Consider the following 57,671-nt stretch of genomic DNA (forward strand, 5'->3'; position numbering starts at 1 on the left):
ATGCTCGGCCTCACCCGCCTGCGCCTGCAAAACGCAACCCACCGTGACGAACAAGGCGCCCACCACGACACCTGACCTCTGCAAGATCAGCCGTACTCACCTCTGCACTCCAACGAGTACCCCGACAAGCGATGCCCCTCTCGGCAGCAGGAGAGCACACGCTCCTCGCTCGAGCCAGCGTGCGGTCCTGGACCGCGGCGCCTCTCTGGGCAAAGTCATTACCACTCTCAAGTATATGTGCACATATCAGCAGCATTACCCGAAATGCGGCCTTTGCCGCAGTCCTGTGGTCAAGGTGTACCTACGCCGGAAGGGCAAGGACAGGACGCACGGAAGGCCGGAGCGTGACCACCAAACGGCGTGATTGTCGCCTGCAGCCGGAAATCATTCAGTTACTCGGAAACCCTGCACGAAGTCGACGCAGTCCGCTTCCTTGCACGCCGATCCAGGTAGAGGCTGTCCGAATGCCGAAATTCTCTGACTCATTCCCGGCAGGCAGCATATTTGCCTTGACGTCGCCCGCTCGTGTCCAAACTTTGAGGAGATGCCATGCGATCGCTTGAACGTGGTCACTCGACACAGTCACGGCACCCCCATGATCCCCTGTCCAGGGACCCCAAACCTATATGGACAGCAGAGCGAATCCGCGGCCTAGGGCCCAGCACCGACCTGGGCACCGCAGCCTCAGTGCTCGACATGTCCCGGTCTACGGCCTACAAACTGCTCCGCCGCGACGCATTCCCCGTGCCGCATTTCCGCGTCGGCACCCACTACCGAATACCCACCGCGCCGCTGATGGCGGCCCTGCACCTCGACCTTCCCGAGCCCTAAACAGAAGTCGGCCGCGACAGATATCTCCTCCACAGCCGAATCCCGCGCCGAGGCAGGACCGAACCCTGATCCCCACTCCTGATGCCACCACCCCTCGTTCACCCAACAAACCCGTCGACCATCAGATCCAGAGATCCCCGCAATTTCCGATCAAGAGTGCCAATACAGCCTCTGACAAGCAAGGAGCAGGACCCGCCATGCCCGCCGAAAACATTTTTAAGCGCTGCGGCTGCCGCTACCCCGAAACCGGAAAACAGATGGGAAACAATTGTCCAAAGCTCCGCCGGCCGAACCACGCGTGGAGCTCCGACCATGGCTACTGGGCCTATCACCTTGAACTTCCCCCCACCATCGACGGCCGCCGACGGCAGCTACGCCGCTCCGGCCTGCCCACCCGGCGGGCCGCCGTCGACGAACGCAACCACGCCCGCGAACTGCTCGCCCTCGCCCCAGCATGGGACAAGCGGTCGCGCCGCGACATAGCCGACGTCCTCCAGACCGCCGTCCGCGCAAAGGAGCCGCTGCCCGAGATCGACCGCATCCGCCTACGACTGCGCGGCGACACCCACCTCGGAGATACGCCCACTGTCGCCGAGTACCTCACCAACTGGCTGACCCATCACAACGTCGACGCAAACACCAAAGGCGGCTACGAGACCATCATCCGAGTGCACCTGATCCCACACCTCGGCGACATCCCCCTCGACAAGCTGCGCGTCAGTCACGTCCGAGCAATGTTCACCGCGATCGAGCAGCGCAACGAAGAGCTCCTCGCCGCAAAGGCTAGTCCGGACTCGGCCGTCCGAAAATCCGTCGCTGGCAAGCGACCGACCGGCCCCAATACCTGCCTGAACATCCGCGCCTGCCTGCGCAAGGCCCTCAACGACGCTCGCGCCGACGAACTACTGCCCGGCTACAACCCGGCCGCCCTGGTCAAGATTCGCGGCGACCGGCCCAAACCAATCGTGTGGGAGAACGAGCGAGTCCAGCAGTGGAAGGAGGACGGGAAAATCCCAGGACCGGTGATGGTGTGGACCGACGAGCAGGTCATCCAGTTCCTCTCCTACGCCGCGATCCACTGCCCCGACCTGCATCCAATGTGGCACTACATGGCCTTCCGCGGACCCCGCCGCGGCGAGGCCTGCGGACTACGCGACAGCGAGGTCCGCCTCCACCGCCGAGAAACCACCATCAACCACCAAATCACCACCCACGGCTACACCCCCGTCGAGAAACCCCCGAAAAGCAAGGCCGGCAACCGAGAGGTGGCCCTCGACGACGACACCGTCAACATCCTCATCGCCTACAAGGCGCTGCGCGCCAAGTGGCAACACGCCGCCGGCCCCGCCTGGCCCCACACCGGCCTGTTCTTCGTCCGCCAAGACGGCCACGCCTGGCACCCCGACTCCGTCACACAACGCTTCACCCGGCACGTCCGCAAGGCCGGACTACCACCCATCCGACTCCACGACCTACGGCACAGCGCCGCCACCATCGCCCTCAACGCCGGCGTCGACATCAAAGTCGTCTCCGAACAACTCGGCCACTCCACCACCACCCTCACCCGCGACACCTACCAAAGCGTCAACAAGCAACTCCACCAGCAAGCCGCCGACGCCGTAGCCAAAAGGATCCGAGACCGGCGTCAGGCGGCCTAACCATCCCGCCGAATGACGAGTGCCGCAGCCGCGCCCATGATCGCTCCGCACTCATGATGCCCTGCGAGATCAGAGCCAACAACGCGAAGCCGGGTACCGCGAATCGCCGCTGCTCGGGCGCACGGGCGGCACCGGTACTCGGTCACTGCCTCGCGGCCAGGAATAGTCGGACGCGGTGGCCGCCGAACAGAATTCCATCGTCCCCTCGCGGGGCCGGGCAGCGCTCTTTTCACCTCGCTTGGCGCTTCCAGGGAGTGGCCGGCTAAGAACCACGTGTTGAGGGAAGCACAGCTCGCCTCCTGGACTGCGTCCGCGGCGACACCCTCTACCCCCTGTGATGGCTGATCGCCCTACGCGGCCTGCGCCGAGGCGAGGCCGCCGGCCTGCGATGGGCCCTGACCCCGTCGGTCGAACCGGCGGGGCGCCTGAGCCACGACAGCTGCCTGCCGGCCGCCGCGGAGCGAATCAGCGGCACCGGGGGCTGAGGGCGCGCGGTGATCCGCGGCGACATCTGACACCGGGGACCGGGCCAACCGGCGGCGCGTTCTCGGTCTAGATGGTCGAGCGGACGGGGGCGGACCCGGCCGATTCAGGCGGGGAAGCGACGTGTGGGCGGCGGACCTTCGGTGACCCAACCCGGTTGGCAGCGCTGCTAAGGCGATCAGCGCACCGAGCAGGCCCGTTGCGGCGGCGCCCCAAGCGGGTACCGAAGCATCGATCACCGCACCGACCAGCGGGACACCGACCGCCACCACCATCGCCGAGCCGTGCGGGCCCATCGCCCCATCCCCCCACGCGCGCCGGCGACAGCCGCCTCACCGCGTCAGTCGGTGGCCGCCACGGTCGGCGCGGTGAACACACCGCACGGCAGCAGCATCAGGGCTAGTAGCCACCACTCGCCGCTCAGACAGACCGGTATGGTGACCAGACCGAGGATCAGGGGTGGACGGAAAACCTCAAGCCAGAATAATGCCGGGCCGTGTCTTCGGCTTACCCTTACCAGCACTCAATTGCGCTGCTTAAAGTATCGGAAAAGGTGCCGTTCCCGGGAGATCAAAGTAGCCATACCGGAACCGGCAACGGCACCGACCACCCCAAGAAGTGGAATCCGAACCAATTCTGCTACCGCGAAGCCTGGGTGATCGGGAACTATAACAAGCGCTACAATCCACAGTCCCGATACAGTAAGCGACAACGCGAGCACGCACCCGGCCGTGGTCTCGATAAGGAGATGGGCTAACTGATCAAACACCGATACACCGCAATGTCTCGCGGATGCCAACTCCAACCGGCGTGATCGGATGCTTAGAAAACCGACGAGAGCCCCGAAGCCAAGACCTGCCAACGGTGCTTTCATAGTTCTGCGCGATTCGAAGGCTACCGCTCCATCGAAACTTTCACCGAGCCGAACGTTTAACTGCTGCACTGTTACACGTGTTTCTGCGGCAGTAGAAGCTGCTATAGCCGCATTTAGCAATCGAGCGGCCGACGGATCCGGTGGCCAAACCGTCATCCAACACTCGTCAAATCGGCCAATGTTCGAGGCTGGAACGAGCACAGCGTTTTCCAGGCTTGGCGCTCGGCCATCATTCGGGTAAGAGAAGGTTCCTGTTATGAGTGCAGGACCGTCCGATGTGTGGAGGAAGTCCCCTGCGATCAAGGCACCTAGAGAACTAGACACACTGTCAGAGAGAAGCAGCCCGTCTGCGTTCGCGGAGCCGGTCGTGACGGAAATCAGCTCACTGAACCGGGGAGTCACCTCTATAAAGCTGACTCCCGATGATGGCAGTGCCGGAATTTCGTAATCCTCCTCCGATTTACGAAACGCTCCGGCCGCCACTACACCTTCGGTGCTAGAGAGCCTTTCGCATGCTGCGCCGTCTACACTGTCCTGAGCCGAAAGGACATATGTCGCTCCACCGGATGCTCGAAACTTGTCAGCGGCGTTGAGGATGTCCGCCGTTACCACGCAGTCTAATGCGCCAAGCGTCAGACAGAATGCAAATAGTGCGGCCACTAATGCGGCCGTCTTCGATGTTCCGGAAGCAACGTTCCTAACAGCTTCCGAGAAGATTGATGACAGCCTCAAAATGCACCCAGATCTATCGTCCGGTCGCACGCGTCACGAACCCGCGCATCGTGGGTAGCAATCACAACTGCCGCACCATTCATGCCAAGATCACCGAGTACATCGATCACCGTAGAGGCGCTTTTGGAATCAAGCTGCGCCGTCGGCTCGTCAACCAGAAGAAGACTCGGAGATGCGGCGACCGCGCGCGCCAACATGAGCCGCTGCGCTTCCCCTCCCGACAGATCCTGAAACAGACTGTTGCTGAGTTGTGCAAGGCCAAACTTTTCGAGGATGCGTTGCGCGCTATCCTCAGCCTCATCGCGAGAAAGGCCGGCCGCCAGAAATGGGAGCATTACGTGAGACAACGAGCTTCTTCGAGGCACACCATGAGGATTTTGGAAGACCCACAAAGTCCGGCCAGCGCCGAACCTTTCAATCCGGCCTTCACTTGGCCGGATCCAACCTGCGAGTATCCCGAGAGTTGTGCTTTTACCAGACCCTGAAGGTCCTGTCAGTGCGACGACATCTCCCGATGACAAACGAAAGGTAAGGTTCCGAAAGAGCGGGAGTTGCCCGGCGAACTGGTGGCCGATTTGGTCAGCTGATATCAGCATCTCGACTCCGCACCTACCCGTGCTAGGACCTCGATTGGATGATCCGGCACGTCGTCCCACGTAACAAGGCTGCGGCCCAGGCTGGATCCGGCAACTGAAACCCTGATAGGCCGACCATCAGATACATGGATGCAGGGGTTATTCTCGACGTCAAACTGCACAGCACCAGCTGGAACACTCACGACCGGAACCGGTTTAATAAGCGTAAACGAGGCAACGATCGGTACTTTTCCACCTGACTCTAACCAGGTCCGAAACGCACCGGTCTTGCTTAGCATGGAGATTGATCCTGGTTCGCTGACTGAGCTAAGGTTACTCGCTTCTACACTCACGCCATCTAGCGTTAGCACGCGCCTACCTGGAACTAAACCAACCGGCACCGCTTTAGGGACGAATGCAACCGTTGTTGGCTGGAAAGTAAGAATCCCGCTTCCTGGCTGCAGCGATTGCCCTAGCGCCGCATCGCATGTCGATACTACGGTGCTCGCAGGCGGGATCCATATGAGTGACTCTCGCTTAAGATTGGGCCCTCGCCAGGATGTCCCGGCGGTCTTGAAGATGGAGCGGACGCGCTCCCGCGTCGCCGAATCGAACCGTCCTGTTACCGTCAGCGACGGGCCCAGCGCTTGAAGCGCTCGCTGTAAAGCGCGAACATCTTCGCCCTTTACACCGGGTGCCAGGTCACGCCAAATTGGCACCGACGTGGAAATCGCTAGTAGGCCCTGACCGTTGATCGAAACTGGAAAAGACCCGGACCGTAAAACCATTCCTTGACGGCAGTCAAATTCCGTTAGAATGCCAGTTGCAGCGACGACCAACTTGCCTCCTTCCCGAATTTCGGGAAGGAGCTCTACCTGTCGCTTGTCGTCGAGCTGTCCTGGTGTAGCGATTATCGAAGATCGTGATTGGGACTGCGAAATGCCGGCCGGCCTCGGGGGGTCAACTGTTACAGCCAACGCGGCTGCTACAACGGCGGTGACCAAGGAGCATACGACTACTAGCGTCGTGCCCCACGATGGCCGCTTGTTGGGGATCATGGCCAGGATGTGTCGCCTCCTGTTCATCGCAAACCCTGGCGCTCGCATGACTTACTAGATGCGTGCAATACAGGGGCGTTCTCGCGCATGTTCGAGCCCGGATGGTTGCTCATAGCCCATTACTCGGGTTGGATAGGCATGCAGGAACGGCTGGGTTGTCGGGGCCAAAAGAGGTCTCGGCGAAGTTTTTCGCACGGTCTATCACGAATTGCTCGGCTGAGTAGCCTTCTGGTGCAACCCCACTCCGCACAAGGCAATCCGCCAGCAGTTGGTCGATGTTCTTTTTCTCTGGATTCATCAGGCGATCAACGTAGATCGGCTCGACCAACGCGATGGTCCCCTTGCGGCATTCCTCCGCCACCGTCTCAGCCTCGCCAGATTTTACAAGGTCATAATTATAGTAGCCACCTGCTACTGGAACTGCCTTGATCTTCGTCCCGCGGTCTTGTGCGCAAGCGACATATCGCTCGACGGCCTCATCGAACTCGGACTTCGTTATGACAAGGTCAGCGAAGACATCTTTTTCGAAGGCCGAAGTTGCCTGCTTTTGCGCAGACTTTAGCTCGGGAGCATATGGATCGTCGGAGGAATTTGACGCACTGCACGCCGACCCAATCAGGATAACCATCGACGTAATCAGACTGATTGCCGAGCGGCGTCGGGCCTTCTTCATATCATAGCTCCCGAGAAACAAGTCGGATTAAACCACACAGAGAGGCCTCTTCACAGTTCACTCCAACCGGAGGCTATCACAGCCTTCGAACCGCTTCGAGGACCACTGACTATGCCAGAGGGGGGACCGGAGGTCAACGTACCCAGCAATTGCGCGCTCACATCGTAGCCGTCAACGGCAATGCGCAGCTCGGCCGGCAGGCGATTATCTGAATCCTCGTGCGTGCGCTCGAAGGTCCCCGAGAATAATCCGTCGCCCACGGAGGGAGGAAGGTCCCAGCGTACTTAGCACGCTCATCCAAGTAACGCGGGCGTGGATCACTTGATAGGAACAGTGATCCACGCCCGCTAGAACCTTATAGCAACGCACTGCCCATGGTTCACTCGTCCAACCTAGCCGGACAAGGCTTCAGGTGCCGAGACGGCCTAGAAGTAAACCCAGTCACCCCAACCAGTGCCAGTCTTTCCCCGGACGGCATTTCCTGCGTTGATTCCGTTGCTGTTTGTAGCATAGGACGATCCCGTGCTCTGCGGCCCGTAGGTGGTCTGGATGGTGCCGCCGTAATACCTATCGATGCGAGATTGGACCGAAACGCCGCCGTTGCAGTCGGCGGTCGTTGATCCGTTCGTCCAGGTACTACCCTTGCTCTTGGTGATGTTGCAGGCCGCCAATGCTGGAGATGCTGTCAAGATTATCCCACCCGCCAACAGCGCGCTCGCAATTATTGCTGCAGGAAACCGCTTCACCGCATACCTCCACGAGATCGGTGCGAAGGCCGTCAATGACGGCTCGATACACAATGCGGTGGGCCCCCGCCATGAACATGATCCTTGCATAGACATACGACACCGTCAACGGACGCCGATGTACCAGATAAATCGGCACGAACTACCCGAGATCGGACCTCCAGGCTCACCTCGACCACGACTTCCTTCCGTCCAGTCGCGTGCAGAACAATCCTGATTAGCGGTGCGGATGGGCTTATCGGTAGCTTTCGCTTCTCATTCCGATCCGGCGCCCAGAATCGCTGCTGCGCTTTGCGATTATGTCCAGGCGAAATGGCTTGCTGCATCGACGGTTGACATCTGAAATGACTTGCCCTGCTGTCGGCTTGGAAGGATGTCCTGCGCCCAAGCCCTAATGCTCCAGCCGCAGTTGCCTGATCTGGGGTCTCGGTAGTTCACCGGCGTGATCGACGTCGTAGTTGGGCCGGCCGCGTAACTGCGGATGTCGATGCTATTCGTGGGTGAACAGTGTGGTCGCACCGTCTGTCTGGTGTGGTCGGACCGCCGGGCGGGTAGGCTCCCGTGTCTGTGTTTGATCGATGAGATTGTGCGCAGGCGGGCAGGGTCTGGATGATCTACTGCCGTGCAGGGGCCCGGCGTGGGGCCGTGACAGGATGCTCCTGTGCGTCTCGTGCGTTATGCGCCTCTGCTCTTAGCTGGTGCGGCGGCTTGCGCCTTAGCCCATGTCGTGGGAATCCTGACGGGTCATCCGATCTGGCGCTACGCCGAGGTGTGGAGCGTCGGACTGCTCCTTGCCTTCGCTGTGGTCGCCGGATTGCCTGCCCCCCGATGGGCGGTGCCCGCCGCCGTCACGGCGCTGCTGGTCGACTCGGTCCGAAGCATCCCAATCGACGCAAACACCGCCGGCTGGCAGGTGTTCGAGCCGGGTGATGGCGTCGACACCCTCTCCGGGTTCAACGCGGGTCTCAGCCTCTGCGCGTCTTCATTGGCGGCAGTGACGGTGCTGCTGGTGGTATGGCGTCGCGTCTCACTTGGGTGCACGACGGCTGTTGTGGCATTAGTGGCGACCTCGTTGTTTGGGTACTCGGTCGTCCGGGCGGTCGATATTTGGCTCGCAGTCCCTACCGAACAGGGGCAGTATCTGACCGGCACCGGCCAGGCCGAGACAGTGATCGCCGTGAGTCTGGCTGCTCTTCCGCCACTGGCGCTAGGGTTCACCGCGCTGGCGCTTGCCGCAGCGTTGGCTGAGCGTGGGAGGAGACTTGCCTCGTCAGGTGCGGTGTTGCTAGCCCTGATCACCGTGCCGCTTGTGGAAGCGAGCATTGGGGCGGTGCCTTTGCCCTTTGAGGCAGGCCACCGCACCGCCTTCTTCGCCTGGCAGGTCGCCGGACCTAGGTTTTACATGCCACACCTCGTCTCGGCCATGACGACGGCGGCGCAGCTGACCGCATACATGCTGATCGTTGTGGGTCTTATCGGCCGCTACCATCGGGCACACGACGCACCGCCGGAGGAAGCCGGCGGATAGTTTCGTTTCGACAGGACGCTGGGCGCTCTTGCTCGTTGGCGATCGGTTTGCGGCCCTCAGTCCGCGGCAGGACACAGACCTATCGCAACTGTCACGTCAAGCGGCGGTCGCCAGTCACATGCATGAGCGTGACCTGGGGGCAACGGCGGCGCAAGCGGGCGACCTGTTTCGTCGCGCAGCATCGCTAACCCACCCACCCAATTCGGCGACACGGCATACGGCGCGGCTGAAGGTCTGCCGGAGCCGGCCTACCCCTTGTTCTGTCACGGCAACCCCGTCCCGTGCTCGGCTCCGGCGACCGCAAGATGACCGGTGCCCAACAATCACGCTAGTCCAGCCACATCACCGCGTATCAGCACGTCGCACGGCCTGTCTACGACCGATGCTCAGCCGGGGGCTGACACGGAACCACGTCGCCAATGTCCATATTGGTGAGCAATGTCTATCGTCAAGGATCGATCGCAGTGGAGAAGATCACCTTTTTTGGCATTGATCATCATCGCTAAGCGTGCGATAGTTTCCCCTCTCGCTAGGCGTGACGCTCCCATCACTGAACGTGTTGGTGGTGGTGGCGAATCGCTTAACACCGTGTCCAGGGGAGGATCACGCTAGGTGTTAAGAACGTCGTATATCGCATCGCTGCGACGAGGAATGACGCACGCCTCGATCGTAGCCATAGTTGTCGCAGGAGCCCTGATTTGCGTCGCGGCTCCAGCATCAGCTGCAGTTTCAAAAGCATTCGCTATCGGCATCTTCGGAGCTAACGAACAGCGAGTACTGTCGGCTACAGGCACGACCGATGGATCACCCGTAGGGGTTGCTGCATACATTCCGGATGGTGGCGCTGCTGCCAATACGCAACGGTGGATGTTCGAGTTCAGCAGCACGCAGCCGTACACGCCACCGCGCCACCTCTACCGGATCGTTCATGTACAGACTGGCCTTTGCCTGGGCAGAACCGGAACCGGAGGGCCGCAGGTCCAGCTCAGGTCCTGCACAGCATCTAATCTCTCCTGGTACACCCAGCTGCCGACATATGGTGGAGGGTTCTGGCTTCGTAATAACACGAATACGAACTGCCTAGACGGACTGTACTCCAGCGACGGCGCCTATCTTAACAACTGTTGGAACCTGCCCACGGGAGGCAGGCCCGGAGAACATTGGATATTACGAACTGGGCCTTTCGAGTGCACAACGGAGGGGACGGCTCTCTGCGTCCGGCCCCAACAGCCGGTGTATGGACTGATGGACACGTGGCAGCAGCATCCCATCACCTACACCGGAACCACCTACAGCAATATGCTGAACTCCATGAAGTGGGGAACGCTAGATTCACAGGGCGCCAACAGCCGCTCGGAGGGCTTTGAATTCGGCTGGGAATCGAGATACTCCGCGGACCCAAGGGAAGAGAACGCATTTTGGGTAGAGTATGACGGGACATCATACGATTATCATGGCTTGTCAGATGTTCCCGGCGGATCTGGTGCGGACGGGCGACTCCACACGTACCTGGTAGTGCCAGGCGAGAACTCTCAGCTTGCTCTCTATTTCGACTTCAATCCGGTCGCAACCACCACAAAGGCCGAAAGCACTCGTATTGGCGAGACCAGCGGTGGTCTTTTTGCAGAGACCATTGAATCGGCTGAGTTTGCAGGCACCTATCAACATCGTATGCAGTTGCTTGACGGCAATCACGTCTGGCGGCGCCCATGGGTCGCAGAAGTCTCGACACGCGAAACCTATCCCTGTGACGCGCCCCGCAATGCTCCAGCCACGGGCGGCCCGAACACACCACCTCGATGCCTCAACGCATCGACCATCACGAAAGCAGGGACCAACCCTCTGCCGGTCTTTGACGCCTACGCCACCACGTACCAGGCCGACGATGTCACTGTCGCCGCCTACGAGCACGCCCTGGTCGAAGACGTCATCAGGCACACTCCGGACCAGCCGTGGTGGCTGGCCTACCTCGACACCGGCGCCCACAACGTCGTCTTTCCCCCACGCCCCGAGGGTGTTCCTCTACTGGAACTGGCCGTACGTGCTGGTCGAGGCCGGTCCCGAGCAAGCTCTCACCTGGCGCACCGATGGTCACATGCGCCACCCCCACGGCGCGCTACCCGACCTGTTCTTTCCTGCCGACCGGTCGTGGCTGGTCTCCGCGCTCTGGGACGACACCTGGACCTGCGTCGGCGGCCCGACACCTGTGATCCACGCCCTCGAACGCGATTCCGTGGCCAACGCCCGCCAGGTCCGACCTGACGAGGACGCGCTGCCACCAGGACTGGCCCGCGAGTAACGACCAACGCCGAAGTGGCAGTCACCCTCTGACGGTCGTTACCGCCCCCACTTCTCGGCAGGTAGGCAGCCGCTGGTCGGCTTGCCGTAGATCCGCTTTCCATCCGGGCTCGCATAGCAGTGCTCAAGTTGGTCTTCGGCCTGAAACAGCAGGCGTCTGTCGATCTCCGCCCCGCGGGCGTCGTAGCTGACCAGTTCAGGGTCGTTGTCGGCCTTGAGGCGGGCGTCGCTGGTCATCAGGCCGAACGCTCCCCCGGAGAGCCGAGCTGTTGTACTGCGCCCGTCGCCGTGGTCGAGTACGAGCCGGTCGACGCGCCCGCTGACCCGGCCGCTGACATTGACGTCCCCGCCGTCGTGCTCGGTGGACGTCAGCAGCAGCCGCTGCACCGGCCCCGGTAACCAGTCACCGTGCCGCCAGGGCTCGCTGGCGTGACCGCCGGTCTCCTGGTCCGTACCCGCCGCTTCGGCGTCGCAGGTCGCGTAGCCGGCGTGGTTCATGAACAGCACTAGCGTGCGGTCATCCCGCTCGATGGCCACCGCCAGGTCGGCCGGGGACACCGGGACGGGTTGCTCGCTCGGGTTCTGCCGGGTCTGCCGTTGCGGGGAGTTCCACTGCAGGCAGCGCTCGGCCGCGTCCCGCAGCGTCGGTGACAACTCGCTCGGTCCCATGGCCAGCACCTGTACGGGTGATCGGTCCGGCCGCTGCCACACCGCCGCCGCGACACCGGACGCCACGGCCAGCAGCACTACCCCCGCCACGGCGGCTCGCAGTCGTGGCGTACGAGCTGGGCGCGGGCGCACAGAACCGAGGATCCGGGCCCGCATCGCGTGGGCCGCCTTCGGCGGCAGGTCCCGCTCCGCGGGTAGGTCGAGAATGTCGTTCACCGCTTCCCCTCCTGGATCTCCTCCGGCATCAGACGGGCCAGGCGGCTGCGGGCACGACTGACCCGGGACCGCACCGCCACCTCGCTGATGCCCAACACGGACGCCGCGTCCGGGTACGACACGCCGGACCACAGACACAACGCCACCGCCTCCCGCTCCGCCGGTGACAACCGGCGGACCACCGAGAGGACCTCGGTCATCCGACGCTCGTCATCGAGCCGCGCGGAAACCTCCTCGGCGAGGTCACCATCGGCAAACCGCTCCGCCGGTAGACGCCGGAGCAGCGCCAGCCACCGACGCACCGACCGCCACTCCGAGCGGACCGCGTTCGTGGCGACGACCAGCAACCACGGCAACGCCGATCCGTCCACCAGGCGGGCGTCATGCCGGCGGCGCCACGCGACGAGGAACGTCGCCTGGGTGACGTCCTCGGCCGTCGACCACGACCCGGTCAGCCGGAACGCGTGGTTGTAGACCGGACGGGAATACCGGTCAAAGAGCCGACCGAACGCCGCCTCGTCACCGGCGGCGATCGAAGACCACAGTTCCTCGTCCGACGGCCCTACCTGATGCCTCACACCACACTATGGCCGCCCACGCCGACTCTGTTGCAGCTCACGGTCCACCTGTTGAACGAGCGCGGCGGCCAGCCGAGGCGCGGGACCCGCCGTGGACGTATCCCGCCGCACCGACGGCGAAGATCGTGGCAGCGGTCAACCAGGATGGTGTGATGGTGGAGGGCTGGACCGGCCAAGCCCAAGCCGCAACGACGACGCTGGTCTGGCGGGGAGCGGCGGCGTAGACGGCGCACACGTAGACGAAGGCGGGCAGCCACGCCAGCCGCGCGCCGAGCAGCACCGCCCCGCCGGCGACCAGCCCGATACAACCGAGAGCATTGCGAACCAGGGCGTGAGCACCGTACGTGTCGGGCGCCCGCAGCCCGGCCAGGATGAGCGCCACGGCGGTGACAACGGCGGCGACCAGAAGGTGACCGGCTCGCCAGGCCCGCCACGGCAGGGGTGTGCTGTGCTCGAGGTCCTCGTCAGCGCCGGCGAGGGTAGGCCCGAGCAGTAGTGCGGCCAGCAGCGGTGCGAGCGCGACCACAGGGACGCGGGCGGCCGGCCCGTCAAAGTAGGGCCTGCTGGCGAGCCACGTTCCGGCGGCCCAGGCCAGCAGAGCGATGACACCGACACCAACCAGGAACGTGAACGCGCCCCGGGAGCGCAGGTGCAGCGTGAGCAGGCGATTGGTCACAGCTGCTCGCCGAGGCGAATCAGTGCCGAGGTGTCACACCGGTGGGCGGCGTCGAGGTAGGCGGCGAACCAGGTGCGCTGCGCTGGCTCCGGTAGTGAGCGGAGCCTGGCGAGGGGCACGTTGTCGGGGGTGGCTGCCTCGTCGAGCATCCAGTCGGTGGCCAGGGTGTCGGTCCGGTACACCCGCTGGTCGATGCGGCGTGTCCCGGACGGATCCTCGCATCTGGCCCGGGTCACCTGCCGGAAGTCCGCCCGCAGGCTCTTCCGGCTGACCAAGCCGCCCAGCGCGGTGGATTGGTAGTCGAGGCTGAGCCAGACCGTGCCGTCGTCACTTTCGAGAGACTGGCCGGCCGGCTGGGCGGCCTGGTCGGCCGCCCGCCGGGGCGCTCCGGGTATCCCGTCGAGACGGGCCAGGATGGGCTGCACAACCTCGGTGACGTCGTCGATCAGGAACGCGTTGATCCGGGACAGGCACACCTGCGGGCCGCTGCTCGTGCACACCAGCTCCACCGCGGCCGGGTCGGCCGGGAGGCGATAGGTGCCCGGTCCGGTGATGATCGGCACGGCGGCAGTGACGGCGAGTCCGCCGGCCAGCAGGGCTGCTCGCCGCTGCCGCGCGGCGGCGGCCAGCAGCAGGACCGTCAGGGCCACCAGCCAGGCCGCCTGCAACGCGGTGACCCGGTCGGGGACGAGTGAGTACACCGCCCAGCCGCCGTAGACCGGCGAGAGCCACGCGGCGGGATTGCCGTCCCAGTAGATGACGATGGCCAGGCCCAGGTAGGTGGCGAGGCCGGCGATCGGGGCCGCCACCCGCAGCGGAACGAGCCGGCCGACGAGGACGCCGACCGCGGCGGCGGCGGCCAGGGCGAGGACACCGACGGTCAGCGTCCACCACCAGCCTCCGCCGGTGTAGGTCGCGACCCGGGCGACCAGCACCGCCGCTCCGGCGAACGCGCCAAGCAGTCCGACGGCACCGGCCAATGTCACGGCGAGCCAGGCCACCACCACTGGTTGCCAGCCCGGGCGGGGGGTCGAGGCGATCAGCTCGTCGATGTCGCGCCGCCGTTCCCGCCCGGACTGCCACGCCCCGGCAGCGATCATGAGAGCGCACAGGATCAACAGCGACACCCGCAGATAGTTCGCCAGACCCGCCCACCGGCCGCCCCAGTCGTCCGGGTGCACGGCCAGCATCCACACTCCGGCGCCGAACATCGCCGCAGCGGCGAGGGGCGCCGTGCCGCGGCGTAGCTCCACCCTCAGCGCGCGCCTCACCGCGGTACCGTCCGCGCGCCGCGCAGAACCGCCGTGTAGCCCCGCTCGATGGGGGAGTCGCCGCTGTCGCCGTCCCCACCGGCGGCCATCAGCTCGTCGGGGAGGCCGGTGAAGACCAGCCGTCCGCCGTCGACCAGGTTCACCCGGGTACACGCCGCCACGACGTCCTCCACCAGGTGAGTGCTGACCAGTACCACGGCATCCAGGCCCAGTTCCCGCAGCAGCGCCCGGAACTGCACCCGCTGCTCCGGGTCCAAGCCGGCGGTCGGTTCGTCCAACAGCAGCAGCCGAGGGTCGTTCACGATGGCCTGGGCGATGCCGGCGCGGCGCAGCATCCCGCCGGAGAGGTGCTTCATCCGGTCGTCGGCGCGCTCCAGCAGGCCGACCCGCTCGATCGCCCGGTCCACCGCCAGCGGGATCCGCGCCGGCGGCATCTCCTTCAGCCAGGCGAAGTACTCGACGAACTCCCGGACGGTGAAGCGGGGGTAGAAGCCGAACGCCTGGGGCAGGTACCCCAGCTGGCGGCGCGCCTGCCGCAACGCCGAGGGGTCGCCGATGTGGTGGCCCAGCAGCCGGATGTCACCCCGGTCGGGGTGCAGCGCCGTGGCCAGGACCCGCATCAGGGTGGTCTTGCCGGCGCCGTTCGGGCCGAGCAACCCGTGCACGCCCACCCCGAGTTCGAGGTCCAGGTCGTCGAAGACGACTCGCTTGCCGTAGCTGACCCGCAGGCCGTCGACGCTCACCGTCGTCATGCCGGTTGCCTTCCCACCCGTTCCCGACGCACATACACCACCACCGCGGCCACCGCGGTGACGCCCAGCCAGCCCGGGCCGCTCGACACCAGGACCGCCAGACCGCCGACCGGCGGCGCCAGCACCACCACCGCCCACGCCCCTGCCACCACGAGCGCGGCGTACGCGGGCTCGATCAACGAGCCGAGCGCCAACGTCAGCACGGTCAACCCGACGCAGGGCAACAGCCACAGTCCCGGCGGACCGATGTCCGTCACCGCGCCGGCCAGGACCGCGACGGGTGCGGCCACCGTGAGCACCGCCAGCGTGCGCCACAGCACAATCGTCAGGCCGCCCTGCGGTGTCCCCGCGATCAGCTCGTGCAGTGGATCAGTTCGCGGCCCGTACGACAGGGCCGTACCGACAGCGGGCAGCGCCGGCGCGATCAGTAGGAGCAGCCACGGTGGGACCACCGTCGGGCTGACCGCCAACCCCGCGGTGAGCACCCCGGTGACGGCCACCGACAGCAACCACGCCGTCCGCGCCGCAGGCCCCGCACCCACCAACACCCTGATTCGCCGCCACCCTGTTGCCCGCCGCACCCGCCCCTGCGTCGGCAGCCGGCCGCCCAGCGAGACCGCGACGGCCTCCACCACCAGGGCCGTGGACGCGTCCGATGCGATGCTCGTCCGGCAGGCCGCACAGCGGTCGAGGTGCGCCTCCACCGACCACGCGTCCACGTCAGCGAGGCCGCCTTCGGCGTACGCCGCCAGCACCCCGGCGTCGACGTGGAAACCGGTCACGACAGGGCCTCCCGCAACTCGCGGCGCGCCCGCATCGCCCGGGTCTTCACCGTGCCCTCCGGCACACCCAGCAACACCGCCGCCTCCCGCACGGTCAGGCCGTCCAGCACCGTCGCCTGCAACACCGCCCGCAACTCCGGAGCCAACCGGTGCAGCGCCCGCTCCAACTCGACGTCGTACGCGCCGGCCAAGACCTCGTCCTCCGCCGACGGAGACCACGCCAACACGTCCTCACTCGGCGCCCCCACACTCTGCGGACGGGCCAACGCGCGACGCCGCGCGTCGATCAACCGACCGGCGGCCACCGACCACAGCCAGCCCACCGCCGCACCGTCCCCGCGGTAGCCGGCCGCGGCCCGCCACACCGTCAGGAACGTCTCCTGCAACACCTCCCGGACCAACTCCGGATCCCGACACCGGCGGCGCAGACGCAGCACCAACCAGGGCGCGTTACGCGCATACAGCACGTCGAACGCCCCGCGGTCACCCTCTCCGACGAGGCGCAACAGCTCCTCGTCGTCCACGTCCATCACGCAAGGTTAGGACGCATCACCCGGCGAAACGGTTCTCTCCACCGCGCCACACGCCGGGCTGATCCGCGAGTTACGACCAACCCAGGCGCGAGTCGGTCCGAAGGTTCGCGAGCCTCTGGTTATTGGATCGGTAGCCGGACGGTGTGCGGGTCGACGAGCGTGACGCCTGCGGCAGTGCGCACATGCAGCTTGCTGCCGGCGAGTTCGCCACGCTCGCTGGGCCACCACACACCCCAGATGCCGTTCCTCAGCGTGGAGCTCACTCGAAGTCCATTCGCCAGTACCACGTCGACGCCAGTCACCGCGGCACCGCTCAGGCCGAACATCTGGAAGGCTTGAATGCCGCCCTCTGGCGGCTGCTGCAAAACGCCGCCGAGCACCAGCACGGCACTGTCTTGCGGCTTGGTGAACGGTTTGTCGGAGACCGTGGCCGCCATGAGGTTGAGCCCATTGCGCCCGTCGGCCTTCAGGCCAGACAGGGCGATCAAGGGGTCCCTGGAGGTGCCGCTACCCATTGAGACATCGACGCAGAAGGTGAAACCGCCGCGTCGATCGACCAGCACCTCCCGTCGGTCCGCCGCCTCTCGGCGCGCCGGGACACCTCCGACGCCCACCCCGCCGACGCCGAGGTCGCTGCATTTCGAAGCCCAGCCCTCGATGTCTTCATCCGAAGCGGTCAGTGGTGGAGCGGCCTGCGGGACGGGCGTCCAAGCGGCATAATTCTGCTGCGGTGGCTCGGGGTCGACCGCGAGCGCGATGAAGCCGACTGCCGCGGTCAGGACAGTGAGGCCACCGGCTATGGCGATACGCCGGTTCCGAATCGGCGCAGCCCCACGCGAGGCCTGAGCAACCAGCATTCGCCGAACGTCGGTCTGGCGCTGTGGGTCCAGGCGGGATCGCAGCTCAGTCATGACATCTCCTGCCGCTGTGTGGGGGTGGCGACTGGGCAGTTCGCGGGATCGACAATGCCGAATGGGCCTGTCTCGGCGTCGAGCCGGGACCGGGCCCGCGACAACCGCGACCGGACGGTGCCCACCGGTACGCCGAGCGCTACTGCCGCCTCGGCATATGTGAGGCCCTGCCAGACACAGAGCAGCAACACGTCGCGATCGGGCGGCCTCAGTCGCTCGAGAGCCGCCCGCAACCGGGCCAGGTGTCGCTCGTCATCGAGCCGGCCGGCGACCTCCTCGGCGTGGTCGGGCGTGGCCGAAGCGGGCGCCAGCCGTTCCAGCGCCCGTCGATGCCGCACCGCGGTCCGCCAGCGATGCTGAATCGTCCGGCGAGCGATCCCGTACAACCACGGCAGCGCATTGCCATCGACCAGCTCGACCTCACCCCGCCGACGCCACGCCTCCAGGAACACGATGGAGACCAGATCATCGGCAGCGTCGATCGAGCCGGTCCGGCGGGCACAGAATGCCCGGACGGCCCCGCCGTGCCGGTCAAAGAGAACACCGAAGCACTCGGCCTCCCCCTGGCGCGCTCTCTGCCACAGCTCGCCGTCGTCGGCCCAGATCATGTCCGCCGTCTCGCTCACACTCTCCTATGACCGTTGCGCCCGTCAGGTTCCACTTCCGGTAGCACTACATCTGAACCAGCCCAGTGCAGCATGCTCGCCACAGCCGGCTCAGGTTCATGACACCGACAACGAGGGTGCCGCAAGGAGCCAAGCGTGCTTGGCCTAGCGTGGTAGGCTGACGGCATGGGCCGGTTCTCCGAGGATGAGCTACATGCGGTTGTCTCCCGGTACGAGGCGACGCGCGCGCAGGCATTGACCGAGCGGGACGAGCAGCTACGGGCGTTCCACGCGGCCGGCTGGCGGCCGGTGGATCTGCAGCGGGTCACCGGCTACAGCCGGGAGACGATCCGTCAGGCGCTACGACCGGAGGTCCGGCGCGCGACCAACATCAGCCGACGCCGGACACCACCCCAGCCGCCGGCGGACTACCGGCCCTACGGTGACCGCAGGCCCTACATGGTGGCCGAAACCCTCGCCGCACTGCGCGGCCCGACCGAAGGCATGGTGACGCTTCCGCGTCACCTCGACTGGTCCGGGCACGCCGAGTACGACCTGAACCGGTCCGCCCGCCTGGCCAGCATGTACAAGGTGGTGCTCACCGAGGCCAGTACGGTCGAGGATCTGAACACCTGGCTCGATGCCGACCTCCTCCGGCGGCTCTGGCCCATCCTCTGGCTGCCACCCCAGCTCCGGCAGCGCTGGGAGGAAGCCTTCCCCGATCTCGCCGCAACCCGCAGCGGCGCGGCGTAGCGGTGGACCCCTTCCACGAACGCCTAGCCCGTACCGGGCTCGGGGCGGCCGATCGATATGGCTTCGCTCTGGCCGGCGGCTACGCGGTCCAGGCAGCGGGGCTTGTCGAGCGGCCCAGTGAGGACGTCGACCTGTTCACCGCCTGGGACCGCCGCGACGAGTTCACCGCCGCGGTCGTCGCCGTCGTGCACGCCTACCGCGACGACGGCCTCACCGTCGAGACCGAGCGCCAGTACGACACCTTCGCCCGGTTGGCGGTCACCGACGGCGTGCGGGTATCCAAGGTCGAACTCGGCGTGGACTGGCGTGCCAACGAACCGATCCTCATGGCGATCGGTCCAGTGCTCCACCCGGACGACGCGGTCGCGAACAAGATGAGCGCCCTCTACGGACGAGCGTTCGCCCGGGACTTCATCGACATCGACGCCACACTCCGATCCGGCCGCTACACCCGCGAAGCCCTCCTCGCCCTCGCGCAGCGCGCCGACCGTGGGTTCGACCGGCGCGTCTTCGCCGACGCCCTCGGACAAGCCACCCAGCTCGATCCCGACGACTTCGCCCAGTACGGTGTCACCGGCCGAGCGCTGGACGACCTCCGAAGCCGAACTGCGGAGTGGCGCCGCGAACTGCTCGACGACAAGGAACGATGACTCGGCTCCCGACTCGCAGCAGCGTTAAGCCTGCACCCGCAGGGCCCACAACGTTCCAGCTGATCTTCGGCAAGCGATCGCAGCGAGCCCGCGAAGCGACCGGCACGCAACGGCAGACGATAGAAAGCCGCAGGTCGTCGGCCTGTGGACACCGGCGGAGCGTCGGGTTAGGAAACCGATGCTCTATCCCCTGAGCTACGGGGGCGCGAGCGCCTAGTCCAGCGACCTGGGGTTCACCTGGGGTGGCAGGGAGTGGCCCACGTTCACCTACGTCACCCGGACCCGTGTTCTCCCAGCCCAGGACCACACCCCGAGCACACGAACCCCGGTTTGCGACCGGCGGTTGGCCGTGGTGACCCGGGTCGGCATCCGCTGGAGAGCACACACCTCGCACATGTTCGAAGATCAACAACGTTGCGTCCAGGTACCCACCTTCGGCGTCGCCACCGGAGGACCACGGAGCGCTCACGCCGGGGCGCTCGGGCCCCGCCGTGATACCGACTACGACGGTGTCCACCGTCCTGACAGGGGTCCGGGTTGTTCCTTGCCGCCGTATTCCGGGGCCGTGTTCATCGCCGGGTGAGCGCGGTTTCGGATTCGACGTGGCCCAGCTTCTCGGGGTTGCGGACGTAGTAGAGGCCGGTGATGCCGGCGTCCTCGACCCGGATCGCCATGACGCCGTCGATCTCGCCATCCAGGCGTACGAGGAGTGCCGGGTTGCCGTTGACCATGGTCGGTTCCCCGGTGAGCGTGCCTTCGACCTTGCCCAGACCACCGAAGAGCATGCGGACCACCTTCTCGGAGCCGATGATCGGCCGCAGCGCGGCCTGCTTGACGCCGCCGCCGTCACCGACCAGGACGACGTCAGGGGCGAGCACGTCGAGAAGACCCTGTAGGTCCCTGGTTTCGACCGCGCGTTGGAACGCCCGCAGAGCGGCCCGGGTCTCGCTCGGCGAGGCCACCTGGCGGGGGCGGCGGGCGTCGACGTGCTGGCGGGCGCGGTGCGCGATCTGGTGGACGGCTGCGGGGCTCTTGCCGACGGCGGCGGCGATCTCGTTGTAGCTGATACCGAAGGCTTCGCGTAGTACGAAGACGGCGCGTTCGGTCGGCGACAGTGTCTCCAGGACGATCATGAGCCCGATCGACACGCTCTCGGCGAGCTCGACGTCCTTGGCCACGTCCGGTGCGGTGAGCAGGGGGTCGGGCAGCCAGGGGCCGACGTATGCCTCCTTGCGGCGTTTCATTGCGCGTAGCCGGTTGAGCGACTGCCGGGTGGTGATCCGGACCAGGTAGGCGCGCTGGTCGCGTACGTGCTCCGTATCGACGTTGATCCACCGCATCCAGGTTTCCTGGAGGACGTCCTCGGCGTCGGCCGCCGACCCGAGCATCTCGTACGCGACGGTGAAGAGCAGGTTACGGTGGGCGACGAAGGTGTCGGTCGCCGAGTCAGCGGCGTAGCTCATACCTCGCCCCTTCTTTCGCGGCTGACCCGGGTTACCGGGGGCCTCCAACCGTGCATCATCAACAAGCTCCTAATCCCGGCTGGACGCCATCGGGGGGACGAGCAGCCGGCCAGTCCGGGCCGGTGAGCCACCGCCGGGACGGTCCGTGCAACGGAACGCCCGCACCGAGACGGCACCATCCCGACAGCGGCTCACCCCCGTCACCCGGCGAAAGGCTCGAGGTCGAAGCGGCCCCACGCGACGAAGGCGGCAAGCGCGAGATAGACCAGGTTCAGCATCACCAACGCGTACTGACCGAGGCGGCCATGGGTGATCATTGCGCCGACCATGAGCAGTACCCAGCAGGTGGCGGTCACCGGCACCATGAACGGTGCGACGTCGAGCGCGCCGGGCAGGATCAGACCAACCGCGGCCAGGAGTTCGACGACCCCGAGGGTCCTGACGAAGCCGACACTGGCGTGTCTGAGCCATTCCCCGCCGCTGTGCGCGGCGGCGAGTCTCTCCTTCGGTATGAACGTCTTGGTGATGCCGCTGGATAGGGCGAGGGCTGCCAGCAGCGCGGCAGCGATCCAAAGGGCGAGGTTCATAGGGTGTTCCTGTCTCGTGTGGGCGGCCCAGGCTGCTGGTTCAGCGGGTGGCCAACGCCTCCGCGTGCTTGGCCCGCAGCAATTCCTGGCGCTTGTCGTCCTTGACCCAGGTGAGCGAGCCCGGCTTGCGTGCCTCGTTCGCCAGATGCTTGACGGTGTGCTGGCAGACGAACTCCTTGAGCTTCGCGCCCGGACCACCGCCGATGTACAAGCCGTTCGCGGTGTCGTCTCTCGACGCGAACTGGAAGATGCCGGCGCGACGCCCCAGGCTGATGCACTGGCCGAAGAACCCCAGGTTGATGGGGGCTGGCTGCTCACCCGCGATCCGGGCCAGCACCGTGTCGGCGGCGTGCGCACCGATCCTGGTCGCGGCCTGGCAGCTCATCCGGAACGGCAAATTCGACGGTGCCGCGGAATCCCCGGCCGCGAGGATGTGCACGTCGTCCACGCTTGTCAACGTCTCGTCGGTGAGCAGGCGGCCCAGCTCGTCGGTGCTCAGCCCGCTGCGGCCGGCCAGGTCCGGCACGCCGAACCCGGCGGTCCAGATGGTCACCGTGCTCCGCACCTCCCGGCCGCCGTCGAGCCGCACGGCATCGCGCGTCACCGCCGTCACCTTCGTGCCGGGGCCGTCGAGCACCGTCACACCGAGGCTGGCCAGCCGCTTGGCAACCGAGCGCCGACCCCGCTCGTGCAGATACGGGCCAAGCACCCCGGCGCAGACCAGGGTCACGGTACGGCCCGCCTCCGCCAGCTCGGCGGCGGTCTCGATGCCGGTCGGACCGGCTCCGACAACCGTCACCGGGGCCGTCGCGGGAGCGGCGTCGACGACCGGCCGCAGCCGCTGCGCCTCCTCCAGGCTGGCGATCGGGTGAGCGAACTCGGCCGCTCCGGGCACCCCGGGGTCGGCGCTGCCACTGCCCACCGCATAGATCAGGTAGTCGTAGCCGACCGTGCCGCCCGCAGCCAACGTGACGCCGCGCCCGGCCGCGTCGATCCGGGTAACCGTGTCGACCACCAACCGGACGGACTTGGCCAGGACGTCTTGGTAGTCGACGACCGCATCGTCGGACCCGCCCACCACCTGATGCAGGCGGATCCGCTCGACGAACGTCCGGCGCGGATTGATCAAGGTCACAGCCACGTCGTCGCGCCGCGTCAGGCGGTTGGCCGCCATGACACCGGCGTACCCGCCGCCGACCACCAGCACATCGATCTTCCTGGTCATAGTGGATCCTCCGCTTCCAGGGGTTCACCCTCAAGACACCACCTGACCGGCCGTCCTGACATCCTGTGAGGCACGCCACTCGATTGACGTGGGCCTGAGGTCCGCAGGGCGCGTCTGAACCCAGATGCCTCAGACGCGTCACGGTTAGAAGTTCGCGGAGTGCAACCCGACAAAGACCGCCAAGTGACCCACGTTGACCTGCCTTGGACTGGCGAACCGGCTCGACCGACGACCACACGCTGATCACAATGGATAGGGCCGCTAACGGTTCAGATGCTGCGCCCTCGCGTCACTGCTCCTGATCCGATGCGCACGGGGTGAGGTGATGGGCCTGCACGGCTCGGCGATGGTGTTGGGAGTGGGGGTGGGGTGGCGCTCGGCGCCCCGCTGGCCAGCGGTGATCGATGCCACCGCACCAACTTGGGCCGTATCCGCCCGACGTCTGCATCGATTCGTTCATCACGGTGTACGACGTGCGCGGGTGCTCCTGTCACCGCTGGAGGAGCACCCGCACGGCCGGCCGGTTCAGCCGGCCAGCTTCGCCAGCCGGCCCAGGCCTTCCACCAGGTCTTCGTCGCTCAGAGCGTACGAGAAACGGAAGTAACCCGGCGTCCCGAACGCCTCGCCGGGCACCACGGCGATCTCGGCTTCCTTCAGCAGAAGCCGCGCCAGCTCGGCGGTGCTCGTCGCACGATGTCCACCGAGGTCGCGGTCGAGCAGTCCCTTGACGTTGGGGTATGCGTAGAAGGCGCCGTGTGGTTCCGGGCACACGACGCCCGGGATGTCGTTGAGCATCCGCACCATGATCTGGCGGCGACGGTCGAACGCCGTACGCATCTGTACCACCGCACTCAGATCACCCGACACCGCCGCGAGTGCGGCAGCCTGAGCCACGTTGGCCACATTGGAAGTGGCGTGCGACTGCAGATTCGTGGCCGCCTTGATCACGTCCTTCGGACCGATCATCCAGCCCACCCGCCAGCCCGTCATCGCGTAGGTCTTGGCCACGCCGTTGAGCACGATGCTTCGGTCGGCCAGCTCGGGCACCCGGGTGACGATGCTCGGCGCGGTCGCGCCGCCGTAGGTCAGGTGCTCGTAGATCTCGTCGGTGACGACCCACAGATCGTTGTCGGCGGCCCACTGGCCGATCGCGGCCACCTGCTCCGGAGGGTAGACCGCGCCGGTCGGGTTCGATGGGGAAACGAACAGCAGCGCCTTTGTCCGTGAGGTCCGGGCCGCCTCCAACTGCTCGACGGTAGCGAGGTAGCCGGATGCCTCGTCGGTCACCACATCGATCTGCACACCACCGGCGAGCTTGATCGCCTCCGGGTAGGTCGTCCAGTACGGCGAGACGACGATGACCTCGTCGCCTGGGTCCAGCAGTGTCGCGAACGCTTCGTACACGGCCTGCTTGCCGCCGTTGGTGACCAGAATCTGGGAGGGCTCGACGCGATAGCCGGAATCACGCAGCGTCTTGGCTGCGATGGCCTCGCGCAGTTCCGGCAGGCCCCCGGTGGGGCTGTATCGGTGAAACCGCGGGTTGCCACAGGCCCGCAGGGCCGCCTCGACAATGTAGTCCGGAGTGGCGAAGTCCGGCTCTCCGACACCGTAGAGAATGACCGGCCGGCCGGCGGCCTGCAGCGCCTTGGCCTGAGCGTCGACCGCCAGTGTCGCCGACTCGGTGATCGCTGCTACGCGTGCTGAGATTCGACTCATCGGTGAATCATCCAAGTGTCCCATCATGAGGTGCTCGCCGGGCCAGCGCCGTGCCGTGTCATGAGACAGCTCGTTCGGGTACGTCGACTGGCACGCAGCCGACCCGGGTGGGCCTCGGCGGAGCGTCCCCTCGCGGGCAATCGAAGGTCGGCGACGTTTTTCGTCCCCCTACTATCGTGGGCACCGCCGCAGCCAGCACGACATACGTGTTGAAATGGGCCTACTCAATACCGAGTAGAGTCCATGGCTCGAACTACAGGATGAGGCCGAAGGATTTGATGAGCCCGAGCAGCACGACTCCTCGGATCGCAAGGGAAGATGACCTCGCGGGCTTCACAGCCGGCCAGTTCCTGGCCGTGACAAAAGCCCTCACGATGATATTGGCTCTTCCCCCGTCGGCCGCCGACCACGTCGATGCGCTCGTCATCGCCAGCGGTCAGGGCGAGGAATGGCGCTTCACCCACGCGATCCGCAGCTGGGAGGCGAACCTTGATCTCCGTTACCTCCTGGTGGCCAACGGCAACCCCTCCGAGAAGACCTACGTCGAGATCACGCTCGGCTACCTGCGCAGCCTCGGTCTCCGTCGCATCGGTGGAGTCCACGTCCAGGCCGAACCGGCTCCCAACACTGCCCTGCAGGCCGCCTGGATCGTCAACCAGGTCAAAGCCCACGGCATCACGAGCCTCGCGCTCGCCGTCTCCCCCTACCACCTGCCCCGCGCCTACCTCACGCTCCTCAAAGCGTTCAACGAGAGCGGCGTTCGCCTCCCCATCATTCCGGTTCCCGTGGCGGTTCCCCCGGACAGACTGGTCCCGGAGACCGGAGCCACCGCCTACGACCTCGTGCCCGGGGAAGTGAAGCGCATCCTCACGTACGCGGACATGGGATGGATCGCGACACTTGAGGAGCTGCAGCAATACCTGCGGTGGCTCTGGAGTCATCATGAGCCGCTCCTCAGAGGGGGCTCGCGAATGCCTGTCGAGGATGGGGTGACGGCCTGACATCCGTCGAGGGGGGTGGGCGGAGTGGCGCCGGCCCCTAGGAGCGCGGGGGCCGGGCGGCGCGACGACGTTCGGTGAGCCGTCGCGCCTTTACCGCGTTGCCGCAGTCCGCCATGCGACACCAGCGGCGGGAACCGTTGCGGCTCTGATCGAGGAACAGCCAGCCACAGCCACCTTCGAGGACCGGGCAGCGGCGCACCCGGGTCAGGTCGGCCGTCAGCATGACGTCGAAGGCGGCCTCGGCGATCCGGTCGGGCACCAGCATGGCCGGCACCGTGCCGTAGGCCAGCCGCACCCGCGACGAGTCGAGCACGAACCTTGCCCGGGCGGCCGCGCCGGACCAGTGCTGATGTAAGGCGACCAGTGCGGCGCCGGCCGCGACAGGGTCACCCGCCGTACCACCGTCGGCGTCAACGATCGCCGCAAGCATCACGAGATGCAGTCCTTCGCGGATGTCCCGCACAGCGGCCAGACCGGCCTGCGCCGCTGCGGGCTCGTCGTGCCACGCCCGACCAACCTGGTCGGCCTCCGCGTCGCTGATCACGCCAACCTTGGCCGACCAGCGCAGCAAGGCGGAGCTGTCGGACAGGAAGTCGTGCGGTGAGCTGCCCCCTCGCTCGAGTGTGTTGACCAGATCGAGCACAGGGTGCCCGCCGACCATCGGTAGCTGGCACACGTCGAGCGGCATGCCGACAAGGCTACCACCTAAACCGCTGAAGGAGGTCATGCTCCGGCTCTGCCAGGGGCCGGCGAGAGCGGCGAAGCCCGCCGCTCGGCCATTGAGGTGACGGTCGGGTGGACGAATGCCCCGATCACGGGGCATGGGCGCCGGCGGCGTCCAGTCGCTCGACGTGTGCGGCGTCGAGCGTGACGTCGAGTGCCGACATGGCGGCCAGGTACTGGTCGAGGGTCCGTGGCCCGATCAGCGGCACGGTGGTCGGCGACGTCTGATGCAACAGCCACGCGAGCACCAGTTGATTCGGCTTGACCCCAAGCTCGGCGGCGAGCTCGGTGAGCGCCGCGAGACGCGCCTCGGCATCCGGACCCTGGTACGGATCCATGATGTCGTGGTTTCGCCGCTTCTCCGGGTCGTCGTAGACCCCTTTGAGGATCGGCGAGTACGCGACCAACGTCAGATCATCGTGCGTCCGCAGGTAGTCGAGCTGCTCGTCGTCGACGATGGACTTGTGACTGAGCCCGGCACGACGGCGGAGGTAACTGTGTTGTTGCTGCACCGCGACCGGTGCGGGCCAGCCATGCCGGTCACAGAGCTGTCGGATGCGCTCCAGCCGCCAGGTGCGCACGTTGCTCCAACCGACGTACCGCGCCTTGCCTGCGCGCACGATCTCCGCCAGGGCGGACAGCGTCTCCTCCAGCGGTGTCGACCGGTCGTCGACGTGCACGTAGTACAGGTCGACGTGGTCGGTGCCGAGCCGCCGCAGGCTGTCGTCGATGCCCCGGCGCACGGTGTCGGGGCTCGCCCCCTCGAAACGAGCCTGGACCTCTTCCCAGGTCTTGCCCCGCGCTTCTTCCGGATCGGATAACCGCGCACCGCACTTGGTGGCGAGAAAGACCTGGTCGCGTCGACCGCCATGGGCGAGCCAACGGCCGATCAGTTCCTCGCTCTCGTCACCGGTGTTGCCGGGGGACGGCCACCACGCATAGCAGTTGGCGGTGTCGACAAAATTGCCCCCGGCGTCGAGGTAATGGTCCAGCATTTTGACCGACGACGCCTCGTCGGTCAGCGTTCCCATTAACATGCAACCGAGAGCGATCTGGCTGACCTGCTCGCCTGTGCGCCCCAATTCCACAGTTTTCATAGCCGGAAAGCTATATGTTCGAGCGTGCTCTACGTCAACCCATTGGGCTACTCGAAAGCCGCTTCGCTCATACACCTCTGTGCGGCAGGTGAAAGAGCGAACAGCACCTTTGTTGGAGCGTGACGATCGGCCGGCGGCCCACACGCGGGCACATCGTCGGTGCGCGGTGGAACATGCCGACGGCGACGCGAAGCTGGGTCAGCAACTCGACGCCGTCAGGCACGTCCGTGACGCGGGGAGACGCAGGGTGGTGCGCAACACTCAGCTCTGGAGCGCCGGACGGCCAGGCGCGACATACTGCCACCCTGCGCCCTGCCACTCCTCGGCGTCGAGCAGGTGCCGCCCGTCCACAACGTTCCGGCTCTTGACCTCCTTGCCCAGGACCCGCGGATCGAGAGTGGCGAACTCCTGCCAGTCGGTCAACAGGGCCACCGCGTCGGCGCCGCGTGCCGCATCCAGCGGGCTGGTCGCGTAGGTCAGGTGGGGGAAGGCCTGCCGCGCGTTCCCCATCGCGCGCGGGTCGTAGACAGCGGCCACACCGCCCTCACGGCTGATCAGCTCGGCCACGTACAGCGCAGGCGAGTCCCGGATGTCGTCGGTGTTGGGCTTGAAGGCGGCGCCGAGCACTGCCACTCGCCGCCCGGCGAACCCACCGCCGCACTGCTTGCGGAGCAACTCCACCACCCGGTCGCGGCACCGTAGGTTCACCGCGTCGACCTCAGCCAGGAAGGCCAGGGCGTGGCCGACGCCGAGGTCGTGGGCGCGGGCCTGGAAGGCCCTGATGTCCTTGGAGATGCAGCCGCCGCCGAAGCCGAGCCCCGCCTTGAGGAACTGCTCGCCGATGCGCGGGTCGCGTCCGAGCGCTTCGGCGACGACTGTGACGTCGGCACCGCTCGCGTCGCAGAACTCCGCGATCGCGTTGATGAAGGAGATCTTCGTGGCCATGAAGGAGTTGGCCGCCGTCTTGATCACTTCGGCGGTGGGCAGGTCGGCCACCACCACCGGAACACCCGCCTCGATCAGTGGCGCGTAGACCTCGCGGAGCACCTTCTCGGCGGCCGTGTCCGCCACGCCGAGCACGAGGCGATCCGGCCGCAGGGTGTCGGCCACCGCCGTGCCCTCGCGCAGGAACTCCGGGTTCCAGGCGACCGACACCGTGTCGCCGTCGGGCACGAGAACGCGGAGCATCTCGGCCAGGTGGGCCGCGGTGCCGACCGGTACGGTGGACTTGCCGACGACGAGGCACTCATGCGCCAGCGACGGTGCCAGCGCCTCGATGGCCGCGTGCAAGTGGCTGAGGTCGGCTGCGCTGGCGTCGCTGCGCTGTGGCGTGCCGACGCAGATGAAGTGCACGTCGGCCGTCGCGGCGTCCTCGTAGGACGTGCTGAACCTCAGTCGTCCGGCGGCGAGATTGCGAGTGATCAGCTCGTCCAGCCCAGGCTCGAAGAAGGGCACTCGGCCGTCGGCCAGCGCGGCAATCTTTTCCGGGTCGATGTCGATACCGATGACCTGGTGCCCCAACTCGGCCATACCGGCGGCGTGTGTGACACCGAGATACCCGCAGCCCAGCACGGAGATCGTAAGCACTGTGCCTCCTATTTCCAGTCCGCTGATGGTTTGCTGGCGGCCGCTACCGTCCGCCGTAGACCTTCTTCGAGGGCGACCTGTGGCCGCCAGCCCAGTTCCCGCTCCGCTCGACTGATGTCGGGGCAGCGCTGCCGAGGGTCGTCCGCGTCCGCCTCGATGAACTTCAGTGGTGACCGGCTGCCGGTCACCTCGAGGATCAGCTGAGCCAGGTCGCGGATGGTGACCTCGTGGACGTTGCCGATGTTGACCGGCCGCCCGTAGTCGCTCTCCGCGATCGCCAGAAGGCCCCGCGCGGTGTCCTCGACGTAGCAGGGCGAGCGCGTCTGGTTGCCGTCGCCGTGGATCGTCAGGGGGACGCCGTCGAGGGCCTGGGCGATGAAGCCGGAGATCACCCGACCGTCCGGCCGCATCCGCGGCCCGTAGCTGTTGAAGATGCGCGCGATACCCACGCTCACCCCGTGCTTGTTGCCGTAGGCCGTGGTGAAGGCCTCGGCGTACCGCTTCGCCTCGTCGTAGACCGATCGCGCACCGATCGGGTTGACGTTGCCCCAGTACTCTTCGTCCTGCGGATGCTTCAGCGGATCGCCGTACACCTCCGACGTGGAGGCCAGCACGAAACGGGCTCCACACCGGTGTGCGATGCGCAGCGCGTTGTGTGTGCCTTGGCTACCGACGAGCAGGGTTTCGAGCGGCAACCGATAGAATTCGGGAATCGACGCCGGCGACGCCAGGTGCATCACGAGATCTACCGATCCCGGTGTGTCGAATTCCTCGATGACATCCGCCTCGACGAGCGTAAAGCCCGACCGACCCATCAGGTGCTCGACATAGCTGCGGTGCCCGGTGGAAAAGTTGTCGACGCCAATCACCTCCACGCCGGAGGAGAGGAGCTGCTCGCAGACGTACGAGCCGAGAAATCCTCCACCGCCGGTGACCAAGGCTCGTCGGAATCTGCTGGTTTGCGACACGGGAACCTCCTGTCCGGGTTGAAAGTGGGTTGGATATCGGCTACGCAAGGCCTTATCGCACCGCCGCGTTAATGCTGTGACGGCTGAACCCACTCTCCGGTGGGATGAACGTACTGTCGGCCGAGTACTCTGCACGCGGCTCGACCGGCACTCAATGGGCCCTGATGCCTACGGTTGCAACGGACAAGCGCTACTTCAGACAGCGGGTGGTAGGGCAGCCTGTTCGCGCAAGCCAGGCCGCCCAGCCGCCTCATCGCGGATCTGCCCGAGCAACTCGTCGGCCTCCAGGCGGCCCAGCAGTGCGTGGAACTGGTCGAAGATCCCGAGTGCCTGGGAGGCCCACTCCAGCGCGGAGGAGTAGTCCCGTCGCGCCCGGTGCACGCGCGCGAGCGCCAGGCAGAATCGCGCGGTGGCGAGCCGGTCGCCGTTGCGACGGGCGATCGCGTACCCGTGGTTCAGCGTCACCGCTGCCTGGTGGTGTTGGTGCTGCCGCAGCTTCACCAGACCGAGCGCGTGCAGCACGTGCGCCTCGCCTGCCCGATCGTGGCCTCCGCGCACCAGTTTCAGGGCCTTGGTCAGCTCTTCCTCGGCCCGGGTGAGGTCGCCGTCCTCGAAGTGCAGCTCGCCCAGCCGGTGCAGCACCATCGCCTGGACACGCGTGCCGTTGACCTCGGTCACCTTCCGCAGCGCCTCGGCCAGCAACTCCGCGGCGGAGCCGCGCTCGCCCCATTCCAGTTTGATTCGTGCCATACCGCTGAGGATGTGAGCGGCACCCGCCGCGTCGCCGAGCGGATGCAGCGCGGCGAGCGCCTCGCTGTAGCGCGCCCAGGCCCGGTCGAGATCGCCGTGCATCCGGTCGAGGAAGGCCAGGTGCCGCAGGGCAAGCGCCCGACCGCGGGCCTCGCCGATCTCGTCGAACACCTGAAGCGCCTGGGCCAGCCGGGCGCGAGCGTCGTCGAAGCGCTGCTCGACGATGTCCACCGCGCCCAGCGAGTACAGCATCGCGGCCGTGCCGAGTCGGTCGTCAGCCTGCCGCGCGGTGAGCAGGGCGATCTCGTGAGTGGCCCGCCAGTCGTCGAGGTAGCTGCCAGTCTCGAAGAGGGCCACCATGGTGATCGCGAGGTCCCAGCAGTAGTCGGGGGCACCAGCTTGGGAGGCCTGGCCCACCGCGGCCACCGCAGCGGCCCGCTCGTTCTCGAACCACATCAGCGGATCGCGCAGCAGGTCGTGAACGAGGTGTCGAGGCAGCTTCCAACGCTCGGCCTGGCTGTGGATGACCGTGTAGTCGCCGCCGTAGAGGATGCGGTGCGCCTCGTCGGCGAGGAACAGCCACGCGCCGAGGAGACGCCGAGCGGCCTCGAGCCGGGCCGGCGCGTTTTCCTCGGCGGCGAGCCGCTCACGGGCGTACACGCGGACCAGGTCGTGCAGCCGGTAGCGGGTGTCGACGCCAAATCCACCCACGACTTCCAGCAACTGTGCGTCCACCAGCGCGTCGAGCGTGTCCGACGCCGTGATCACGTCGATGTCGAGCAGCGGCGCCGCGGTCCAGCCCGGGAAGTCATGCGTCTCCAGCAGACCGAGCCGCCGCAACAGCCGCTGCGCCTGCCCGTCGAGGCCCTCGTAGCTGATCGCGATGTTGGTTCGCACATCCAGGCCACCGTGGGCAAGCTCGTCCAGACGCCGGCCCTCGTCCTCGAGTCGCTCGGTCAGTTGCGCCATCCGCCAATGCGGACGAGCGATCAGCCTCGCCGCCGCGATCCGCAGCGCCAGCGGTAGCCGACCGCACAGTTCGACCAGGCGTAGCGCCTCGCGCGGTTCGGCGGAGGCTCGCTCCGTGCCGACCATCCGCGTCAGCAGTTCGACGGCGTCGCGCTGATCGAGCGCACTCACCTCGACCAGCCGGGAGCCGGGGATGCCGGCCAGGCGGCGCCGACTGGTCACGATCACACCACAGCTGGGGCTGCCCGGCAGGAGAGGGTAAACCTGTCGCTCGTCGACGACGTCGTCCAGGACGATCAGCACCCGGGATGCGGCGATCTGGCTCCGAAAGGTCGCCGCGCGCGCCTCCAGCCCCTCCGGTATCGAGGACCCGGGCATGCCGAGCGCGCGGAGAAAACCGTCGAGGATCTGGGAGAGACCGCCGCTGTGCGACCGCTCCGGGCCAAGCCGAGTGAACAGTTGGCCGTCCGAGAATTCGGCGGCCAGTTCGTGGACCAAATGCACGGCGAGCGTCGTCTTTCCAGCGCCGCCGCGGCCGGTGATCGTCAGGACCGGCACGGAGTCACGGTCGGATTGCCCGCTGCCGTACCGCAGGAAGTCGGCCAACTCGGTCACGAGCTCGCCGTAGCCGGTGAAGTCCGGTATGTCGGCGGGTGCCATCCGGGGCACCGAGGGTGCCGGCTCGATCGGATTCGGCCATTCCAGCTCCACGGCCGGGCCGGACTCGAGGTCCCCGTTCAGGATGGCCCGCTCCAACAGCCGCAGCGGCTCACTCGGCTCCAACCCCAGGTCGTCGATCGAGGCCTGCCGAGCCGACCGGTACGCCGCCAGGGCCTCCGCTTGCCGGCCGGCCCGGTACAACGCGGTGATCAGCTGTTGCCACAGCCGTTCCCTCAACGGGTGCTCGGTGACGAGCGCCATCAGTTCATCGATGGTCTCCCGATGCCGGCCGAGATGCAGCTCCAACTCCAGGCAGTCCTCGACGACGGCGAGCCGCCGCTCCGCGATCCGGGTTGCCGCCGCCTCGACCAGCCGGCTGTCCACGCCGCTGAGCGGAAACCCGCGGTACAGCGCCAGTGCCTGCCGAAAGCCGGAGGCAGCGTCCTCCAGCCGTTGCTCGCGCAGCGCGGCGCGGGCTTCGGTGAGGAGATCGTTGAAGATGTGCAGGTCCAGCTCACCCTCGGCGATTCGGATCTGGTAGCCGGCCGGGTTGGTGATGATCCGGTCATCGAGACCGGTGTCTCGCAAAGCACGTCGTAATGCCGATATGCAGATCTGAATCTGACTTTTAGCCGTCGATGGCGGCGATTCCTCCCATACCGCATCGATAAGCCGGCCGAGCGGGACCACATTATTGGCCTCCAGTAGCAGCATGGCGAGCACTGCCTGCTGCCGGGAGGCGGTGATGCTGGCGTTCAGAACGTGCAAGGGTCCAAGGATGCGGAAAACCTGCAACTTGCCTCCCCGTCGCCCAAGCTTCCCCTCCGTCGACAACGACACATCGCCAGCCCAACCGCGCCCCCGGAGCTGGCCGGAATGATCGTTCGACGCCCCGCATAGGAGAACGTTTTACATCGTAGCGAAGCATACAGGCAGGCACCAGGCGAGATTCGGCTCGGCCGATGTTTTAACGCATGTTTAAGATGGCGTGTTGGCAAGGTGCAGGTGAACGCGCGGTGCAGCGATTCGGCGGGCCATCCCGGCGGTGGCGGCCCCGCGTGCGTCGCAGCCGCTGACCGTCCCTGCCCACGTGTCGGCGCCCGCCATGCTCCGGGAGTCGATGGTCTGCGCCCAGGGGCCACGCCACGAGAGATGCCGCATACGGGCCTTGGCCCGTGGCGTGGCCACGGCGAGCAGACATGCGCCGCTGCGCCCGTTCCACCGATGGACGGCCACCATGCCCCCACAAACCGACCCACTCAAAGGCGCTGGGCGGCCGGCAACTTATCCACGTTCTCCGTAGACGGTGAAACCCGCCGCGTTAAGGTACACGGCCATCCGGAGATCGAGTTCGATCTCCCGCACCTGGATGGACACCGTGAACTCGCGGTACTCAGCGACCGTGCCGAGCCCGGCAAAGTAGCTAGAAGGATCGAACGTGAGCTGGTGCGCGCCGCGCCGCACCTGAAGTTCCTCCAGCGCCAGCAGTCGGCCGTCATTCGCCGTGAACCCGGACATCAGTGGCGCCCAGCCTCGATCGTCGCGGCTGTCCAGCCGCACCAGCACGCCCGGCGCAGGTCGACCCGACGCGCAGTCAATAATGCGAACACCGATCATTTTATATCCAGGTCCTTCGATTCCGGCAGCGCCTCGCGTGAGCGTACAGCTCGCCGCTTTCACCTCGCTATCAAGTCGCCATGCGCCGTCACCAGGTTGGACTAAGCGCAACAGTGACGGATCGACAGCCATGGGATAACAGGTCGACAGCGGGCGCTGGTGAACTCGGTTTGTAGCCGAGATCGAAGGGGGAGCCAGATCATGAGCCGTGACACCAACTGGGGCTGAAGAATTGGGCGGAGCGCCCACGACAAAGGTGGTCCCTCGAGTCAGGCGACGATTCGAGGGACCACCTTTATGCTGCGCGAGAAGTGCCTAGAAGCCAGCCACCGTCGTCCGGACAGCCCTCGCCAACACCCGCTCGATCAACGGATCGAGAATCCGGTCATATATCGGCACCCCGACGTCGTACGTCAAGTCGACCAGCACCTCACACCCCTCCGACGTGGGCATTGCCCGCCAAGCGCCGGACAGGCTCCGGAAATCGCCAGTGGTCTGGGTGAACGAGACACGACGTTCGGTCGGTGCCTGTTCACTCCGCTGCCGCCAGTGGATCGACCCACCCCGGAACGGCAGCGTCCACTCGTCTTCGAGCCGCTTGATCCGATCGAACGCGGCGTCGGCCGACAGCGTGGTTCGGGCGGCTACCTGAATCGTCCTCATGAACTGCTCCTCAGTGACACCGCCTGCAGATGCGTCGTCCGGATCATCATGTAGCTGGCTTCGCCGAAGACCCCGCCGGTTAGGCCGGTGCCGCCGTGCGAAGGCAGGTAAGGGAAGAAGCCGGAGTGCGATTCGTCGTTCACCTTGACGACGCCGCCGTTGGTCACGGCACCCACGAAACGCTCCACTACCGCTTCGTCCTCCGACCAGAAAGAGTTGCGGAGTCCGTAGGCGTTGGTGTTGACGAAGTCGAGCACATCCTCAAGGAGCGCGTCGTCGCTGCGGCCCGACTCGGGAACCACCACCGGCAGCAGCGGGAAGAAGGTCTCCGCGCGCACCGCCGCCAACTCGCGGCTACGCGCCAGGCCGTCGATGCGTACCACTGTCGGTTCCAGGAAGTAGCCGGTGTCGGACGGCGTCCCGTCCACCTCCAGCTGGCGTCCACCGCACACCAACTGGGCTCCCCCGGCCAGCGCCTCGTCCAGCACCGCGAAGAAGCTCTCCTGGGCCAGGACCGGAGTGAGCTCCACGCCTTCGTCGTCGGGGTAACCGGGTCGGATCTGCCCGGCGGCGATCCGCAACCGGTCGAGCAGCTCGTCGGCGATCGCGGGATGCGCCACGACCTGGTTGGGGACGTTGCAGATCTGCCCGGACGCGTTGAACGCCTCGGTCAGCGCGCGAACCGCCACGTCGAGATCCGCGTCCCGCCAGACCACGGCGCAGTCGTTGCCGGCCAACTCCAGGATGGGCTTCTTGCCGGCGGCGATGCAGTCGTTCTGGAAGATCAGCCCCTTGTCGCTGCCCCCGAAGTAGATGATGTCGTTGACGTGCGGGCTGGCCAGCCAGTCAGCGAGCATCGGTGGTCCGCACACGACATTGACGGTGCCCGGCGGGGCACCCACCTCGTCAAGGGCGGGCGCGATGATCTCCCGGATCGCGTACATCACGCCCAGCGGCATACTGCGCGGCGCCCGGACCACCACGGTGTTGCCGGAGAGCAGTGCGGCCGCGCCGTAGATGGCGTTGGAGTGCGGCGCGTTCTGCGGCGGCGCCACGCAGACGACCCCGTCCGGACGCCGGCGCAGGACGATGCGCCTGCCGTCGTGTGCGAACTCGCGGTGCAGCAGTTCCGCACACCAGGAGAGGGTCTGCTCGCTGAAGATGTGCAGCAACCCGTCGATCTCGGCGTACGACGGCGTACGCGGCCGCCCCTCGGCGACCATGAGCTCCACGAACTCGTCGCGGGTCGCGACGAGCCGCCGGCGGATCGCCTCGCCCAGGCGCAGCCGGGTACGCAGGGGCGTTCTGCCCCACTCCGACTGGGCGGCGGCAGCAGCGGTCAGCGCCTGCTGGACGGTCTGCGGGTCGGCCAACGCGCATCGTCCGACAATGCGCGGGTCGTCCTCGTCACCGAGCTCACCGGCCTCCAGCCGCCGCTTCAGGCTCAGCGCACCGAAGGTGTCCTCCAGCGCCGCGCGTGCCGAGATGCCGTAGACATGCCGGTCGGACTCGACGTCCTTGCCGGCCACGTAAGACGGAAAAGTTCTCATGGCGCGTACTCCCGCCCGAGCAGTTCCCGTGCCACCACCAGCTTGGTGGCGTTGGCGGTGCCGTCGGCGAGCTGAGTGCCGATCAGGTCACGTAGCCGCTGCGCGATCGGCTGCTCCTCGCTGTAGCCGAAGTGACCGAGCGTCAGCAGCGCCTGGTGGGCCGCCTCGACGGCCGCCTTCGGCGCCCACCACTTCGCCATGTTCGCCGCCAGGCGATGCTCCAGCCCGGCGTCGTTGCGCCACAGCGCCTCGTACGCGAGGAGCCGGGCCGCATGCAGATAGGTGGCGCACTCCGCGAGCGGAAAAGCGACCCCCTGGAAGTGGCCGAGCGGCTGTTCGAACGCCCGCCGGTGCCGAGCGTGCGAGATCGCGTCGTCCAGCGCGGCCTGTGCCGCGCTGACGGCCATGAGCGCGATGAGCGCCCGTGAGTAGTCGAAGCCACGCATGCCCTGGGCGAAGCCGAGTCCGGTGTCGCCGACCACGTCCGACACCCCGACCGGCAGGCCGTCGAAGACCAGTGTCGATCTGCCGCCGGAGCGGCTGCCGAGGTCACGCAGGGGTGATCGCAGCACGTACTGGTCGTCCAGCGGGGCGTAGAAGGCGGTGACTCCGCGGGCACGTGGCGCGTCGCTGGTGCGAGCAAAGATCATCCCGTGGGTGGCGTACGCGCCCAGCATGATCGACGTCTTCTCGCCGACGAGCCGCCAGTCGTGCGGACCGTTCGGCTCGGCGCGAAGCTTGACGGCGGCCGCGTCGGTCCCGTGGCTGGGTTCGGTCATGCAGAACGCCACCACCGCGTCCCCGCGGGCGATAGCCGGCAGCCAGCGCGCGCGTTGCTCCGCGGTTCCGTTGGCGGTGATGATGCCGGCTACCAGGGCGGCGTTCAGCACCGGATAGCACGCGGTGAGATCACCCCGGGCCAGCTCCTCCAGGGCGACGCCGGTGCTGACCGCATCCAACCCCAGCCCGCCGTACTCGACCGGGACGCGCAGCGACAACAGGCCCTCGGCGGCCAACTCGGGCAGCAGCTCAGCGTGGAACTGCCCCTGCCGGTCGTTGTCCTGATAGAACGGCGCGATTCGCTTTTCGGTGAAGGTGCGCACCCGATCGGCCAGCGCACGTTGCTCAGCAGTAAGAGAGAATTCCATCACGTAGCCTTCAATCGTTCCCGCAGAACGAACTTCTGGACCTTTCCCGACGGCGTCTTCGGCAGCTCGTCAACGGCGCTGATCCGCTCCGGCCAATACGGCTTGGCCATGCCCAGCTCGGTGAGATGGGCACGCAGTTCGTCGAGGGAGGGCGGCTCGCCGTCCGGCACGATCACCGCGCACGCCCGTTCGCCGAGCCGCGGATCCGGATATCCGACGACGGCCGCCTCCCGGATCGCCGGGTGGCGCAGCAGCGCCGCCTCCACCTCGACCGCAGGCACCTTCTCGGCTCCCCGGACGATGACGTCCTTCACGCGGCCGACCATGCGAACGCCGCCGTATCCGTCGTCGCGCGCGAGGTCGCCGGTGTCGAACCACCCGTCGGGCGTCAGCGACTGGCGGTACAGGTCCGGACGGCGGTAATAGCCCAGGCACTGGTTGTCACCCCGTACCTGGAGCCGCCCGACGGCGCCCTTCTCGACCGGTTCGCCGGTCTTCTCGTCGACGATGCGGATCTCCATGCCGGGTACCGGTGTGCCGTCACTCTCCGCAGCCCGCATCGGCGGGTCTTCCGGACGGGTGACCGTGACACAGCCGTTCTCCGTCATTCCCCAGACGGCGTAGACGCGGCAGCCGAGGACCTCCTGTGCCTCCTCCACGAGGATCGGTGGCACCGGCGCGCTGCCCGTGCCGAACGCCTTGAGGGTGCCGACGTCCCGCCCACTGCGCCGCTGCTCGTGGATCAGGTCGCTGAGGAACGTCGGCGCGCCGTAGAAGAACGTCACCCGCTCAGCCTCGAAGATGCGCAGCATCAGCGCCGGGTCCCACGAGTCCAGTTGCACCGCGCTCGCGCCCAGCATCAGCGGCATGACGAAGTTCCAGGTGTATCCACCCTGGAGGGTGGTGGGCGAGCCCATCGCCGTCACCTCGTCACCGGTCAGCCCCAGCACCTCGATCTGTCGCCGGTTGATGGCGTGGAGCGTCCGGTGGCTGTGCATGACACCCTTCGGCTCACCGGTGGTGCCGGAGGTGAACATGACCTGGGCCAGGTCGTCGGGGCCGGCCTCGCGGCCGTCCAACTCACCGCGAGGCACCTCGTCCTCCCAGGCCCGGTCGAGCAGGTCGGCGTCGAAGTCGAGCGCCCCCGGAGTGCTCGGCTTACCGAGGAGGATGCGATGGCCGAGGGAGGGCACCGCAGCGGCCACCTCCGCGCTCATCTCGTCGTACGAGAAGCCCCGATAGGACGACGCCCCCACGTACACCGGGCTCTTCGTGAGCCGGGTCATGAATTCCAGCTCGCGCCGGCGCATGATCGGCGCCACCGGCCCGGCGACGGCGCCGATCCGTGCGCAGGCGAGGGCGAGCGCGACGAGCTGCCACGAGTTGGGCAGCTGCAGGGTCACCACCTCGCCGCGCCGGACGCCGAGCCCGGCCAGCCCGGCCGCCAGTCGCTCGACCGTCGCACCCAACTGGGCGTAGGTCAGCCGCTCGGTCGCCCGTCCGTCGGCGTGCCAGCAGATCACCGCCGACCGCTGCGGATGCCGGGCCACGGCCTCCCGGAGATGGTCGAGCATGGTCCTGTCGTCGTGCGGCCCGGCGGGTTGGAGTCGCCGGACCGCCGTACTTGCCTCTGTGGTCACGCCGTCCTCCGAACGTTAGACGTTGGCCGGGGTGAACTGGTCGAGCTGCCCGATCGGTCGGGTCGGCTGCCAACTCCCGGGCACGAGGTGCGCGTTGATCAGCTTGCCGTCGCCGCGAAGCTCGGAGTAGGACGGGTGGCGCATGTGCAGCAGCGGCTCGTCGTAGGCGTCGTACGCCGCGTCGAATCCGAAGCGGTAATTGAACTCGATGTCCTCGCCGCCCCAACCCTGGAAGCGCTCGTCCATGCCACCGGTCCGGTAGTACAGCTCGGCGCGGGCGAAGAAGCACAGCCCTGGCCCACGGCGCAGCGTGAAGGCACGCAAGCGCTTCGGGTCGGGCGCTGCGGCACCGCCGTGCAACCGCTCGCGGATCGCCCGCCACGTGGCGGGGTAGTCCATTGCCACCATGTCCCGGTACGGCAGGTGCCCCATCGTGCCGGGTTCGCGCATGCGCTCGACGTTGCGGGCCAGGAAGTCACGGTCGGCCAGCACGTCGGCGTCCATGTGGCAGATGATCTCGGTGTTTCCGGGCGTGTTCGCGACGCCGACGTTCATCGCCCAGGACTTGTTGAACACGCCGCCCTTGGGGGCGAAGATGTAGTTGTCGGCGAACCGGCTGATCACGTCGCGCCAGCGGGACTGCTCGTCGCTCTCCACGACCGTCACCTGATACTGGTCGCGCGGCAACGACTGGTCACGCAGCGAGCGCAGGCACGCCAGGAGGTTGCGCAGCCGTTCGCCGCCGCCCTCCAACCGGCTGTGGAACGGGATCACGACGAGGACCTCCGGGGCGGCGCCGTCGGGCAGCCGCGGCCCCGGGTCGAACGCGGTCATCTCCTCCACGGTCACCGGAACGGAATCACTTGTGTAGTCCTCGTTCAGCACGTGGCCGAGGCGCGAGTTGCACTCCGCCCGCCAGCCGAGGTGCATGAGGTCGTCGACCGCGGCGTCGCGGCCGTGCCGCTCCGCCAGCGCCGCGTGCAGCGCCCAGTAGCGTCGGTGATCCGTCGGGTCGGCCAGCAGGCTCTCACCCAACGTACGGATCGTCTCGGCCCCACACGTCCGTACCGCGTCAACGACCTTGTCCCGCCAGGGCCGGGAAATCTCCCAGTAGTAGAGACCCGAGGCGGGTGCATCGGGGTCGGCCGCGACGACGAGGTTGTCAGCGACGGCCTTCGCCAGTACGGCAGGATCGGTCGGCTTCAGATACGACATTATCGCCCCAATTCACGAGAGCTGATTCTGGTCGGGATTGCCGGCAGTGGCGACGATACTGTGAACCCGCTGCGGGAAAGCCCTGGTCTTCGCTACCGGGTTAGCGCGGCGAAGTACTCAACCGGTCCGACTCTCGATACACAGGGCCCACTTTCGCTACTCAGGACCGCGCCGGCTTAGCGAACCCGCGAAAGGGCGACGCGAACGATGGTTTGACGAAAGCCGATCGATAGCAGCCAATAAGACAGTGGGTCGGTGGAATCCACCGACGTAACGATCAGGGACCGCCTTCGAGACGTTTTCGCTGGCCGACACTCAGAGCTGCGGCGCATCTGCGCAGCGACCGACCGGCGCGGGTCCGCCGGCATCGCATTGATCGGCGCGGAAGGCGTGGGCAAGAGCCGACTGCAGACCGAGGTCGCCCACCGGGCGGATCCTGCGCGACACCACGTCATCCGGGCCGTCACCAGCGTGGCGACCGCCAACGTGCCGTTCGGCGCGCTCGCCGAACATCTGCCGTCCGGGCTGCTCCGCGCACCGTTCACGGGCGACGCGCTCCGGGCCGGGGCAGAGGCGTTGCTCAAGCCCGCCGGCAAGCGCCGCCTGACGCTCGTCGTGGACGACGCTCCCCTGCTGGACGAAGCCTCCGCCGCGCTGGCTGTTCAGCTCGCCCGGCGAGGCGAACTCTTCCTCCTCGCCGCGGTGCGTCCCGACCGACGGTTGCCGCGCCCGATCGCGGCCCTGTGGACCGATGGGCTGGCCGAATGGATGGAGGTTGGCCCGCTGAGTCGCTGCGACGTCCACCAGATCCTCGAAGAGGCGCTGTGCGGTCAGGTGGAGGGCGCCCTGGTTCAGCGGTTCTGGGAGGCCACCGCAGGCAACGCGTTGCTGGTGCGCGAGCTGCTGACCGCACAGTTGGAGACGAACCGGCTGGTAGCCGAGGATGGCATGTGGAGGCTGCGCGGCCCGTTCGCCATCCCGTCCTGGCTGACCGGGCTGATCGACGAGCGGCTCGCGGCGGTGTCGCCGGAATGCCGCTCGGCCATGGAGCTGCTCGCCGTCACCGAGCCGATCTGCCCGGCCGTGCTCGGCGAGCTCGTGTCCGCTGACGTGCTCGAAGCGGCGGAAGCGCATGGTCTCATCACGATCGGGCGAAGCGGTGGTCGGGACCTCACGCGCCTGGCGTACCCGATATATGGGGATGTCCTGCGCGCGGTCACGCCACGGCTGCGCGCGCGGCGTTGGCTCAGTCAGTGCGCCAGTCTCATCGAGTCGACCAGTCACGACCCGGTCGACCTGGCGCGGGCCGTGCGGTGGCAGCTGGCCTGTGGCCAGCGGCCGTCGCCGGAGAACACGGCGGTCGCCGCCCGGGCCGCGCGTTCCAGCTTGGACTTCGAGCTCGCCGGCCAGCTCGCCCGGCGCGAGTTGGCGGCCGGTCGGGGCGCGGCGGTGATTGAGCCGCTGGGGTACGGCCTGCTGTTCTCCGGTCGGCCGGCGGAGGCCGAATCGGCACTGTCCGGGCTCGGTCGGTTGGACTGCGACGTCGACCGCGCCCGGGTTGCCATGGTGCGCGCGTTCAACCTCTACTTCGGCCTCGACCGACAGGCACCCGCCGAGGTGCTGCTGGCCGCGGCGGTCGACGAGACCGTCGACCCGGTTGCCCGTCGGTCGCTGGTCGCGCGGCAGGCGTTGCTGCGTGCTCTGTCGGACGCACCGAAGGACGCCCTGGATTTCGCCGCCGACGCGCCGGACGAGCCGGAAGCCCAGGTCGCTGCCGGCCTGGCCATGGTCTTTTCCGGCCGCCCCCACGAGGGGCTCGATCTGCTGGCCGGCGAGTGGCCGGACGAGGCACCGTGGCTCGCCGTCTTCGCCGACCTCGGCACGGTCCACGGCCTGCTGTGGACCGCGCAGTTCGCCGCAGCGGAGGAGCGGGCCTGCGCCGGCTACGAGCGTGCGCTCGCCAACCGGTGGCAGTTCGCGACCCTCGTGTCGTGCCTGCTGCGCGGCCTGGTCGCCCGGATGCGGGGCCAGCTGCGGGACCAGGCGTCCTGGTGTCGTGAGGGCATTTCGATAGCCCGTGAGCAGGGCTCCAACAATGTGCTGGGCGTGTTGCTGGGGCTGCTCGCGCACAGCTACGCGCTGACCGGCGAGCCCGACGCGGCGGTCCGCACGTTGGCCGAGGCCGACCGGTTGGACGGGGTCTCCCTGCGGCTGCTGAGCCTGTGGACGGAACTCGCCCGCGCCTGGGTCATCGGCGCGCGACACGGCGACGCCGCCGCGCACGCGCAGTGGACCGCGCGGTTGGCCCGGGACCGAGGTGCGGCCGGTTTCGAAACGCTCGCCCTGCACGACGCGGCGCGGCTGGGCGCTCCGAAGCACGCTGCCGACCGGCTGCGGACGCTCGCCGGCCAGTCCGGTCGGCTCCTCGGGAAGTCCTACGCCCTGCACGCCCGAGCCATGGCGGAGGGAGACGCCGCGGCGCTCGCCGAGGCCTCCGCCGACTTCGCCGAGATGGGCAGCCCGCTGCTGGCCGCGGAGGCCGCCGCCGAGGAGTCCGAGCGGCACCGGTCCGATGGCCGCCTGGCCATGGCGTCCACGGCCGCCGCCCGCGCCCTCATGTTCATGCGCCACTGCGATGAGGTCCCCCGCTCGCCCGCGTTGTCCGCGCTGGCGCCGCCGCGCCTCACCCCCCGGGAGGGCGAGATCGCCGAGCTTGCCGCCGGAGGGCTGTCCAGCCGGGAGATCGCCCGAACTCTCGTGCTGTCCGTGCGCACCGTGGAGAACCACCTGCATCGGGTCTACCGCAAGCTCGGCATCACCAACCGCGGGGAGCTCGGAGCCCTGAGCGTTCTGCTGACCCGGCCGCAGACCTGAGCCCTCCCCCGGGAGACCGGGGCCGACCACAGTGCGAGCCCGCGGCCATCCCCACCAGGAGTTTCCGGTGGGGATGGCCGCGGGCTCGGACGGTGTGCGGGGCGTCAGTTGATGACGCCGGCGCCCACTGTGTGGTTCGTTTCCTCGTCGATGAGGATGAAGGACCCGGTGAGCCGATTGCGCGAGTACGGGTCACACAACAGCGGCTGGGTCACTCGCAACTCAAGCCGGCTGATCTCGTTGCAGCGCAACTCGGTGGCGCTTGTGTCACGGCGCAGCGTGTTGACATCGAGCCGGTAACGCATTTCTCGGACGACCGCGCGGACGGTCCGGGTGGTGTGCTTGAGCAGCAACCGCGCCGGCGGTCGGAGCGCACGTTCGCTCATCCAGACCACCATGGCGTCGATGTCCTGGGCCACGGCCGGCGCGTTGTGCGGCCGGCAGATCATGTCCCCCCGGGACACGTCGAGGTTGTCGGCGAGTCGCAGAACCACCGACATCGGCGGCGTGGCCTCATCGAGCGGGCCGTCCGGACCGTCGATGGCGGCGACCCGGGTGGTCAGCCCGGAGGGCAGATGCATGACCTCGTCACCGGGGCGCAGCACCCCACCGGCGACCTGACCGGCGTAGCCGCGGTAGTCGGGGCACGCACTGGACTGCGGACGAATCACGTACTGCACCGGGAAGCGGACGTCGACCATGTTGCGGTCCGAGGAGATGTGCACGTTCTCCAGGTGATGCAGCAGCGAGCCACCCTCGTACCAGGGCATCTCCGCCGAGCGACTGACGACATTGTCACCGTGCAGCGCGCTGATCGGCACGAAGGTGACGTCCCGGGTGGCCATCCTCGTGGTGAACGCCGAGAACTCCGCCCGGATCCGGTCGAACACGCCCTGGTCGTACCCGACCAGGTCCATCTTGTTGACGCAGACCACCAGGTGCGGGACACCCAGCAGACCGAGCAGGAACGTGTGCCGACGGCTCTGCTCGACCATGCCCTTGGTCGCGTCCACCAGGACAATGGCCAGATCTGCCGTGGAGGCGCCGGTCACCATGTTCCGGGTGTACTGGGCGTGGCCGGGAGTGTCGGCGAGGATGAACTTGCGCTTGGGCGTGGCAAAGTAGCCGTACGCCACGTCGATGGTGATGCCCTGCTCACGCTCCGCCCGCAGGCCGTCCATCAGCAGCGCGAGGTTCGTGTACTCGTCGCCGCGCCGACGGCTGACGTCCTCGACCGCCTCGAGCCGATCCGTGAAGGTGGACTTGGAGTCGTAGAGCAGCCGTCCGATCAGTGTGCTCTTGCCGTCGTCCACCGACCCGGCGGTGGCGAACCGGAGGATGTCCATGATCAGAAATACCCTTCCCGCTTGCGGTCCTCCATGGCGGCTTCGCTGGTCCGGTCGTCCGCACGGGTCGCGCCGCGCTCGGTGATCCGGGTCGTTGCCACTTCCTGGATGATGTCGTCGACCGTTCGCGCGCCGGAGAGGACCGCTCCCGTGCAGGTCATGTCACCGACCGTCCGGTACCGCACGGTCGCCTCGGACACCACTTCTGCGGGGTCCGGTGATTGGTACGGGTTCTCGGCCAGCAGCATGCCGTCTCGCTCGAACACGCGACGTCGGTGCGCGAAATAGATCGGCGGCACGTCGAGCTCGTCTCGGGCGATGTAGCGCCAGACGTCGAGTTCCGTCCAGTTGGACAGCGGAAAGACCCGGATGTGCTCGCCCGGCCGGATTCGGGTGTTGAACAGGTTCCACAGCTCCGGGCGCTGATTTCTCGGGTCCCACTGACCAACCTCGTCCCGGAAGGAGAAGATCCGTTCCTTGGCCCGGGCCTTCTCCTCGTCGCGTCGGGCACCGCCGAATGCGACGTCGAAGCGGTGCTCGGCGATGACGTCCAGCAACGTCGTGGTCTGCAGCCGGTTGCGGCTGGCCCGCCGCCCGGTCGGCTCGATCACCCGCCCGGCGTCGATCGAATCCTGCACCGAGGCCACGATCAGCCGTACGCCCAGCTCGGCGACGCGCTTGTCGCGGTAGTCGAGGACCTCCGGGAAGTTGTGCCCGGTGTCGACATGAACCAGCGCGAATGGCATCGGAGCCGGCCGGAACGCCTTCTCCGCCAGGCGGAGCATGACGATCGAGTCCTTGCCGCCGGAGAACAGCAGCGCCGGCCGCTCGAACTCGGAGGCCACCTCGCGGATGATGTGGATCGACTCTGCTTCCAGCATTTCCAGACTCATGTGACACCTCGCGTGTTTCCGCCGTCGACCAGCAGCACCGTGCCGGTCACGAAGCCCGCCTGCTCGCTGGCGAGGAAGGCAGCGAGCGCACCGAAGTCCGCTGGCTGCCCGACCCGGCCGAGCGGCACCTCGGCGATGATCTCCTTGAGCGCGGTTTCGCCGTCGACGGCGGACCGCGCCGCCACGAACCCTTCGAACGCCGGCGTCTGATGGACGCCGGGGGCAAGCACGTTCACCGTGATGCCGCTGGCGCCGACGGCGTGGACCACACCCTTGGCGAAGCCGAGGACACCAAGCCGGGCGGTCGCGGACATCGCGGTGCCGGGGAGCGGCTGGCGTACGGCCTCCGAAGTGATCAGGAGGACCCGCCCCCAACCGGCCCGCCGCAGGTGCGGCAGCGCGGCCAACGTGATCGAGATGTGCGGCAGCATCGAACCCTCTATGCCCTGCCGATAGTCGTCCACGGTGAACGTGTCGGCCTGGCCATGCGGCACGCCGGGAGAGTTGGTGACCACGACGTGCAGCGCGCCGAACTCCTCGACCGTCTGGTCCACCCAGCGCGTCACGCCCGCGTCGTCACGGACGTCCACCTCGACCGAGAGCACCCGCCCGGGGCCGGCCTCGTCGACCAGCTTGTGTGCCGCGGCCAGTCGCTGCGGGTCGCGGGCCGCGATCGACACGTTCGCGCCCTCGGTCGCCAGCGCGCGAGCGACGGCCAGCCCGAGCCCGCTGCTGGCGGCGGCGACCAACGCCGTCCGTCCGGACAATCCGAGATCCATCACGCCACCTTTCGCGCCAGCGTCGGATACCCGTAGCGACGCAGCAGGGGCAGTGCGAGCGCCGTGGTCGTGGCAGTCGGCAACGGCGGCAGCTCGGTACGCCAGCGCTCGTCCGGCCGGATCAACACGGTGCCCTGGCCGAGCCGATCCGGGTTGCCGGTGACCGTGTGGTTGATGCCGAGGGTCACCTTGCCCTCCTCCGTCACCGGTGGCTCGTCTTCGAGCCCCGCGAAACGCAGCACATCGGCCAGCACCTCACGGGGCCGCCGGGTCAGGTCCTCGTGTCGGATTCGGAGGTAACGTCCATCCGCGGCGCCGCCGACGTACTCGGAGGCCACGTTGAAGCCCACCCAGTTCGCGGTGCTCCGGGCCGGGCTCATCGGCTCGATGTACCGCTTGCCACGCTGGTACGAGTAGGTGGTGGCGCGCGGATCGCGGACGATGTGCAGCACCCGCACGTCCACGTCGGTGCGCCTGAGCAGAGCGGCGGCCTCAGCGGGGTACTTGGAGCTGTCCACGACCGCCCGCTCCGCGCCACGCCGCGTCAGCTCCCGATAGACCGCGACGGTGCGGTCCAGCACCGCGGTGACGTGGGCGGGTGTGGTGGCGAGGCGGGCGCGGGTGTGCCGGGTCCGAAGGCCGGCCTGCTGCCACGCCATCATCTGGCGGGCGAGCTGGGTGGGTTCGTCGTCGCCGAACGCGGCGATCACCGACGACCACAGTGCGCACTTCCTGATCTGCTCGCCGCATCCGCACAGCGAGTTCGTGCCGCTGTCCAGCATGCCGTTCTTCCACAGGTAGTGCAGTTCGCCAGCGTGCAGCACGCCGGGCAGTTCGTTGAGTACGTTGCCGAGAATGGTGCTGCCGCTGCGCAGCCAGCCCGTGATGTAGATGACTTTCATCGCTGACCGTCCGTCAGCAGGAGGAAGTGCTGGGGCAGGTGCACGGCGAGGCCCACCGAGGTGCGGGCCTCCACGACGTCGCCATGCAGCGTCAGCGCCGACCGGCTGGGGTCGAGCAGCGTCACGGCGGCCCGGAAATCCCCGAGCAGCGCCTGGCCACGCGGCATCATCCGGGTACGCGAGACCTTGATTCCGGCCTCGGCGAGTCGGCCGAGTAGCCCGTCGCGGACCAGCTCCCAGTAGTGGGCGGGGTGCACGACGATGCCGTCGCAGGAACCACCGGTCTCCTCGACCGCCCCCGCCGCGGTGGTCAACGCCGCACCGATGTCGCCGCCAATGGTCTGCCTGCGCATCTCGGGCAGCCTCAGCAGCCCCGCTATACGACCGTCGGCGGTGCCGTGCAGCAGGGCCTGGTTCTCCACCACGCCCATCCGGACGAGCACCCGGTAGTCGATGAACGCGGCGAGCAACGCGGGCTCGTGCCGCAGGTCGGCCGGCAGGGGCACCGACACGCTCAGCTCGGTCAGCTCGGCGTATTCGACGGTGGGCTCGAAGGAGGCCTCCGGCGTGCTGGCGTACGCCGTGCCGGCGTCGCCGTACTCGCTTTTCGGCGCCTCGCGTACGTAGGCGAGTGTTTGATCGGAAACGGAGGCCACCTTCAACAGGTGCCGCACGGTGTACCGCGGGCGGCTCTTGAAGAGCGGGAAGGAGGCGGTCAGGTGCGCCCGGATCGGCACCACCACGTCGGCGCCGTTCTGCACCCGGGCGACCGACATGGCGAATTCCTCACCCGGGCTGCGTAGGGTCAGCGTTGGGTCCGCAAGCGTCTGCCGGGTCACTTCCAGAGCGCTGGCGCTGGGCTGCATCGTGGTGGTCATTTCTTCCCCTTCAGGACGGCGCTGAGGACCGCGGATGCCGTGAGCCCCAGCGCGGCGAGTGTCTCGTCGTGGTTGCCACCCTCGGTCGGCCAGTCGGCGCCGGCGTTCACACTCCGCACCTCGTGGTCGGGAAGCAGCAGCGCAAGGGTGGATGCCACACTGCCGGCGGCGCGATGCTCCTCGACGACGACCAGCCGCCGCGCGCCGGCCAGCTGCGGCAGGGCGAGCGCCAGGCTTTCCGCGTCCACCCAGCACAGGTGCGCGTGGCCGAGCTCCGGCTCGTCCTCGGTGACGGCCTGACACAGCGCGGTCGGCTTCTCCCCGATGGAGACGAGGCAGGTGTCGCCACCCATCGGGTTCAGCCAGCTGACCGCGCCCCGGCCGGCCGGCGCGAACGACGCGTCGAACACCTCGTTGCGTCCCAGCCGCACGTAGCACGGCCAGTCGCCAGCGGCGGCGACCCGAATCGCCTCGCGGGTCTCGGTCTCACCCGCCGGTACGGCGATCCGCACACCCGGCAGGCTCTGCATCACGGCGAGATCCTCCAGGCAGTGGTGAGTCGGCCCGAACCACGCGCCGGACACCCCGCCGTACGGGCTGACCAGGACCACGGGGGCCCCGAGGTACCCGAGCCCGAGCTTGACGCTCTCCCCCGCCCGGAATGCCGCGAACGTGGCAAACGTGCTGACGAACGGCCGCAGCCCGGCGGAGGCGAGCCCAACAGCGATGTCCACGGCGGACGCCTCGGCGATGCCGAGGTTCAGGAACCGGTCGGGGAACCGGTCCTGGAAGCAGTGCGAGGGGCCGCCGAGGTCCGCCTCCAGGCACACAATGCGCTGGTCGTCTGCGGCCAGCTCGGTAAGCTCAAGCCGATACGCCTCCCGCGCCGACACCGTGGCCGTCATCACCGGATCGCCGCCTTCCACTGCCGGGCCCGCGCTGGGCTGATCTTCACGTAGTGCGAGCCGGCCTTTCCCTCGGTCGCCGGCACCCCCTTGCCCTTGACGGTGGTGGCCAGCACCGCGATCGGCCGGTCGGTCGGCACGATCGTCGTCAGCAACTTCTCGATGTCGTGCCCGTCCACCTCGGTCACCAGGAAACCGAACGCGGCCAGCCGGGCCGGCAGGTCGGTCAGCGGTGAGATGTCCGAGACGTAACCGTCGTTCTGGCCACCGTTGAGGTCCACCACCACGGTGAGCCCGCCGATGCGCTTGGCTTGGGCCACCTGCAGCGCCTCCCAGACCAGGCCCTCCTGCAACTCGCCGTCACCAACCACCGCGATGGCCCCGCCGGGCCGGTTCAGCAACCGCCGGGAGAGGGCCCAACCGACCGCGTACGCGAGCCCGTGGCCGAGGCTGCCGGTGGGAAACCGGACGCCGGGCACCTTCGGCCCGGGATGTCCGGTGTACGGCGACCCGGCGCGGCCGTACCGGGGCGCCGGGTTCTCCTCGATGACGCCGACTTCGTGCAGCACCGCGTAGAGCGCGGCCGCCGCGTGGCCCTTGCTCAGTACCACGTCCGTGCCCGGCTGAGACCGGGCAACGGCATACGCGGCGACCAGGATGTCCACTACCGAGAGGCTGCCGCCGAGGTGACAGCCAACCCCGCTGGCAGCCATGTCGACCACCAGCCGGCGGGCCCGGGTGGCCTGTTCCCGAAGCAGGTCGATCTCGTCCATCACCGCACACACCAATCCCGTACGGCCGCGGACAACACCGTCCGCGCCTGCCGGTACTCGTCGGCTGACAACCGCTCGTCGGGCGTGTGGTCCAGGTGAGCATCGCCCGGTCCGTACGCCACCATCGGAACGCCGCCCCATCTGGTGGCGAGCGTGTTCATGTCGCTGCTTCCCTTCTTCGCCAGCAGCCGTGGCGCGGCACCGGTCACCGCACGCAGGGCTCGGGTGAACGCCCGCACCAGCGGATCGGTCCGTGGCGTGCTCACCGGCGGCGTGGCCAGCAGCAGCTGACCGTCTTCGACGACGGACAGCACGTCGTCCAGTTCGGTTCCCGGCGGCACCCGTACATCCAGCACCGCCGAGGCGGTCTGCGTGCCACCGGAGCCGCCGGTGGCCAGGTTGAGCACCGCGAACAACGCTTCCGGGCTGCACTTGCCGACCTCGGCCTCGACCTCGCCGATGAGGTCGACGAGGCAGCTCGCGGCCGTCCGCCGTTCCCTGCCCGCCGTGTGACCGGTGGTCCGGGCCACGTCCATCCGCACCTTGCAGACGCCGTGGTAGCCGATGGTCACCGCGCCGGCACCGCTGGGCTCGCCGATGATGACCGCGTCCGCCGGGTAGTGGTCCCGCGCGTAGAGCGCACCTGACGCTGTCCGCTCCTCCTCCACGGTGCCGACCACCCGAACCGTGACACCCTCGGGCGGCTCGAACTCCACGAGCGTCTGCAGGAACGCGGCCAGGCTGGCCTTGGCGTCCACGCAGCCGCGGCCGGTCAGCACGGCATCGTCCCAGGCCACTGGCCAGCGGTGGGGAACGGTGTCCAGATGGCCGAGCATCAGCAGCCGACGTGGCCCACTGCCGCGCGTGGCGACCAGGTTGCCGGCCGGATCGATGACCGCGGGTACGCCTCGCTCGGTCAGCCACCTCAACAGGAACAGCGCCAGCTCGCGCTCGCCACCGGAGACCGAGGAGATCTCCACCATGCGGGTCAGCAGATCCAGGTCGGGATCTGGTGCGGCGGTACGCCAGAAGCGGGTACCGCCGTGGGCGTTGGCGGTGTGCGGGCCGGTGATGGCAACGTCGGCGGTCCCGCTCAGGGCAAGCTCCGCCGCCCGGACCTTTTGCCGCATCCGTCCGCGGGCATAGGTCATTCCCTCGCCTCGGCACAGCTGCGGCAGGGTGCTGCCGCGGTTGGACGGGTCGGCGAGCAGACCCGGGGTGCCGGTCACCAGGCGTAGATGATCGGCGTCGAGCGCGTTGGCCATTTCGGCGGCGAGCACGTCCGCGTCCACGTTGATCGGTGCGCCGCCGTCGGCCGCGGTCACCGGCGGTGACACGCAGACCACGTCGAAGGTGTCGAGAAGGGACCGCAGCCGATCCGCGTTCACCGCGGAGACAACGCCGGCCCGGTGGTCGCGGACCAACCGCTGCCGGTCACCCTCGACCACCCGGAGCGGCCGGTTCGGAGTGCCCGTGACCAGGCCCTCCGGCGTGGCCGTCGTAGCGAACACCGTCATCTCCCGCTGGCCCAGGTTGTCCCGGATCCGAGGGAGGGTCAGCTGCTCGTACGCGGCGACGATGTGCGGCATCTCGTCGGGCGGGCAGTACCGCACCTCGTCGCCGGAGGCCAGCCGCAGCATCCGCATCGGACGCTCGATGCTGGCGTAGTGGTCGGCGATGTCCGCCGCGCCGCCGGCGACCAGCAACAGTCGGGCGCCGCCCGCGTTCAGCGCGGCGAGGTCGTCGTAGACGGACGCGTGACGCAGGCTCGAACTGCCCACCTTGACCACGTACAGCGGCCGATAGGGGAAGATGCCCGCCAATTCCTGGTTATTCATCATGGCCACCCACCGGCTTCCGGAAGTCCTAGCCGTTCGTCCATTCCGTGGATGCGGTTCAGCGTCTGCACCGCCTGGCCGGCGCCACCCTTGATGAGGTTGTCCAGCGCGGACACCACCACCCAGCGGTCACCGGCCACCGCCACTCCGACCTCGGCGACGTTGGAACCCACCACCGTCTTGAGCATCGGCATTCCCATCGGGGACCGCCCGCCCGCCACCCGCACGAACGGCGCATCGGCGTACGACCGGGCGAACGCCCGGCGCACGTCGCTCTCCCCCGTACCGGGCTTCAGCCGCCCGTACGCCGAGACCATGACGCCGCGGGCGACCGGCAGGCTGAACGTGGAGAACTGCAGGTCCGGCGCGCGCCCGGTCAGGTCGGTGAGTGCCTGCCGCACCTCGGGAGCGTGCCGGTGGCCGTGCAGCCGGTGCACCCGTACGTTCCCGTCGCGCACCGCCGGATGCTCCACGCTCCCGGTGCCGCTGCCGCTCGATCCTGACTTCGCGTCCACCACCACGTCCTCCGCCGCCAGATCAGCCTGGAACAGCGGGTAGAGCGCATAGATGGTGGCCGCCGCCATGCAGCCTGGCAGGTTGAGCACGGACTCCGTCGGCGTCGGCGCGAACTCCGGAATGTGGTAGGGGATGGGCTGCCGCCAGCCGCCCGCCGACGCCGGATAGTGGCGTTCGACCTGGTCCGACTGGCGCAGCCGGTAATCGCCGGCCAGGTTGATCACGACCTTGGCGCGGTTGGCCACGTCGTCGAGCACGGATGGCAGTACGCCGTTGGGTAAGCAGGCGAACGCGACGTCCACGTCGGGCATCTCGTCGAGCTTGCGCATGTGGTGTCCGCCGATTGCCGAATTGCGCAGCCCCGGCACGACCTGCCCCACGCGCTGACCGGCGTGCCGGGCCGAGGACACGAACGTCGGCACCACCCCGGGGTGGGCTGCCAGCAGCCGGATCAGTTCGGCTCCGATGAACCCGCTGCCGCCGAGGACGGCGGCGCTGATGTGCTCGCTCACGCCGCCACCTCCGCCCGTGCGAACACCGCGTCACGCACGTAGGCGGCGACGTGGCCGGCGATGTCGACGCCGTGGATCTTCGAGGACTTGGCGAAGTCCGGGTTGGTGTTGACCTCCAGCACGTACATCTCGCCGGTCTCCCTGGACTCGGCCAGGTCGACGCCGTAGAAGCCGGGGCCGAAGCACGCCACGACCCGGGCACACAGGTCGCGAGCGCGGTCCGAGATCGGGATGGGCTCCACGGCGCCGCCCTGGTGGGTGTTGGTGCGCAGACCGGAGCCCACCTGGCGGTAGGCCACGATCGGACGATCCCCCACCACGTGCACCCGCTCGTTGAAACCGGGCTTGGGCACGTACTCCTGCACCACGACGGGGAACTCCTTGCCGGCCGGATCCAACGCCTCCCGGCCGCCGACCCAGGCGTCGAACTGCGCCTCGTCCGCGAGGCGGACGATCCCGCGTCCCCACGAGCCGCTGATCGGTTTGACGACCGCGTCCCCACCGAGCGCGTCGATGTAGGTGCGAACCTGCTCGACGGTGAACGCGACGTGCGTCGTCGGGTGCGGAACGTCGTGGTTGGCGAAGGCAATCGCCTGCAGGTCCTTGGCGAGACACAGGCGCACCGCGTGCGGCGTGTTCAGCGTCTCGACGTCGGCGTGCTCGAACCGGGCTGCCATCGAGGCCAGCTCCCGGTGGGACACGTTGCGCAGCAGCACCATGCGTGGCCGCGGCGCGGCGTTGTTGAGCACGGCTGCGGTGTGCCGAGGCAGCGCCGACTGCGCGGTCAACCCGGTTGCCCGGAGCGCCTCCAGGAGCAGGCGTTCCTCCGGACGCACCATGGTCACGGAGACCAGCACATCGGCCGTCTCACTCACCCCAGTCCTCCTCGATCTCGGGTGCGCGGTCCAGCCGGACGGTGGGGGAAATCTCGACTACCTCGTGTTCCTGGCCGCAGCCGCGGCACGCCAGGATGTCGCCCAGCTCCGCCCCGGTAGGTACGGCGACCTCGGTGTCGCACTCCAGGCAAACCGATGCGATGGTCAGATTGGACATGGGATCCCTCCGGAAGACTAGGCTCGCTCGAAATCGATGATCATCATGTCGCGGGTCGCGATGGTCGCGCCCTCGGGTCCGATCGGGGTAACTTCGTGCTCCATCGCGCGGTCGTCGAGCAGAATGGTTTCCATCGGATTCGACATCGTGTGCTCGAACAACGGCTCGCTCTCACCCTTGCGGAAGACACGACTGACGCCGCCGGCGCAGTTCTGCCGGCCGATCAAATGGATCGCCACATAGTCGTGGCCGTCGCTGTGCCGCCCTTCCGGGGCGGGCGACGAGGTGCCTTCGTCGTCGGCCGCCACGCGAATCATGTGGACGGTTATCGACCAGTCACTGTCGATTTCGCCGGAACGGCTGATGAAGCCCAGGTCGTGTGCGATGGCGGCCTGGAAGTTCGCGTTCTCGTACACCTCTGGGGTGATCGGTGCGAACTGCCTGGCCTGCCCACCGTAGACCCGGTTCACGTCGGTCGCCTGGTAGAACGGCTCGGCGGGCAACGTCTCCAGGCCACCTCCGGCGCGCCCCAGCAGCCGTCCCAACCGGCGGTATCGGCGTGTCCGATGGCTCGGTTGAACATACGGGTCGATTGGAAGGTCCTCCCAGAATTTCGCGAATTCATACCACCCGTCTGTTACCGAAACGGGTAGTTGCTCGTGGGCCCACCCGTTCTTCACGATGTCCTGCGCGCCGAGCAGGGCGAGATTTTTGATAGGCATTGCGTGCCTCCCTTCTTATCCAGGAATGAACGTACTCGCGGGGCAGTACTCTGCACCCGGCTGAGCTCCACTCAAGACATCTGGAAAGGGCACCCAGAACCTGATTGAGGCGTCACCCACGCTGTTGTGTTTCGAGCTGCCGGGGTGGCGGGTTCGCGAGCCGGCAGGGACCGAGTCGACAGCGGTCCCACAACGGACGCTCCGATCAGGACCGATGATGAGCCGGCGGGCGGTACGGCAGGCCCGGCGAGCTGCCCCCGCGCACCCAGGCCAGCTTCCGGTCACACGGGCGTCGGCAGTAGCTCCGCCCGACCGCCTGTACTTGCACGCCGACCCACGACACGCCGGTGACGTGCTGAAACTGCCCCCGAGCGGACAAGGTGACTGATGTCGACCCAGATATGCTACCGTCAAAACCCGGTTAGCCGGCATCATGTACGCGGATCAGCGATTGAGTAGCGCCACCGAGATGGTCGAGTGTCTATTGCGTACCGCTTGCGTGGCGACTTCTTGCTACACCTTTGTCCAGGATTTGGGAGGTAGCCAATGGTGCACCAACGACGCGCGGTCTATGCCCTCACCGCGTTGTCCGCCGCCACTTTCTGTTACGTCACCACCGAGGTACTGCCCATCGGGTTGCTCACGCTGATCGCCCCAGACCTGGGCCGCTCCAGGTCCGAGACGGGTCTGCTGGTGACCGGGTACGCCGTGGTGGTCATGATCGTGGCGCTTCCGCTGACCCGGGTCACTAGACGAGTGCCCCGACGTCCACTGCTCGCCGGCGCCCTCGGCGTGTTCGCCGCGGCGACGGCGGTGTCGGCCCTCGCCACCTCCTATGAGGTGCTGCTCGCCGCTCGGCTGGTGTCCGCCATCACCAACGGCGTCTTCTGGGCGGTGGTGTTCCCCGTAGCGATCTCGATGTTCCCCTCGAACATCCGAGGCCGCATCGTGGCTCGGCTGTCGATCGGTAACGCTCTCGGCCCGGTGCTGGGCGTGCCGCTGGGCACCTGGTTGGGAGCGCAGGCCGGATGGCGGGCCGCCTTCGTCGCGATGGCCGCCCTCGGCTTCGTCACCTGCATCGCGGTCGCCCTGCTCCTGCCGAGCGTCACACCGCAACAGAGTGCGAGCGACGTCGGTCCAATGCCGGATCGGCACCGCTTCGTAGTGCTCCTCGCCGCCACCATCCTCGCGGTCACCGGCGCCATGGGCGCGTTCACCTACATGACCGTCTTCCTCCTCGACGTGAGCGGGTTCGCTGCGGCATCGCTCGGCCTACTGCTCTTCGTCCAGGGCTCGTTCGGCGTCGCCGGCACCTGGGCGGTCGGCCGGGTCCTCGACCGTTTCCCGCTCGGTGTGGTGCTGGGTCTGCTCGGCCTCATTACCGCCGCGATGCTCGGCCTCTATGCCGTCGGCGCGAGCAAGATATTGACGATCCCGCTGCTCGCGGTGGCGGGAATGTCGTTCAGTTCGCTGATCGCCGGAATCCAGCACCGAATCATGCAGGTGGCCCCGTCGACCACCGACATGGCATCGGCCAGCCTCAGCGTCGCGTTCAACTTCGGCCTCGCCGCCGGCTCGTTCATCGGCGCGGGCCTGCTGGCGACGGCCGGGGTGCGCGTCATCCCGTTGTTCGGTGGCCTGCTGACGGCCGCCGCGTTCGCGTTGCTCGCCTGCCACGAAATGTCCCGCAAGAGAAGGAGAGGCCATGAAACTGTCCGTCGTAATCCCGACCTACAACCGGTCGGACATTCTGCAGCTCACCCTTGAGTCCCTCGTCCGTCAGGACCTGGATCACGATGACTACGAGGTGCTGGTGGTCGACGACGGATCGTCGGACGACACCGCGGATGTCGTGAAGAAGTACATGGACCAGATGAACCTCCGCTACTTCTTCCAAGAGGACGAGGGTTACCGGGCTGCCGGGGCCCGCAACCTGGGCATCAGCCATGCCGAGGGCGAGATCACGGTCTTCATGGACGCGGGTGTGATGGCGCACTCCAGCCTCCTCCGCGTTCACCTCGCCACCCACGAGGCTGCGAGCGAACCGCTCGCCGTGTGCGGATACGTCTTCGGCTACAGCCTCAACAACGAGAACGCCGACGAGGTCCTGGCCGACCTTGACATCGACAATGTGGACGGCACGATCGAGCAATGGCGCGAGAAGGGTCTCCACGTCGACATCAGGGAGGACTTCTTCATCCGGGAGGGCGACGACTTCTCCGCCGCGCCAGCACCCTGGCTCATGTACTGGACGTTCAACGCCTCGGTGCGGACGGAACAGCTACGACGTGTCGGCATGTTCGACGACGCGTTCCGGGCCTGGGGTGGCGAGGACGTCGACCTCGGCTACCGGCTGCACCGCGACGGAGCCCGCATGTTCCTCAACCGCGACGCGGTGTCCCTGCACTGGCCGCACGAGCGTGACGGCGAAGGCGCCGACGCGGTCGCCAACTACCGGTACATGGCCCGGAAGTACGACACCCCGATCACGCGCCTGCTGGACATCGTCCCGACCATCAACTTCTTCGTCATCAACGACGTCATCCGGGGTCGGAAGCTGACCCACTGACCTGTTCGCAGCTGGTGTGTGGCCTACGGACCGCATACCAGCGCGGCGCCCCTCGCGCGCCGGCCGCCGTCGATGAGACGCAGGCCGGCGCGCTGCGCGTGGTCGAAGACCCCGCGCGCTCTGCTGTCTCCACGCGCTCTGCTGTCAGGGCACCCCTGCGGACTGCACGCGTCGATGGTGCCGACCCTGACGCTGATCCTGTCGCGAAGACCCGGCTGTCGATGATGCCACTCAGTCTCGGAAAATGCCCGACCTGACTGGACACCAGCCGGGCGGATCTCCCGCACCGACAGCTCTCGCCGAAATCACCTCAGTAGTAAATCCCCGTTCTGATGAGCAGTTCCACAGAATGTATTGAGTATCCGGGAGAACGCTAATGCGGTACCGCGACGGGAGTACGTTGCTGCTACGAATATAAAGGAACTGCGGAAGGGCGGGATCGCGTTCAGCCTATCGGGAGAGCGGACACGAATTGTGCGCTCTCCCGTCATTGGTTCCAACGAGTCGAGCAGCAAGCGCGTAACAGATGGTCCGAGGTCTACCAGGGGCAGACACCCGCAATCGACCAAAAGGTCGACCCCTTGGCCGCCGGACTTTCCATAGGCAGGTCTGGCGCACCGAAAGGAGCTCGGGCGCAGCCGGCACGCGGCCCGGTCGCGGGTACGCGGACCGGCAGACGA

Annotated in this window: 49 protein-coding genes and 2 pseudogenes; 11 read left to right on the forward strand and 40 right to left on the reverse strand. The window is 67.4% G+C overall.

The window, feature by feature from the left end:
• The first annotated feature begins 696 nt into the window (after positions 1–696).
• Complete coding sequence (locus DLJ59_RS37610) at positions 697–831, forward strand: helix-turn-helix domain-containing protein (protein WP_244236206.1); 135 nt, start codon at positions 697–699, stop codon at positions 829–831.
• A 197-nt stretch (positions 832–1,028) separates the two neighbouring features.
• Positions 1,029–2,489: a site-specific integrase gene (locus DLJ59_RS24560; protein ID WP_124774968.1), complete on the forward strand. Its 1,461-nt coding sequence runs from the start codon at positions 1,029–1,031 to the stop codon at positions 2,487–2,489.
• A gap of 614 nt (positions 2,490–3,103) precedes the next feature.
• Here DLJ59_RS24560 and DLJ59_RS38125 read toward each other — a convergent pair.
• From DLJ59_RS38125 to DLJ59_RS24585, 4 genes and pseudogenes are all read right to left on the reverse strand, one after another.
• A pseudogene (locus DLJ59_RS38125) lies at positions 3,104–3,423 on the reverse strand (MFS transporter); the annotation flags it as partial.
• Positions 3,424–4,574: 1,151 nt separating this feature from the next.
• Positions 4,575–5,174, reverse strand: a complete 600-nt coding sequence (locus DLJ59_RS24575) for an ABC transporter ATP-binding protein (protein WP_124774969.1) — start codon at positions 5,172–5,174, stop codon at positions 4,575–4,577.
• Positions 5,168–6,259, reverse strand: coding sequence for a peptidoglycan-binding domain-containing protein (locus DLJ59_RS38340; RefSeq protein WP_124774970.1), 1,092 nt, complete (start codon positions 6,257–6,259; stop codon positions 5,168–5,170). The genes DLJ59_RS24575 and DLJ59_RS38340 overlap by 7 nt, the downstream gene beginning before the upstream one ends.
• A gap of 61 nt (positions 6,260–6,320) precedes the next feature.
• A complete protein-coding gene (locus DLJ59_RS24585) occupies positions 6,321–6,884 on the reverse strand; it encodes a hypothetical protein (protein ID WP_124774971.1) in 564 nt (187 codons plus the stop codon).
• Positions 6,885–8,291: 1,407 nt separating this feature from the next.
• Between DLJ59_RS24585 and DLJ59_RS24590 the strand changes: the two genes are divergently transcribed.
• From DLJ59_RS24590 to DLJ59_RS24600, 3 genes and pseudogenes are all read left to right on the forward strand, one after another.
• Positions 8,292–9,158 carry a hypothetical protein gene (locus DLJ59_RS24590; RefSeq protein WP_244236207.1) on the forward strand — a complete coding sequence of 289 codons (867 nt, stop codon included), beginning with the start codon at positions 8,292–8,294 and terminating at the stop codon, positions 9,156–9,158.
• 867 nt (positions 9,159–10,025) lie between these two features.
• A pseudogene (locus DLJ59_RS38395) lies at positions 10,026–10,241 on the forward strand (RICIN domain-containing protein); the annotation flags it as partial.
• A 931-nt stretch (positions 10,242–11,172) separates the two neighbouring features.
• Entirely contained in the window at positions 11,173–11,457 is a 285-nt protein-coding gene (locus DLJ59_RS24600) for a hypothetical protein (RefSeq protein WP_124774972.1), read from the forward strand.
• A 38-nt stretch (positions 11,458–11,495) separates the two neighbouring features.
• Here the strand turns inward: DLJ59_RS24600 and DLJ59_RS24605 are convergent, their stop codons facing one another.
• The 9 genes from DLJ59_RS24605 to DLJ59_RS24645 form a co-directional block, all read right to left on the reverse strand.
• Complete coding sequence (locus tag DLJ59_RS24605) at positions 11,496–12,341, reverse strand: hypothetical protein (RefSeq protein WP_124774973.1); 846 nt, start codon at positions 12,339–12,341, stop codon at positions 11,496–11,498.
• Complete coding sequence (locus DLJ59_RS24610) at positions 12,338–12,919, reverse strand: RNA polymerase sigma factor (RefSeq protein WP_124774974.1); 582 nt, start codon at positions 12,917–12,919, stop codon at positions 12,338–12,340. Before DLJ59_RS24610 ends, DLJ59_RS24605 begins: the two co-directional genes overlap by 4 nt.
• A gap of 37 nt (positions 12,920–12,956) precedes the next feature.
• Positions 12,957–13,595 carry a hypothetical protein gene (locus DLJ59_RS24615; RefSeq protein WP_124774975.1) on the reverse strand — a complete coding sequence of 213 codons (639 nt, stop codon included), beginning with the start codon at positions 13,593–13,595 and terminating at the stop codon, positions 12,957–12,959.
• The gene (locus tag DLJ59_RS24620) at positions 13,592–14,866 is read right to left on the reverse strand and encodes a hypothetical protein (protein ID WP_124774976.1); all 1,275 of its coding nucleotides are present in this window, start codon (positions 14,864–14,866) and stop codon (positions 13,592–13,594) included. The genes DLJ59_RS24615 and DLJ59_RS24620 overlap by 4 nt, the downstream gene beginning before the upstream one ends.
• Complete coding sequence (locus DLJ59_RS24625; protein WP_124774977.1) at positions 14,863–15,618, reverse strand: ABC transporter ATP-binding protein; 756 nt, start codon at positions 15,616–15,618, stop codon at positions 14,863–14,865. The genes DLJ59_RS24620 and DLJ59_RS24625 overlap by 4 nt, the downstream gene beginning before the upstream one ends.
• Positions 15,615–16,400, reverse strand: coding sequence for a zf-HC2 domain-containing protein (locus DLJ59_RS24630; protein ID WP_124774978.1), 786 nt, complete (start codon positions 16,398–16,400; stop codon positions 15,615–15,617). Before DLJ59_RS24630 ends, DLJ59_RS24625 begins: the two co-directional genes overlap by 4 nt.
• A complete protein-coding gene (locus DLJ59_RS24635; protein ID WP_124774979.1) occupies positions 16,397–16,933 on the reverse strand; it encodes an RNA polymerase sigma factor in 537 nt (178 codons plus the stop codon). The genes DLJ59_RS24630 and DLJ59_RS24635 overlap by 4 nt, the downstream gene beginning before the upstream one ends.
• A 119-nt stretch (positions 16,934–17,052) precedes the next feature.
• Entirely contained in the window at positions 17,053–17,844 is a 792-nt protein-coding gene (locus DLJ59_RS24640; protein WP_124774980.1) for a hypothetical protein, read from the reverse strand.
• Complete coding sequence (locus DLJ59_RS24645; RefSeq protein WP_244236208.1) at positions 17,841–18,470, reverse strand: RNA polymerase sigma factor; 630 nt, start codon at positions 18,468–18,470, stop codon at positions 17,841–17,843. Before DLJ59_RS24645 ends, DLJ59_RS24640 begins: the two co-directional genes overlap by 4 nt.
• Before the next feature lie 165 nt (positions 18,471–18,635).
• Here DLJ59_RS24645 and DLJ59_RS24650 point away from each other — a divergent pair, with 165 nt between their 5' ends.
• Positions 18,636–19,202 carry a hypothetical protein gene (locus DLJ59_RS24650; protein WP_124774981.1) on the forward strand — a complete coding sequence of 189 codons (567 nt, stop codon included), beginning with the start codon at positions 18,636–18,638 and terminating at the stop codon, positions 19,200–19,202.
• Between the two features lie 2 nt (positions 19,203–19,204).
• Complete coding sequence (locus DLJ59_RS24655) at positions 19,205–19,852, forward strand: nucleotidyl transferase AbiEii/AbiGii toxin family protein (RefSeq protein WP_124774982.1); 648 nt, start codon at positions 19,205–19,207, stop codon at positions 19,850–19,852.
• A 569-nt stretch (positions 19,853–20,421) separates the two neighbouring features.
• Here DLJ59_RS24655 and DLJ59_RS24660 read toward each other — a convergent pair.
• The 4 genes from DLJ59_RS24660 to DLJ59_RS24675 form a co-directional block, all read right to left on the reverse strand.
• Positions 20,422–21,315, reverse strand: a complete 894-nt coding sequence (locus DLJ59_RS24660; RefSeq protein WP_124774983.1) for an RNA polymerase sigma-70 factor — start codon at positions 21,313–21,315, stop codon at positions 20,422–20,424.
• A 200-nt stretch (positions 21,316–21,515) separates the two neighbouring features.
• A complete protein-coding gene (locus DLJ59_RS24665) occupies positions 21,516–21,902 on the reverse strand; it encodes a DoxX family protein (RefSeq protein WP_124774984.1) in 387 nt (128 codons plus the stop codon).
• A gap of 40 nt (positions 21,903–21,942) precedes the next feature.
• Positions 21,943–23,127, reverse strand: a complete 1,185-nt coding sequence (locus tag DLJ59_RS24670) for an NAD(P)/FAD-dependent oxidoreductase (RefSeq protein WP_124774985.1) — start codon at positions 23,125–23,127, stop codon at positions 21,943–21,945.
• Between the two features lie 525 nt (positions 23,128–23,652).
• Complete coding sequence (locus tag DLJ59_RS24675) at positions 23,653–24,843, reverse strand: pyridoxal phosphate-dependent aminotransferase (RefSeq protein WP_208648823.1); 1,191 nt, start codon at positions 24,841–24,843, stop codon at positions 23,653–23,655.
• A gap of 278 nt (positions 24,844–25,121) precedes the next feature.
• Between DLJ59_RS24675 and DLJ59_RS24680 the strand changes: the two genes are divergently transcribed.
• Positions 25,122–25,844: a YdcF family protein gene (locus tag DLJ59_RS24680; RefSeq protein WP_124775023.1), complete on the forward strand. Its 723-nt coding sequence runs from the start codon at positions 25,122–25,124 to the stop codon at positions 25,842–25,844.
• Between the two features lie 37 nt (positions 25,845–25,881).
• Here DLJ59_RS24680 and DLJ59_RS24685 read toward each other — a convergent pair whose 3' ends face one another.
• The 11 genes from DLJ59_RS24685 to DLJ59_RS24735 form a co-directional block, all read right to left on the reverse strand.
• On the reverse strand, positions 25,882–26,571 hold the full coding sequence (locus DLJ59_RS24685; RefSeq protein WP_208648824.1) for a CGNR zinc finger domain-containing protein: 690 nt from the start codon (positions 26,569–26,571) through the stop codon (positions 25,882–25,884).
• A gap of 85 nt (positions 26,572–26,656) precedes the next feature.
• The gene (locus tag DLJ59_RS24690) at positions 26,657–27,739 is read right to left on the reverse strand and encodes an aldo/keto reductase (RefSeq protein ID WP_244236209.1); all 1,083 of its coding nucleotides are present in this window, start codon (positions 27,737–27,739) and stop codon (positions 26,657–26,659) included.
• 186 nt (positions 27,740–27,925) lie between these two features.
• Positions 27,926–29,251, reverse strand: coding sequence for a UDP-glucose dehydrogenase family protein (locus tag DLJ59_RS24695; protein WP_208648825.1), 1,326 nt, complete (start codon positions 29,249–29,251; stop codon positions 27,926–27,928).
• Positions 29,252–29,259: 8 nt separating this feature from the next.
• The gene (locus DLJ59_RS24700) at positions 29,260–30,219 is read right to left on the reverse strand and encodes an NAD-dependent epimerase/dehydratase family protein (protein WP_124774987.1); all 960 of its coding nucleotides are present in this window, start codon (positions 30,217–30,219) and stop codon (positions 29,260–29,262) included.
• 195 nt (positions 30,220–30,414) lie between these two features.
• On the reverse strand, positions 30,415–33,366 hold the full coding sequence (locus tag DLJ59_RS24705; protein WP_124774988.1) for an AfsR/SARP family transcriptional regulator: 2,952 nt from the start codon (positions 33,364–33,366) through the stop codon (positions 30,415–30,417).
• Between the two features lie 516 nt (positions 33,367–33,882).
• Positions 33,883–34,215 (reverse strand): hydroxyisourate hydrolase, encoded by a 333-nt coding sequence (locus tag DLJ59_RS24710; RefSeq protein WP_158630904.1) that lies wholly within the window; start codon positions 34,213–34,215, stop codon positions 33,883–33,885.
• Positions 34,216–34,530: 315 nt separating this feature from the next.
• Positions 34,531–34,878, reverse strand: a complete 348-nt coding sequence (locus DLJ59_RS24715) for an SRPBCC family protein (protein ID WP_124774990.1) — start codon at positions 34,876–34,878, stop codon at positions 34,531–34,533.
• Entirely contained in the window at positions 34,875–36,428 is a 1,554-nt protein-coding gene (locus tag DLJ59_RS24720) for an aldehyde dehydrogenase family protein (protein WP_124774991.1), read from the reverse strand. The genes DLJ59_RS24715 and DLJ59_RS24720 overlap by 4 nt, the downstream gene beginning before the upstream one ends.
• A complete protein-coding gene (locus tag DLJ59_RS24725; protein ID WP_124774992.1) occupies positions 36,425–37,576 on the reverse strand; it encodes an acyl-CoA dehydrogenase family protein in 1,152 nt (383 codons plus the stop codon). Before DLJ59_RS24725 ends, DLJ59_RS24720 begins: the two co-directional genes overlap by 4 nt.
• On the reverse strand, positions 37,576–39,216 hold the full coding sequence (locus tag DLJ59_RS24730; protein WP_208648826.1) for an AMP-binding protein: 1,641 nt from the start codon (positions 39,214–39,216) through the stop codon (positions 37,576–37,578). Before DLJ59_RS24730 ends, DLJ59_RS24725 begins: the two co-directional genes overlap by 1 nt.
• Before the next feature lie 15 nt (positions 39,217–39,231).
• On the reverse strand, positions 39,232–40,431 hold the full coding sequence (locus DLJ59_RS24735) for a glycosyltransferase (RefSeq protein WP_124774993.1): 1,200 nt from the start codon (positions 40,429–40,431) through the stop codon (positions 39,232–39,234).
• A 255-nt stretch (positions 40,432–40,686) separates the two neighbouring features.
• Here DLJ59_RS24735 and DLJ59_RS24740 point away from each other — a divergent pair, with 255 nt between their 5' ends.
• Positions 40,687–43,305, forward strand: coding sequence for a helix-turn-helix transcriptional regulator (locus DLJ59_RS24740; protein WP_425271456.1), 2,619 nt, complete (start codon positions 40,687–40,689; stop codon positions 43,303–43,305).
• 104 nt (positions 43,306–43,409) lie between these two features.
• Here the strand turns inward: DLJ59_RS24740 and DLJ59_RS24745 are convergent, their stop codons facing one another.
• From DLJ59_RS24745 to DLJ59_RS24800, 12 genes are read right to left on the reverse strand one after another with little or no spacing between them, the layout of a single operon-like run.
• On the reverse strand, positions 43,410–44,651 hold the full coding sequence (locus DLJ59_RS24745; protein WP_124774995.1) for a sulfate adenylyltransferase subunit 1: 1,242 nt from the start codon (positions 44,649–44,651) through the stop codon (positions 43,410–43,412).
• Positions 44,652–44,653: 2 nt separating this feature from the next.
• Positions 44,654–45,544, reverse strand: a complete 891-nt coding sequence (gene cysD, locus DLJ59_RS24750) for a sulfate adenylyltransferase subunit CysD (RefSeq protein WP_124774996.1) — start codon at positions 45,542–45,544, stop codon at positions 44,654–44,656.
• On the reverse strand, positions 45,541–46,323 hold the full coding sequence (locus DLJ59_RS24755; protein WP_124774997.1) for an SDR family oxidoreductase: 783 nt from the start codon (positions 46,321–46,323) through the stop codon (positions 45,541–45,543). Before DLJ59_RS24755 ends, cysD begins: the two co-directional genes overlap by 4 nt.
• On the reverse strand, positions 46,323–47,225 hold the full coding sequence (locus DLJ59_RS24760; protein ID WP_124774998.1) for a sulfotransferase: 903 nt from the start codon (positions 47,223–47,225) through the stop codon (positions 46,323–46,325). Before DLJ59_RS24760 ends, DLJ59_RS24755 begins: the two co-directional genes overlap by 1 nt.
• Positions 47,222–48,103, reverse strand: a complete 882-nt coding sequence (locus tag DLJ59_RS24765; protein ID WP_244236210.1) for a family 3 encapsulin nanocompartment shell protein — start codon at positions 48,101–48,103, stop codon at positions 47,222–47,224. Before DLJ59_RS24765 ends, DLJ59_RS24760 begins: the two co-directional genes overlap by 4 nt.
• Positions 48,100–49,008 carry a transketolase family protein gene (locus DLJ59_RS24770; protein ID WP_124774999.1) on the reverse strand — a complete coding sequence of 303 codons (909 nt, stop codon included), beginning with the start codon at positions 49,006–49,008 and terminating at the stop codon, positions 48,100–48,102. The genes DLJ59_RS24765 and DLJ59_RS24770 overlap by 4 nt, the downstream gene beginning before the upstream one ends.
• On the reverse strand, positions 49,008–49,781 hold the full coding sequence (locus DLJ59_RS24775) for a 1-deoxy-D-xylulose-5-phosphate synthase N-terminal domain-containing protein (RefSeq protein WP_124775028.1): 774 nt from the start codon (positions 49,779–49,781) through the stop codon (positions 49,008–49,010). The genes DLJ59_RS24770 and DLJ59_RS24775 overlap by 1 nt, the downstream gene beginning before the upstream one ends.
• Positions 49,781–51,619 carry a M20/M25/M40 family metallo-hydrolase gene (locus tag DLJ59_RS24780; RefSeq protein ID WP_124775000.1) on the reverse strand — a complete coding sequence of 613 codons (1,839 nt, stop codon included), beginning with the start codon at positions 51,617–51,619 and terminating at the stop codon, positions 49,781–49,783. The genes DLJ59_RS24775 and DLJ59_RS24780 overlap by 1 nt, the downstream gene beginning before the upstream one ends.
• On the reverse strand, positions 51,619–52,647 hold the full coding sequence (argC, locus tag DLJ59_RS24785) for an N-acetyl-gamma-glutamyl-phosphate reductase (RefSeq protein WP_124775001.1): 1,029 nt from the start codon (positions 52,645–52,647) through the stop codon (positions 51,619–51,621). Before argC ends, DLJ59_RS24780 begins: the two co-directional genes overlap by 1 nt.
• Positions 52,644–53,522 (reverse strand): ATP-grasp domain-containing protein, encoded by an 879-nt coding sequence (locus tag DLJ59_RS24790; protein WP_244236211.1) that lies wholly within the window; start codon positions 53,520–53,522, stop codon positions 52,644–52,646. The genes argC and DLJ59_RS24790 overlap by 4 nt, the downstream gene beginning before the upstream one ends.
• A complete protein-coding gene (locus tag DLJ59_RS24795) occupies positions 53,515–53,700 on the reverse strand; it encodes a lysine biosynthesis protein LysW (RefSeq protein WP_124775002.1) in 186 nt (61 codons plus the stop codon). Before DLJ59_RS24795 ends, DLJ59_RS24790 begins: the two co-directional genes overlap by 8 nt.
• A 17-nt stretch (positions 53,701–53,717) precedes the next feature.
• Positions 53,718–54,422 carry a 2OG-Fe dioxygenase family protein gene (locus DLJ59_RS24800; RefSeq protein ID WP_124775003.1) on the reverse strand — a complete coding sequence of 235 codons (705 nt, stop codon included), beginning with the start codon at positions 54,420–54,422 and terminating at the stop codon, positions 53,718–53,720.
• Between the two features lie 546 nt (positions 54,423–54,968).
• On the opposite strand from DLJ59_RS24800, the gene DLJ59_RS24805 reads away from it, so the two are divergent.
• Together DLJ59_RS24805 and DLJ59_RS24810 are read left to right on the forward strand one after the other, a co-directional pair.
• Positions 54,969–56,189, forward strand: coding sequence for an MFS transporter (locus tag DLJ59_RS24805; protein ID WP_124775004.1), 1,221 nt, complete (start codon positions 54,969–54,971; stop codon positions 56,187–56,189).
• On the forward strand, positions 56,128–56,991 hold the full coding sequence (locus DLJ59_RS24810; RefSeq protein WP_124775005.1) for a glycosyltransferase: 864 nt from the start codon (positions 56,128–56,130) through the stop codon (positions 56,989–56,991). The genes DLJ59_RS24805 and DLJ59_RS24810 overlap by 62 nt, the downstream gene beginning before the upstream one ends.
• The last annotated feature ends 680 nt before the right edge of the window (positions 56,992–57,671 follow it).

Origin of the sequence: Micromonospora inaquosa, assembly GCF_003857055.1 — a bacterium.
Taxonomy (GTDB): domain Bacteria; phylum Actinomycetota; class Actinomycetes; order Mycobacteriales; family Micromonosporaceae; genus Micromonospora; species Micromonospora inaquosa.

Coding starts and splice junctions, on each gene's coding strand:
- DLJ59_RS24775 (WP_124775028.1), bottom strand. CDS start 49,781: ATGGACGAGATCGACCTGCTTCGGGAACAGGCCACCCGGGCCCGCCGG.
- DLJ59_RS24680 (WP_124775023.1), top strand. CDS start 25,122: ATGAGCCCGAGCAGCACGACTCCTCGGATCGCAAGGGAAGATGACCTC.
- DLJ59_RS24585 (WP_124774971.1), bottom strand. CDS start 6,884: ATGAAGAAGGCCCGACGCCGCTCGGCAATCAGTCTGATTACGTCGATG.
- DLJ59_RS24755 (WP_124774997.1), bottom strand. CDS start 46,323: ATGGATCTCGGATTGTCCGGACGGACGGCGTTGGTCGCCGCCGCCAGC.
- DLJ59_RS24725 (WP_124774992.1), bottom strand. CDS start 37,576: ATGGAATTCTCTCTTACTGCTGAGCAACGTGCGCTGGCCGATCGGGTG.
- DLJ59_RS24640 (WP_124774980.1), bottom strand. CDS start 17,844: ATGACTGAGCTGCGATCCCGCCTGGACCCACAGCGCCAGACCGACGTT.
- DLJ59_RS24650 (WP_124774981.1), top strand. CDS start 18,636: ATGGGCCGGTTCTCCGAGGATGAGCTACATGCGGTTGTCTCCCGGTAC.
- DLJ59_RS24685 (WP_208648824.1), bottom strand. CDS start 26,571: ATGACCTCCTTCAGCGGTTTAGGTGGTAGCCTTGTCGGCATGCCGCTC.
- DLJ59_RS38340 (WP_124774970.1), bottom strand. CDS start 6,259: ATGCGAGCGCCAGGGTTTGCGATGAACAGGAGGCGACACATCCTGGCC.
- DLJ59_RS24660 (WP_124774983.1), bottom strand. CDS start 21,315: ATGAGCTACGCCGCTGACTCGGCGACCGACACCTTCGTCGCCCACCGT.
- DLJ59_RS24670 (WP_124774985.1), bottom strand. CDS start 23,127: ATGACCAGGAAGATCGATGTGCTGGTGGTCGGCGGCGGGTACGCCGGT.
- DLJ59_RS24800 (WP_124775003.1), bottom strand. CDS start 54,422: ATGCCTATCAAAAATCTCGCCCTGCTCGGCGCGCAGGACATCGTGAAG.
- DLJ59_RS24760 (WP_124774998.1), bottom strand. CDS start 47,225: ATGAAAGTCATCTACATCACGGGCTGGCTGCGCAGCGGCAGCACCATT.
- DLJ59_RS24780 (WP_124775000.1), bottom strand. CDS start 51,619: ATGAATAACCAGGAATTGGCGGGCATCTTCCCCTATCGGCCGCTGTAC.
- DLJ59_RS24625 (WP_124774977.1), bottom strand. CDS start 15,618: ATGACGACGGTGAGCGTCGACGGCCTGCGGGTCAGCTACGGCAAGCGA.
- DLJ59_RS24745 (WP_124774995.1), bottom strand. CDS start 44,651: ATGGACATCCTCCGGTTCGCCACCGCCGGGTCGGTGGACGACGGCAAG.
- DLJ59_RS24770 (WP_124774999.1), bottom strand. CDS start 49,008: ATGACGGCCACGGTGTCGGCGCGGGAGGCGTATCGGCTTGAGCTTACC.
- DLJ59_RS24810 (WP_124775005.1), top strand. CDS start 56,128: ATGAAACTGTCCGTCGTAATCCCGACCTACAACCGGTCGGACATTCTG.
- DLJ59_RS24665 (WP_124774984.1), bottom strand. CDS start 21,902: ATGAACCTCGCCCTTTGGATCGCTGCCGCGCTGCTGGCAGCCCTCGCC.
- DLJ59_RS24710 (WP_158630904.1), bottom strand. CDS start 34,215: ATGATCGGTGTTCGCATTATTGACTGCGCGTCGGGTCGACCTGCGCCG.
- DLJ59_RS24575 (WP_124774969.1), bottom strand. CDS start 5,174: ATGCTGATATCAGCTGACCAAATCGGCCACCAGTTCGCCGGGCAACTC.
- DLJ59_RS24765 (WP_244236210.1), bottom strand. CDS start 48,103: ATGACCACCACGATGCAGCCCAGCGCCAGCGCTCTGGAAGTGACCCGG.
- DLJ59_RS24560 (WP_124774968.1), top strand. CDS start 1,029: ATGCCCGCCGAAAACATTTTTAAGCGCTGCGGCTGCCGCTACCCCGAA.
- DLJ59_RS24720 (WP_124774991.1), bottom strand. CDS start 36,428: ATGAGAACTTTTCCGTCTTACGTGGCCGGCAAGGACGTCGAGTCCGAC.
- DLJ59_RS24735 (WP_124774993.1), bottom strand. CDS start 40,431: ATGTCGTATCTGAAGCCGACCGATCCTGCCGTACTGGCGAAGGCCGTC.
- DLJ59_RS24715 (WP_124774990.1), bottom strand. CDS start 34,878: ATGAGGACGATTCAGGTAGCCGCCCGAACCACGCTGTCGGCCGACGCC.
- DLJ59_RS37610 (WP_244236206.1), top strand. CDS start 697: ATGTCCCGGTCTACGGCCTACAAACTGCTCCGCCGCGACGCATTCCCC.
- DLJ59_RS24805 (WP_124775004.1), top strand. CDS start 54,969: ATGGTGCACCAACGACGCGCGGTCTATGCCCTCACCGCGTTGTCCGCC.
- cysD (WP_124774996.1), bottom strand. CDS start 45,544: ATGAGTCTGGAAATGCTGGAAGCAGAGTCGATCCACATCATCCGCGAG.
- DLJ59_RS24675 (WP_208648823.1), bottom strand. CDS start 24,843: ATGAGTCGAATCTCAGCACGCGTAGCAGCGATCACCGAGTCGGCGACA.
- DLJ59_RS24795 (WP_124775002.1), bottom strand. CDS start 53,700: ATGTCCAATCTGACCATCGCATCGGTTTGCCTGGAGTGCGACACCGAG.